Origin of the sequence: Nocardia sp. FBN12, from assembly GCF_050320175.1 — a bacterium.
GTDB lineage: Bacteria > Actinomycetota > Actinomycetes > Mycobacteriales > Mycobacteriaceae > Nocardia.
This window is the reverse complement of record NZ_CP190048.1, coordinates 5,119,175-5,174,907: the sequence shown is the minus strand read 5'-3', so window position 1 is coordinate 5,174,907 and position 55,733 is coordinate 5,119,175. Positions and strand designations below refer to the sequence as shown.

The window sequence follows — 55,733 nt, the reverse complement described above, 5'->3', positions numbered from 1 at the left end:
TCTGATGTGTTCGCCGTTGGCAGCGGTGAAGGCGCTGACCGACAAGGTGCGAACCTACGAGATCGCCGGTGCGGCAGGAGTTCCCGTACCGCCGTGGCGGGAGGCGCGCGATGCGGACGAGTTCTGCGCGGCCGTCGACGAGTTGGCGATGGGCGGGGAGACGCTGTGCATCAAGCCGAGTGGTGAGTTCTCGGCGTTCGGGTTTCGCATTCTGGACGACCGTCCGTTGACCATGGCGAGCTTGCGGGTCGCGCCACGACCGGTGGCCTCGGTCGCTGCCGTCGCGGGGGCGATGCGCCGGGCCGCGGCGGCGGGGGAATGCGTCCCGCCGCTGCTGGTGATGCCGTTCCTCGAAGGTCCGGAGATCAGTATCGACTGTCTCTCCGCGCCGGGAGGTGAACTGCTGATGGGGATTCCGCGCGCCAAGCAGGGCCGCTTCCGCGTATTGCTCGATGATCCCGCCGCGGTCGACATCGCGCGGCGGCTCGTGTGGCACTTCGAACTGGCCTACCTGACCAATGTCCAATTACGTTATCGCGGTGGGGAACCGGTCCTGCTCGAGGCGAATCCGCGACCCTCGGCAGGCCTGTTCCATACGTCCTTCGCCGACGTGAATTTGCCATGGGCCGCGGTTCGGCTACTGCTGCAAGGTGATTCGGGCTTACGGCACCCGCCGCGGCTGGGTGCCTGTCTCGCCGTGGCGGAAGCGGTGATGGAGGTTGCGCCGTTGCTGGACGGTCAGCTCGAGGGCGTACGTCGCAGCGCGGATCTGGTTCCTGGCTGATCACTCGCCGGTGGTGAACAGGCCCCGGTTCATGGCGACGATGACGGCATGGGTGCGGTCGTTGACGTCGAGTTCGGCGCCGGGGTCGCAGACAGCATCGACCGGTCGAACTTCGTGTCCACCGATCGGTGGACACCGCGACGATGTCAGCGGGTGAGCAGTCCGGCCAACCCGTCGAGGAGCAGATCGAGGCCGAAGGTGAAATCCGCCGCACCGGAGTGGGATCCGGCAATGACGAGCCCCGAGAGGGTGCGCAGGTGGGGATGTGTTTCGGCGGGGACAAGCGGGAGGAATTGTTCTGCGGCCGACGCAAATTCGGCGGGGTCGAGAGGGAAGTTGATGGCCTGGATGGTGAAGCCGTAGATGTGGCTGTCCAAGGCGTTCCACGCTCGGTCTGCCTGTTCGTAGGTGAAGCCAGCGGTGATCAGGCAGCCGAGGGTGGCGTCCACGTAGCGGAGCATGGCGGGGCCGACATTGACGCGGGAGCCGAGCAGGCCGGTGGCCCAGCGGTGGGTCAGGAGTACCTCGTGGGCAGAGATGGCTCGGTGCCGCAGCTCTGCTCGCCAGTCGGTGCCCGCACGGGGGACGTAGATCTCGGCGACCACCACTGAGGGGCCCTGATGACCGATGTGGATACGGCTTCGATGACCGCCTGGATCGCACCCCGATACGGCGGGGCTGAGGTGTTGCGCAGCGAGATCGTGCCGCGGCCGAAGGCGCCGGGGGAGGGTGATGTGGTGGTCCGTGTGCGGGCGGCATCACTGTGCAGTGGGGATCTGCATCTGCTCACCGGGACGCCGTATCTGCTGCGGCTCGGGTTCGGGTTGCGCAGGCCCAAGCATCGAATGATCGGGCAGAATCTGGCGGGTGAGGTAGTCGCGGTCGGCGGGAGTGTCACCGAATTTCGCGCTGGTGACAGGGTTTTCGGTGCGGTGCCCAGTGGGGCGTTCGCTGAATACGTTTGCGCCGGCGCGGGCGCGTTCGCCATCGTGCCTGCGGCGTTGAGCATGGAAGATGCTGCGGCGATGCCGGATTCGGGAATGACCGCGTTGCAGGGGCTGCGTGATATCGGCAAGGTCGGGCCGGGGCAGCGCGTGCTGATCAACGGCGCGTCGGGCGGGGTCGGCAGCTTCGCGGTGCAGATCGCGAAGGTGCTCGGCGCGCACGTGAGCGCGGTGTGCGGCACCCGGCATGTCGAGATGGTGCGCAGCATCGGTGCCGATGTCGTCATCGACTACACCGTCGACGATTTCACCCGCGCGGATCTGCGCTACGACGTGATCTTCGATCTGGCAGGCAACCGAGCACTGCGGGAGATCCGTCGCGTGCTGGCCACGGACGGCGTCTTCATCTCCTCCGCCGCCGCGCCCGGCAACAACTGGTTCGGCCCGATCCGATGGCTGGGTCAGGTGGCACTCACCGACCTGTTCGCGCGACAGACCCTGAAGGCTCTGCTGATGCGACCCGCGGCCGCCGACCTCGCATATCTGGCCGGATTGGCCGTTGACGGGAGCTTGCGACCGGTGATCGAGCGGCGGTTCGCGTTGTCCGACGCGGCACTGGCCGTCGCCGCATTCGAGCAAGGTCACGCGTCGGGAAAGACCGTCCTCATCGCCTGATTCGCCGGGGATGCCGTGCCGATTCGGATGTCTTGCGCAGCTAGGGCCGAAGTTGTCCTAGGTGGCTCGTACTGTTGATCTCATGAGCAACGAGATCCAGCCCTACCGCATCGACATCTCGCAGCAGCAGCTCGATGACCTGCGCAATCGGCTCGACAACGCGCGCTGGCCCGCCGCGCTGCCGGGCGATGACTGGGACACCGGCGTGCCGACCGGTTACCTGCGCGAGCTCGTCGACCACTGGCGCACCGGCTACGACTGGCGGGCAGAGGAGGCGAAACTCAATGCGCACGAGCAGTTCACCACCGTGATCGACGGGCAGAACATCCACTTTCTGCACGTCCGCTCGGCCGAATCCGATGCCGTGCCGCTGCTGCTGACGCACGGCTGGCCGGGCTCGATCGCGGAATTCCTCGACCTGATCGGCCCGCTGACCGACCCGCGTGCGTACGGCAGCGACCCGGCCGATGCCTTCCACGTGGTGATCCCGTCGCTGCCCGGTTTCGGGTTCTCCGGACCGGTCACGCAGGGGTGGTCGGTGCGCCGGATCGCCGAGGCCTGGGTCGAACTGATGACCAGGCTCGGCTACGAGCGGTTCGGGGTGCAGGGTGGTGACATCGGTGCGGCGGTGAGCCCGGAGGTCGGGCGAGTGGCACCGGATCGGGTAATCGGTGTGCACGTCAACGGTGGTGCGGGCTCGTTCCCGCAACTGCCGCTGTCGGAGGCGGACATGGCGAGCCTGACCGAACTCGAGCGTGACCGCATCGCGCGGATCGAGGCGTTCATGAACGAGGAGTTCGGCTACATCGCCGTGCAGTCCACCCGCCCGCAGACCCTGGCCTACGGGCTGGTCGACTCCCCGATCGGGCAGCTGGGGTGGATCATGGACAAGTTCCGGGAGTGGACGCACCCGCGTGAGACGCTGCCGGACAAGATCATCGATCGTGATCGGCTGCTGACCAACGCGATGATCTACTGGCTCACCGGCACCGCGGGCTCGGCGGCCTACGTCGGCTACGCGCAACCGGTGGAATGGGGTGCGGTGCCCGCGAATTCGGGTGTGCCGACCGGCGTGCTCGTTTTCGCCCACGATGTGGCGATCCGGCGCTTCGACGAGGCGGAGAACACGATCGTGCGCTGGAACGATGTGGACCGGGGCGGGCACTTCGCGGCACTGGAGGAACCGGAACTGCTCACCACCGATGTGCGCGAGTTCTTCCGTACGTTGCGCTGATCAGTCCGCGAGTTCGCCTGCCGAGCGCCATGATTGGCGTTCGGCGGCGAACGCTTCGGCTTGGACAGCGCGAAATTCCTCGATGGAGCTCGCGTTATCGGTGAGGAACCCGCGGTAGTCCGCGAGCCGGAACTCGCCGTCGGTGACAGTGACGTCCACCTTGCCCGCGGTGAAATCCGCACGCAGATCGAGGAGTTCGTCGGCCTCCACCGGATGCCATTTGATCCGGTCGAAATAGCGCAGTAGCCAAGGGGTTTCCGCGTCGGTAGCGAACCGGTCGACCCCGGGCCCCGCGGTACCCACAGGTCGGGCGCGGTGGTTCCACACCTGGGTCGTGCGCCCGACGAACTGGTAGCCGCCAGGGCCCTCCATGCCGTAGATGCAGAGGTAGGCGCCGCCGATGCCGACGGCGTTCTCAGGGGTCCAGGTGCGGGCCGGGTTGTACTTGGTGGTGACCAGTCGGTGGCGGGGGTCGGTGGGGGTGGCCACGGGGGCGCCGAGATAGACGTCGCCGAGGCCGAGGACCAGGTACTCGGCATCGAAGACGGTTCGGTAGACATCGTCGACCGAGGCCAGGCCGTTCATGCGGCGGATGAATTCGATATTCCACGGGCACCACGGCGCGTCGGGACGCACACCGTGCATGTAGCGGATGATGGCCTCGCGCGTGGACGGGTCGTCCCAGGACAGCGGTAGGTGGACGGTGCGGCTCGGCACCACGAGTTCGGCCGAATCCGGTAGGTGCGCTTCGGCTTCGGCCAGCAGGTCGAGGAGCTGTGCGATCGGCAGGACGGCTGGGTCGACCCGGATCTGTAAGGAGCGAATGCCCGGGGTGAGTTCGATGACCCCGCGTACACCGATGGCGATCAGATGCTGGTGCAGGGCATGAACTCGGGCGCGCAAGCCCAGATCCAAGGTGAGCGTGCCGTATTCGACCAGGACGCCGTCGTCACCCTGCCTGCGGTAGGTCACGCCGGTCTCGTCGTCGACATCGGCGCGACGAAGTACTCCGTCGTCGCCGTCACGGCCCGCCGAAAGCACCGTGCCCAGGGATGCACGCCTGCTCGCGCCGAGCGCCGCGGCGGGTGCGGCGTGGTCGGCGCGGACGGGGACGAAACGCACCTTGTCGCCGGGGGTGAGCTGGCCGAGTTTCCAGCGGTCGGCCGCGACCACGGTGATCGGGCAGACGAAGCCGCCCAGGCTCGGGCCGTCGGGACCGAGCAGGATCGGGGTGTCGCCGGTGAAGTCGAGTGCGCCGATCGAGTAGGCGTTGTCGTGGATGTTGGACGGGTGCAAGCCCGCTTCGCCGCCGTCGGTACGCGCCCACTCCGGCTTCGGTCCGATCAGCCGGACGCCGGTGCGGTCGGAATTGAAGTGCACCTCGTAGTCGGTGCCGATGATGGTGTCGAAGTCGGCGCGGGTGAAGAACTCCGGTGCGCCGTGCGGGCCCTCGGTGACCGCCAGCTCCCAGCGCCGTCCGAAGGCGGGGATGTCGGCCATCGGAACGGCGGGCGCGAGACGAGTCGCCGGCTCGCCGAGAGCGAGCGAGTCTTCGGCCCGCAGGGCCGCGCCGGTGCCGCCGCCGAACTTGCCGAGCGTGAATGTGGCGGCGCTGCCGAGGAATTGATCGACATCGATCCCACCCGAGACGAGAATGTAGGTGCGCATGCCGGGACCACGGATCGCTGCGACATCGAGGACACCGCCTGCCGGGACCTCGACGGTGCGCCACTGCTCGGCCGGGCGGCCGTCGACCCGAACGTCGGCGACCGCGCCGGTGACACACACCCACGTCGCCGTCGTGAAACGCAGCGCGGGTCCGCCGAGGGTGCATTCCAGCCCGGCCGCACCTTCCGGATTGCCGAGCACCCGGTTGCCGAGCCGGAACGACAGGTCGTCCATCGGCCCGGACGGCGGAACGCCGATGTGCCAGTAGCCGATTCGGCCCGGCCAGTCCTGCACGGTGGTCTGCATACCGGGCCGGACGACCTCGATGCGCGCCGGAGAAGATGGGCCCGAGTTCGGCTCGAGCCCGGCCACCGTGGCGTGAACAGTGCCGACGTCGCCAGTGGCCTCGGCTCGGCTGATACCCGGCGCGAGGACGGTACTCGTGCGCGATGTAGGCGTTTCGACCGAGAGGTCGGCAGCGCCGGCGCGAGTGTCGGTGAGGCTCATCGGGTCACCACCATGCGGACGGGGGTGGGGTCGAAACCGTTGCAGGGGTTGTTGATCTGGGGGCAGTTGGAGACCAGGACCAGGGTGTCGGCCTCGGCGCGCAGGGTGAGCTTCTTGCCGGGCGCGGACAGGCCGTCGACGATGCCGAGGGTGCCGTCGGGCTCGACGGGGACGTTCATGAACCAGTTGATGTTGGAGACCAGGTCGCGTTTGCCCAGACCCCATTCGAGGGCGGCGGTGAGGAAGTTCTCCACGCAGGCGTGCTGGTGGCGGGTGTGGTGGCCGTAGCGCAGGGTGTTGGATTCCTGGGAGCAGGCGCCCGCGATGGTGTCGTGGTTGCCGACCTCGTCGGCGATGACGGTCATCAGGGGAGTGCCGGCTTCGGTGCGCAGAACGCTGCCGGTGGTGAGGAAGATATTTCGCTGGGCCGCGATGGTGGCTTGGGCGCTGTAGCGGTCGGTGTGGTCGGCAGCGGAGTAGAGCAGGCAGTCGACGGCCTGGTTGCCGTGCAGGTCGATGATGTCGAGGTGGTCGCCTGCGCGGACGATCGCCGACCAGGGTGCCTGGGCGGGGACGGTCTCGTCGAGGACGACGGTGCGGGTGGTGGTCATGCCGGAACCTCCGTGTTCAGTGCGGCCGACCAGGCGGCTTCGGTGTTGTCCACGGCCCGTCGGTATTCGGGGTCGGCGTTGGTGACGCGATCGGTGGGGGCGGACCAGGCGAGGAGGTCGAGGTCGCCAGTGGGCCGGTCGTCGAGGGGATGGGGCGCGTTGGCGACCAGGAGGGTCAGCGGGAGGTGAACCAACAGGTCGATGGTGGCGCCCACGGGACCGTTGCCGGTCGGCTCGATCGCGCCGTTCGGTGCGACGCGGGCGCCACGGAACAGGGCGATCGAGGGGCCGATATCGCGGGGTTCGAGCCCCTGTTTGGCACCGGCGACGTGGAGCTGGTGGCGGCCGTCGGTGGTGGGGCCGCACAGGGTGTCGTGGTGGCCGGAGGTGTCGGCGAGAACCGTCGCCAGCACTCTGCCCTGGTCGGAGAGCAGAGGGTGGCCCGCGCTCAGGTACGCCTGCCACGGCACCTTCACCGTGTCAGCGACATTCAGCCGCTCCCAGGATGCTTCGGCGCGCAGCAGGAACAGGTGGGCGCAGGTGGTGCCGGACGGGTCGGCGAGACGTACTCGAGTGCCGCGGCCGAGCACGACGTTCGCATAGCCCCCCGAGGGAATACGCTGTGCGACAACGACTGTCGCGGGGTCGATGCCGTCCGGTGTTTCAGGACGTGCCTGTGTGGCAGCCGCGGCCTGGGCTCGCGCGTGGGCGCGGGCGCCGTCGGTGGACTGGGTACTCGTCATCGGTTACTCCTCAGCGAGTGGGTGACGAACGGGACGATGGGCGAGCTCGTGGTGCGAGCTGGGCGCAATCGCGGCGGGTGCGTACTCGGCGCACCCGCCGCGCCTGTGGATCAAGCTGTCGCGGAAGCGATTTCGGACTCCGTCGCGGCGTCTTTCGGGGTAGCGACGACGAATCGGTAGACGATGGCGCCCGCTGTGAGGATCACGGCTACCGACAGCGGGCCTGCCCAGAGTTGCCACCAGCTGCCGCCTGCGGGGGTGTAGACCTCGGGGCGGGGCCAGGCCAGGTTGATGACCATGGCGATACCCCAGACGACGGCGAGTGCGTTGATGGGGATGCCCCAGCGGCCCAGGTGAAAGAGGGATTTGTCGTCGAGGGCGGGCATTCCCTTGATCCGGCGGATCAGCAAGGGGACTGTGACCAGCAGATAAGCCAGGTACAGGCTGACGATGCAGACGCTGGCGAGGGTGGCGAAGATAGCCGGGTTACCCAGGTTGAGCACCAGCAGGCCGATGCCGAGCGCGCCGATCACCACGGCGGGCCACACGGGCGTGCCGAAGCGCGGGTGGACGGTGGAGAGCGCCTTGGCGAACGGCAGTTTGCCGTCGCGGGCCATCGAGAACAGCAGGCGCGAGCCCGCGGTCTGGATCGCGAGCGTGCAGACGATCACCGCCACCGCGACGCAACCGAGCAGGACCGAGCCCGCGGGGCTGTTCAGCTTCGAGGTGATGACGTAAGCCAGTCCGCCGGAAGACAATTCGCCGTCGGACAGGCTCGGTGCCGCCATCAGGGCGCCGAGCAGCATGAGGCCGCCGCCGAGCGCCGATACCGACAGGGCGAGCAGGATGGTGCGCGGAGCGACCGTGCGCGGGTTCTTGGTTTCCTCGGAAAGCTCACCGGCGGAATCGAATCCGACCATCACATAGGCGGCCATCAGGCCCGACACCAGGAACGCCGCCCAGTAGGGGCCGGGGGAGGCCTGGTCGGTCTGGAACACGACGTCGGGGCCGCGCTCGCTGTTGGCGAAGAACAGCGCGATGATCGCCAGCACGCCGACGATCTCGACGGTGACACCGATCGAGTTGATCTTCGCCATCAGATCGATGCCGATCACATTGATCGTGGTGGTGACAACGAGCAGCACGCTGCCGAGCAGCACGGCGTTCATCGCGCCGTCGCGGGAGGTGAGGGCGGTGTCGGTGCCGATGAGCTGGAATCCGCTCCAGATCGAGGGCAGTACCACCTGCAGCGCGATGGCGGCCGCGGCGGCGGTCACGACCTGCGCGATCACCATCATCCAGCCGGCGAACCAGCCGATCAGCCCGCCCGCCAGCCGGCGCGACCACTGATAGATACAGCCGGAGATCGGGTAGCGGGCGGCGAGTTCGGCGAAGTTGAGCGCGACCAGGAACTGGCCCGCGAACACGAGCGGCCAGGTCCAGAAGAAGGCGGCGCCGCCGAACGAATAGCCGAAGCCGAAGAACTGGAAGATCGTGGTGAGGATGGAGACGAACGAGAAACCTGCTGCGAAGGACGCGTAGCGCCCCAGTTTGCGGTGCAGGACCGGCTGGTAGCCGAAAGCTGCCAGATCGGCGCTGTCGCGGGCGAGTTCGGGTGGGGCGGCGGGGGATTCGAGTGTCGTGGCCATGTCGGTGTCCTTCAGCGGTTCGGCCAATATCTATCAGTCGATAGTTTTGCGCGCGCGATCGCTCGAACGGTGTCGTGCGTGTATCGACTGGGCGGCCCGCGGTAACTTCTGCGTTGCCTGAGTTTCTGTCAAATGACAGAAAATCGACCGCCGGGCATCTTCGCTGGTGAGCTGCCCACTGCGGGGCAGGTCATGGCCCGATGACAGAATCTCCGGTGTGGCGAATCTCGGGCCCGGGCGTCCCCGGCTGGAACAGCGGCGCAGGCAGGGAACCACGCCGCGCGCGGAGATCCTCGACGCGGCGGCGGAGCTGTTCACCACCAAGGGGTACGCCAACACCTCGACCCGGGCGGTGGCCGACGCGGTCGGCATCCGCCAGGCCTCGCTGTATCACCACTTCGCCGCCAAGGACGACATCCTCGACGCGCTGCTGGCCGAAACGGTGGCAGGCCCGGTCGAATTCGCGCAGCGGATGATGGCCGAGCCGGAATCCGCGGTGGTCCAGCTGTACGCGCTGGCGCTGTTCGACGTGCGCCAATTACGCACCGCGCGCTGGAACCTGGGTGCGCTGTACCTGCTGCCGGAGCTACGCACCGAACGTTTCGTCGCGTTCCGGCGCCGCCGTGACGAACTGCGCGGGCACTACGAGCGGCTGGCCGCCGCGTCGTCGGCGGCCGCGGGGGAATCCGAGGGTTCGCGGATCCTGCCGTTCCGTCTGGTCGAGACGGTGATCGCGATCAGGTACGACGAGGGGGACGCGGGCATCGACACCGAGCGCGAAATCCCGGACGGGATCGTGCGGATCGTCGGACATCGCGGCGATGTCGGTGCGGTGCGGGCCGCGGCCTGCGCGCTACTCGCACGGTTGGGGGAGATCGGCGGCACCCCGCCGGCTTGATGCGCGCGCCGGTGTGGGGATCGGGCCCGCGCGAGGGTGGGCGGAATCAGCGGGCGGTCGGCGGTGCGATCTGCCAGTGCTGGTTGAGCGCCTCGGCGATTTCGGGCAGGACGGTGATCGGGATTCGCTTGGCGCGCAGCATCTCCCGGATCTCGCTCACCTGTTCACGTTTGCGCATGTCGTAGGCGCCGGTGACGGGGCGGATCACCGGGGGAATCGACAGCAGTACGAGCTCGTCGGCCGACTCGCCGTCGAGGTCGAGCGCCAGAGCCCAGCGGGAGTGCTCGTCGAGGGTGAAGCGGCCCGCGACGACGCGGTCCCACGGCACGGTCGAGGAGCGGAACGGGGTCCGCGCGTAGATCGCGTGCTCGTGCAGTTCGACGACATCACGGATGAACAGCGCGACACCCACCGCGAATCCACCGACCGCCCCGACCAGCAATCCGGTGATCACCCGGTTCACCCCGAACATCGCCAGGAACAACCCGACGACGCCCGTGGTGACCAGGACTGCGATCAAGCAATACGCCATGCTCCGACCAGCGGGCACCACACCGGCACGCACGACCGACATGCGGACCTCCCTCTCCAGCTCCGGGGCCCGAGTAAGCCGTCCCCGAATCGCGATTCGTGGCCTACCCTAGCGGCCGTGCTCAGGAGCCGAGCGACACCGCTGCTTCGGAGGTCTCGACGCGGAAGGTGAAGGTCTCCTGGAAGTACAACTGCACGGTCTCGGCGTCGTGGCTGAGATAGCCGATCGACAGGTCCTGACCCAGCGCCAGCTCGAAATCGCCGCCGCGGGTGGTGAGCGCGAAGCCGCCGGAAATCGCCGGTGCCCAGATGATCTCGCCCTCGATCAGCCGCTCGATGTGGGTGCGGATCGGGTGGCCGTGGTCGGAGGTCTCACTGACCTGGGTGTAGAGCTCGGCGCTGAGCACGACCGAATACGGGCCCTGCACGCCGGCCAGACGCAGGCCGGTGAGAGCGTGCGAGATGGCGTCGGGGATGTCGACCACATTGTTCGGCAGCGCGACGGGAGAATTCGAGGCCGCCTCGCGGATACCGGTGATGCCCGCGGCGGCGTAGCTCTCGAAGATCGCGCGGTCTTCGGCGAAGGCGATCTTCTGGGCAGCGTCCTTGAGATTGTCGAAGTCGGCGTCGCCCGCGCCGCGCTCGATGTCGTCGAGCTCGGCGCGCTGCAGGGTGAACGGCACCCGCAGTTCGACAACCGGCTGCACTACGCGCTGACGGGCCTGCACGCCGTCGTCGGGCGAGTCGATCGAGGTGACCCGGCCGAGGTTGCGGGCCGAGAAGTCGAAACCGTGCGGTCCCGCCACGTCGACCACCCGGCGGCCCGCGATATTGCGCTTGAACGTGCGGGTCGCCTCCTCCTCGATCTGCGACCAGGCTTCGCCGGTGATCGGCGCGAGTTCGCGATGCAGGTTGTTCATTCAGATACTCCTTTTCATCGTGCCGATGCCGAGCGACCCGTCTGCCGCGGCGTTCGCCCGTTCTATCGGGTCGAATTCGGAAAGGGTCGTCGGCTCGATCTCGGTGACGGCGGTCTCGGGTGCGTCGGGAAGATCGTCGAGGAAATCGACGGTGGGGGTGAAGAACGAGGTACCGGTGACCGCGAACGAGAAGTCGAGGATGCGGTCGTAGGCTGCCTCGTCGGTGCCGAGGAACATCCGCTCCAGCATGCGTTCGGTGACGCTCGGCGTGGCCGCGTACGCGACGTAGTAGGTGCCGAACTCGCCGGTGCCGATGGTGCCGAAGGGCATATTGGCGCGCACGATCTGCCGTTCGGTGCCGTCGGCGTCGACGAGGGTGTTCACCGCGACATGCGAATCCGGCGGCTTCACATCGTCGGGCAGTTCGTAGTCGGCGAGCTTGGTCCGCCCGATCACCCGCTCCTGCTCCTCGATGGACAGCGCGTTCCACTGGTCGAGCGGGTGGGTGTACTTCTGCACGATCACGTAGCTGCCGCCGGTGAAGGCTGGGTCCTCGTCGCCGATCAGCGCCGCCGAGGCCGCGGCGCGGCCCTCGGGGTTCTCGGTGCCGTCGACGAAACCGAGCAGGTCGCGCTGTTCGAAGTAGCGGAAGCCGACCGTCTCGTCGACGATGGTGGCCGCGCCTTTCAACCGCGCGCCGATCACCATGGCGAGTTCGAAGCACGGGCCCTGGGTCTCGCCCCTGATGTGGAAGAGCAGGTCGCCCGGGGTGGCCGGTGCGCTGTGGATCGGCCCGTCGTATCCCGGGAACTCGTGCAGCTCAGCTGGTTTCGGGCCGGTGAAGAGGCGGTCCCACGCCGCGGAGCCGATCGAGGTGACGCAGGTCAATCCCTCGCCGGGCACCCGGAAACTGACCGAACGGCGCAAACCCGAGATATCGGCCAGGAGGTCGCGGACCGCCGATTCGCCGCCCTCGTCGATCGTGGCGACAAGAAAGATCGCGGCCGGTGTGAGTGGATCGAGGACAGGCTGTGGCTCACCCATGGGGACCAGAGTACGGCGCCGCGCCGACAGGTTTCGTCGCAGCACTCTGGTGTGTCAGGTGAGCGGCCTATTTGGCGACGGTCAGCAGGAAGGTGACATCGTCGACGGCTTTGACGCTGTGGCGAGCGCGCGGCACCACGATCAGATCGCCTGCCGAGCCCTTCCATTCGTCGGTGCCAGCGATCAGCACCAGCGTGCCGGAGAGCACCTGGATGGTGGCATCGCCCGCGTTGTCGTGTTCGGCCAGGCTCTGGCCCTCGGCGAGGGCGACGACCGTCTGGCGCAGCGCGTGGGTGTGGCCGCCGATGAGGGTTTGCGAGCTCCGGCCGCTCGTCGAAGTGGCGGCCAGCTTGAGCTGTTGACGGGCCACCGCGGTCAGCGATTTCTTGTCCATGGATCGGGCCTTTCGCAGGCATCTCGCGGGCAGGTCTTGCCAGGAGTATGCCCGACGGCGCCCACGCGTTCGGGCGTTTTGCCGCGACCGTTAGCGGTGTGTTGTCAGCCGCGGGTGTAGTGGCGAATGCGGTAGCGCAGACCGGTTTTCGAGGTGCGCCACGGGGTGTCGTCCGCCTGCCATTCCGGGCCGATGGCCGGGGCGAAGGCATCGCCCGTCACGGTGGTGTCGACCTCGGTGACCAGCAGTGACGTGGCGAGTGGCAGGGCGGCCCGGTAGATCTCGCCGCCGCCGGCGACCCAGGTGTCCGCCTCGCCGGTCATGGCCAGCGCTTCGGGCACCGACGCGGCGCGTTCGGCACCCTCTCCGGACCAATCAGTCTGGCGAGTGACCACGATGTTGCGGCGACCGGACAGCGGGCGGAAACTCGCCGGAAGCGAATCCCACGTCCGCCTGCCCATGATCACCGGGTGCCCCATGGTGGTATCGCGGAAATTCGCCATATCCTCGGGCACGCGCCACGGAATGGTGTTGTCGACGCCGATCACGCCGTTGTTCGCCTGCGCCCAGATGAGGCCGATCATGCGAGTCACACCGCCACCGGCGCCTTGATGCCGGGGTGGTGCTCGTAGCCGGACAGCTCGATGTCCTCGTAGGCGTAGTCGAACAAGCTCGTCGCCGGACGCAGGTGCAGCGTCGGGAACGGGTAGGGCTCGCGGGTGAGCTGCTCGCGAACCTGGTCGACGTGGTTGTCGTAGATGTGCACGTCGCCGCCGGTCCAGATGAATTCGCCCGGCTCCAGCTCGGTCTGCTGGGCGACCATCAGGGTGAGCAGGGCGTAGCTGGCGATATTGAACGGCACCCCGAGGAACAGGTCGGCGCTGCGCTGATACAGCTGGCAGGACAGCTTGCCGTCGGCGACATAGAACTGGAAGAAGGCGTGGCAGGGGGCAAGGGCCATCTTGTCCAGGTCGGCCACGTTCCAGGCCGAGACGATCATACGGCGTGAATCCGGGTCGGTGCGCAGGGTGTGCAGCACCTGGGCGATCTGGTCGATGTGGGTGCCGTCGGGGGTCGGCCACGAGCGCCACTGCACGCCGTAGACGGGGCCGAGTTCACCCTTGGCGTCGGCCCATTCGTCCCAGATGGTCACGCCGTGTTCGCGCAGCCAGGAGACGTTGGAGTCACCGCGCAGGAACCACAGCAGTTCGTAGGCGATGGATTTCATGTGGACCCGCTTGGTGGTGATCAGCGGGAAGGATTCGGCCAGGTCGTAGCGCAGCTGGTGACCGAAGATACTGCGGGTTCCGGTGCCGGTGCGATCGGCCTTTGGCGTGCCTCGCTCCAGAACGTGCCGGAGCAGATCCTCGTACTGCGTATCAGGGGTGGCCACGACTTGCGATTCTACGTGGGTCGGGCCGGTGGATCGGCACCTGGCAAGCTCTTGCGCTATGCGCAAGCTCTACGTGATCGGCATCGGCGCGGGCGACCCCGACCAGGTGACGATGCAGGCGGTCAAGGCCATGCGAAAGGCCGAGGCCTTCTTCGTGATCGGTAAAGGTGCCGAAAAGCAGGAACTGGTCGACGTGCGCACCACGATCCTGGCCGAGCACGTGGCCGGGCCGCACCGGATCATCGAGATCACCGATCCGCCGCGCGAACGTACCCCCGCGGACTACGCGGGTGTCGTCGTGGACTGGCACGAACGGCGTTCGGAGCTCCTCGAAGCCGCGTTCGACCAGGTGGACGGTATCGGCGCGATTCTCGTGTGGGGCGATCCGGCGCTGTACGACAGCACGCTGCGGATGGTCGAGCATGTGCTCGCGCGCGGGCGCGCTGACTTCGATTACGAGGTGATCCCCGGCGTCACCAGCGTCGCCGCGTTGGCCGCCCGGCACCGGATGGTGCTGCACCGGATCGGCGAACCCGTCCACGTCACCACCGGGCGCCGACTGCGCGATGAGGGGCTCGGGCCAGGGTCGACGGTGGTGATGCTCGACGGTGAATGCTCGTTCACCGAGATCAGCGGCGACGATATCCACATCTGGTGGGGTGCCTATCTCGGTATGCCCGACGAAACCCTGATCGAAGGCAACGTGCGCGAGGTAGAACGCGACATCGTGGCTCGCCGCGCGCAACTGCGCGCGGAAAAGGGCTGGATCATGGATGTCTATCTGCTCCGGGCCGGATCCCGCGCCGACGCGCGATAGATCGCTAAACTGGCACCCGTGCCCGAGCTGCCGGAAATCGAGGCGTTGGCGCAGTTCCTTCGGGATCATGCCGTCGGCGCTGTGGTCGGCCGTGTGGATGTGGCCGCCCTGAGCGCGGTGAAGACCTTCGATCCGCCGGTCACCGCGTTGTCCGGCCGGGATGTCACCGGTGCGGGGCGGTGGGGGAAATTCCTCGGAATGGATTGTGGCGGACTGTGGCTGATCACCCATCTGTCGCGCGGTGGCTGGTTGCGCTGGGTCGATGAGCCGAATCCGGTGCCGCCCAAGCCGGGCGGAAAGAGCCCGTTGGCGCTGCGCGTGCATTTCTTCACCCCCGAGGGTGCTACGCCCGCGATCGACCTGACCGAGGCCGGGACGAAGAAACGGCTGGCGGTGTACGTCGTCGAGGACCCGAAGATGGTGCCGGGGATCGCGCGGCTTGGACCGGATGCCCTCGGGCTGACCGAGGACGAGTTCGCCGCCCTGCTGAAAAGTACTTCGCAGCGGATCAAGACCGCGATCGTGGATCAGACCCTGCTCGCCGGGATCGGCAACGCCTATTCCGACGAGATACTGCACACCGCGAAGATCTCGCCGTTCGCGAACACCAAAACGATGTCGACGGACAAGGTTTCGCAGTTGTACACCGCGATGCGCACCGTTCTGCTCGACGCGGTCGACCGCTCGGTGGGGCAGGACGCGGCCCGGTTGAAGGGCGAAAAGCGTTCGGGCATGCGGGTGCACGCCCGCACCGGGCAACCGTGCCCGGTGTGTGGCGACACCGTGCGCGAGGTGTCCTACGCGGAGCGGTCGTTCCAGTACTGCGCCACCTGCCAGACCGGCGGCAAAGTGCTCGCCGACCGGCGGATGTCGCGGCTGCTCAAATAGTCTTCTCGCGCCAGGCTTCCAGTAGCCGGAGCCAGAATTCGCTGACGGTCGGGAAGGCGGGCACGGCGTTCCACAGCGTGTCCAGCGGCACCTGCCCGACGACCGCGATGGTGGCCGCGTGCAGGTGTTCGCCCATCTCCGGGCCGACAAAGGTGGCGCCGAGAATGCGCTGGGCGGCGGTGTCGACGACGAGTTTCGCGCGACCGTGGAAGTCGTCACGCGCGAGTGCGGAACCCGCGACGGCGATGTCGAGTTCGACCGTGTCCACCGCGAATCCGGCGGTGCGTGCCTCGTGTTCGGTGAGGCCCACAGCCGCGAGTTCTGTCGCGGTGTAGATGACCTGGGGTACCTGCTGGTGGTCGGCGCTCGCGGTGAACCGCATGCCGTCCAGCGGCCTGCCCTCGGCGCGGGCGGCGATCACGTCACCGCACACCCTGGCTTGGTACTTGCCCATATGTGTCAGTGCCACACGGTGATTCACGTCGCCGACGGCGTAAAGCCAGTCGCCGGGCACCTCGCGCGCGGTCAGCTGGTCGTCGACCTCGATATAGCCGGCGGGCAGGCCGATGGCGTCGAGGCCGAGATTCGCGGTGGCGGGCGTGCGGCCGGTGGCGACGACGAGTTCGTCGACTTCGAGTTCGCCGTCGTCGAGCACCAGGGTGACGGGGCCGCCGTGGATCCGCCCGACGCCGGTGTTTTCGGGATCGCGACGCGAGACCAGCAGTGGTTCGGTATGGAACCGCACCTCGACGATGCCGTTGTCCCGCAAGCCCCGCAGGACCAGCTCCGAGGCGAACGGCTCGTTGCGTGGGAGCAGACGGTCACCCCGGACCAGCAGGGTGACTTCCTCGGCGCCGAGTTCGGCCAGCCAGGTCGCCGCCTCGCAGGCCACGACGCCGCCGCCGATAATGGCGACTCGGCGCGGAACGACGGTCAGGTTGGTGGCATCGCGAGAGGTCCACGGCAGGGCCTCGCGCACGCCAGGAATGTCGGGGACGGTGGCGGTGGTGCCGGTCGCGATGACCACCGCGTGCCGGGCCAGCAAGACCTTGACACCGTCGTCGGTATCGACCTCGACGCGGCGCTCGCCGATCAGGCGGCCCGCGCCGCGCACGGGATCGATGTTCGCCGATTTCGCCCACTCGACCTGGGAACTGTCGTCGTGGTCGTGCACGAAGGCGTCGCGGCGGGCCAGCACGTCGGCGACCTGCGGGCCGCTCGTGGTCACCCCCGGCATCGCCTCGCCGAGGTCGAGCACGGCGCCCGGGCGCAGCAGCGCCTTGCTGGGGATACACGCCCAATAGCTGCACTCACCACCGAACAGCTCCCGCTCGACGAGGGCGGCGGTGCGATCGCTACCCGCGATGGCGTAGGCGGCGGCGTTCTCACCCGCCGGACCCGCGCCGATGACGATGACGTCGTATTCGAGCTCGGTCACTGCAGATAGCCCTCGACCTCATGCGGGGAACGCAGCCCGGTTTCCTCGGCGGATTCGCCGGAGCCGGTCCGAGCGCGCCGCTGCCGCAGCAGATCCCACGCCTGATCGAGCATCACCTCCAGCTCGGCCAGTTGCTTGCGTTCGGCGATCGGGTCGATCTCGCCCGCGGTGGCCTTGGCTCGCAGCGAGTGCTCGTCGTCGACCAGCTGTTTGATCCGCGCCAGAATGTCCTGATCGGTCATATGCTCACGCCTTCGATAGTCGGAGGGTAGTGCGGGACTCTCGGTCCATGCTACGACCGCGCTGGTCCGGCGGGGAGGTCTTGCGGGTCGGCATCACCGGTGGCCGCGTCGGCGAGCGCATCGGCGGCGACGGGCATCGCTCGGGCGAGATCGGCGCTGGTCAGGGCGGTGTAGCCGATGGCTACGCCGAAATGGTGCGGTTCGGCGAGGTGGTGGCGGGCCAGGCCGTCGAGCAGGACACCGTGGGCGCGGGCGGCGTCGACGGCATAGCGTTCGGCGGCGTGGCCGGGGAGTTCGACGACGACGTGCGAGCCGGCGTCGTCGCCGATGACGGGCAGGCCACGGCGGGCGAGTTCGTCGACCACAAGGGCGCGGCGCGGTGGCACGACGCGGCGGAGCCGGCGCAGGTGCCGCGACAGGTCGCCGTGGCGGGCGAACTCGCTGAGAACTCGTTGCCCGGCGGGGCTGGGGGAGCTGCCGATCTCGGTGCGGTGCGCGAGGACGGCGGCGGTGATGTCGGGGCGGGCGACGAGCCACCCGACGCCGAGGGTGGTGGCGATGATCTTGCTGGTGGTCCCGAGATGGACGACGACGTCTGGGGCCATCGCCGCCAGCAGTGGCAATGGCGCGGTGTCATAACGCAATTCGCCGTCGTAATCGTCTTCGATGACGAAAGCGCCGGTCCTCCTGGCGAATTCGATGAGCTCGACACGTCGAGCGGCCGGCATCCGCGCGCCGAGTGGGAACTGGTGCGCCGGTGTGCAATACACCGCGCGCACACCCGGCGGAATCCGGTCGACACACAAGCCGCCGGCATCGACCGGCACCGGGAGCACCTCGATGCCCGCGGCCCGGAACGCGCCGGCCGCGCGCAGATAGCCGGGGTCTTCGAAGGCGACCGTATCGCCGGGGCGAAGCAGTGCCGTGGCGAGCTCACCCACCGCCGCGCTGGTGCCCGCGGTGGCCAGGACCACTGATCCGGCCCCGGCGGCCAGTCCGCGATGGCGCAGGAGGTGGTCGGCGATCGCCGACCGGAAGTCCAGTTCGCCCGCGCGGTTCTTGCGAGCCTCCGGGGCTTGGTCTCCTGCCGCACGCCAGGCACGGCGCCAGGCGGCGGAGTCGACCGCTTCGGCGCACGGCGCGCCGGGTCCGAGGTCGAGCAGATCCGCGTCGGGATCGGTGTCGTGACCCGCGCCGGTGGCCGGTGGCGCAGTGGCGGGGGCGGTGCTGAGGTAGGTGCCGGACCCGTGTTTGCCGGTCAGCCAGCCCTCCGCGTGCAGCTGGTCGTAGGCGCCCGCCACCACGGCCCGGCTCACACCGAGCCGCTGAGCCAGGGCGCGCGAGGACGGCAAACGGTCGCCGATGCGCAGCACCCGGTCGGTCGCCGCGGTGCGCAGGGCATCGGCCACCTGCACCGACAGCGGTTCGGGGGCGGTCCGGTCGAGCGGAATCGGAAGGTCGTCGAGCATCGTCCACCTCGAATTGGCCTGTTGAACTTCGGCTGAATTGGATCTACACGCGGTCCACTTTATCGGCGAAGCTCATCCTATGAGCACGCACGACGTCAACCGCAGCCCCCTCTCGCCGACCCCGCGCACCACCCTGACCCGCTCGAAAGAACGTGGCGTCACCGATCGCGCGGCGCTGGACGCGGTGCTCGACGCGGGCCTGGTCTGCCACCTCGGCGTACTGCTCGGCGGCTCGCCGGTGGCGCTACCCACCATCTACGGCCGCGTCGGCGACACCCTCTACCTGCACGGATCCACCGGAGCGGGCAATATGCGGGCCGCGATCGACACCGATATCTCGCTGACCGTGACCCATGTCGACGGGCTGGTGTACGCGCGCTCGGCCATGCACTTCTCGATGAACTACCGCTCGGCGGTGATCCGGGGCAGGGCGGTGCTGGTCACCGACGAGGCCGAGCGTGCGAACGCGCTACGAGTGATCGTCGAGCATTCCGCGCCCGGCGCCTGGGATCGGGTGCGGCCGCCCAACCGCAAGGAGATGGCGGCGACGATGGTGCTCGCGCTCGACCTCACCGAAGCGTCAGTGAAGGTGCGTTCGGGCGGCCCGAACGATGACGAGAGCGACATCGAGACCGGCGGTGTGTGGGCGGGCGTACTACCGCTACGGCAGGTGTGGGGCGAGCCGATCCCGGCCGGCGACCTGGAACCGGGCATCGACGTGCCCGCCGACGTCACGGCCAGGGTGACCCCCGTCGAACTGCCGGTGAGCTAGTGCCCCGCGGCGCCGAGCGCGATCAAGTCCTTGGCCGAGACCTCGGGCAGGTACGCCTTCGTCAGCGCGATGCCGATGCGGGGCAGATCCGCCTCGTCGCGATAGCACAGGTACACCGGCTCGTGGCGGGGCTGGAACTTGGCCTTGAACGAATGCAGTGACCGGAAGCCGTAATACGGCTCCATCGCGGCGCCGAGCCCTTCGAGCAGACGATCGATCGGTTCGGCGCCGTCGGTACCCGCGCTGCGCGCCAGCGGAGCGCCGGAGAGCGAAACGATCTCGGCGCCTTCCTCTTTGAACGCCCGGCAGGCGGAGGCGATGAGAAATTCGACCACGGGCCGGAAGCCGTCGGGTCGCCTGCGCATCATATCCAGTGTCCAGCCGCGGATCTCGTCGCCGGGCGCGTAGACCGGCAGCCAGGAGGTGACCCCGTGGACGATGCCGTCGGCATCGACGGCGAGGCCGACCCGCACTGCCGGATCGAGTGCTTCCTCCACGCCGCCGAGCGTGAATCCCATTTCGGGTAGCCCCTTTTCGCCCACCCACTCCTCGGAGATCGCGCGCACCTGGGCGATCACCGCGAACGGCTCGTCAGCCAGTTCGACGAGCCGGAACTCGATCCCCTCCTTGTCCGCCCTGTTGATCGCCGACCGGATGTCCTGCCACGCCTTGCCTTTGAACTCGAGCTCGGGCAGGTCGACGATGGTGTCCTCGGCGATCTGCACACTGCGCCAACCGAGTTCGCCTGCGATATCGGCGACCGACCGCGTGGTGGAGAACAGGCACGGAATCAGGCCGTCGGACTCGCAACGGTCGGTGAACCCGGCGATGGTGTCGGGCAGCAGGTCGACCGGGCCGATCGGGTCGGTGAGCGCGATGACGGTGCCCGCGTGGCGCTGGTAGGTGACACAGCGTTCACCGTCGGCGGCGAACCAGTACTTGTTCTCCGGCCAGGTGGTCATCCACGACATGGTGCTGCCGCCGTAGCGGGCCAGCAGCGTGCGGACCGCGTCACCGGGTTCGGCGCCGGTGAGCGCGCCGTCGGTGATCTTGCGCCGGACGGGCACCCGGAACGCGCCGCGGCCGCCGTAGAGCAGCGCCACCTCGCCCGCCCACAGCAGGGCGGTACCCACGGTCACCGCGCCGGTGGTCTCGTAGTCGGTGCCGATGGCCACGCCGAGCAGGATCAGCGTGAGAACCACGTGCAGCAGGCCGTACGCGAGCGTGACCCACCACGCCCAGCGCCTGCCCTTGCGCAGTTGATCGGCGACCACCGCGATCACCAGCACTGTGAGGAGCGTGCTCCAGAACGAGCCGCGTTCGTTCTCGGTGGGACCGAGCAGGCTGTTGCCGGGGAAGAAATACACCGCTGTCGAGGCCGCCGCGATCACCAGCAGTCCGGCGAACGCGAGCAGGCGCACCTCGCGGCGGGTCCGCGGCCAGAAGCCGTGTTCGGTTCGGCTGAACAGCTTTTCGCCCGCGGGCAGCCACACGGCGAGCACGATGAGATGCATGAGATCGGCGAAGGTCGATTCGAACAGGAAGGTGATCGCCACGTAGGCCAGCAGCGCGGCGCGCACCCGCAGCCGCCACGGCGAACGCAAGGTCGCCGAGACCGCGGCCAGCGCCGCGATCGCCCCCGTGGTGAAACCGACGTCGCGTACCTCGGAAAGCCGGTCGGCCCAACCGAGATGGGTGTGCGCCAGCAAGCCGACCGTCACCGAGGCGCCGAGGATGCCGACCAATTGCCCGGACAGGCAGACCATGGCGGTGCGCGTGGTCCCGAGGCGCCACTCCGTCCAGCCGACCGCCGCGGCGAAAACGACTGCCATGCAGAGGTATTGGAACGGGGTGAGGCCGAAGAACCAGCCCGACAGCGGCGTCCACCACTTGCCCTCGGTCAGCGCGGGCCAGCCGTAGGCGATCTCGGGGAACCAGGAACGTCCGTCGAGCCTGCGCCAGAGGCCGCCGGTGGCGAGACCGAGAATCGCGACCACGGCGAGGAAGCCGAAGGTGAACGGCATCCGGCGGATCACGGTGTGCGCCAAGGCGACGGCGCGTGCGGGTGCCGGTTCGGTGGCAGCTGTGTTCTCGTCCATGGAACCACCCTTTGCTGCGAGTGCGCCGCACCGGCGCGGTGAGGTCTTCTGTGTACCGTATGTCATCGCGGCCGTACCGGGACCGCGATGCGGGCGCCGAGGGCGGTCGAGGTGGCATCTGTGGAGGTCAGCGATGACGCGAATCACCGATCTGTCTTTGCTCACCGGATGGCTGCCGGTGGCGTCGACGGTACTGGGCATCGTGGGTGCGGTGTGGTTGCTGTTACCCCGTGTTCGGCGGTATGTCACCACGATCATGCCGATCGTGCTGCTGTCCGCGGCGGTGCTGACCGTGGCGCTGTACCTGTTCGTCGAGGAGGTGTGGCGGCCGTTTCCCGATCCGATCGCAGTCTCGGTGTACGTGCTGATCGGGATCGCGGTGGCCGCGGTGCTACTGGTGCTACCGCGAATTCTGGTGCGCCGGACGGTGTGGACCGGGTTGGTGACCGTCCTCGCGGCGGTGGTCGTGCTGGTCGCGGTGGGCGTGCGGATCAACCTGGAGTACGCGTCGTATCCGACTGTCGGCGCGGCGCTCGGCGTCGAGCAGGTGGATCGGGTCGAGCCCGGTGAGCTGACCCGCCGCGAGCAGGTGGTCAGCGCGCGTCCGCTCGAGCCCGCGTGGCGCAAGCCCGGTGGACTGGCTCGCGATGGCCGGATGCTGACGGCCTCGGTCCCGCCGACGGCTTCCGGTTTCGCCGCTCGTGAGGCCCAGATCTACTTGCCACCGGCCTATTTCGCGGATCCGCGGCCGCTGTTGCCGGTGCTGGTGTTGCTCGCCGGTGAGCCGGGTGCGCCGCGGGATTGGTTCGTCGGTGGGCAGTTGGCCGAGACCATGGACTCGTTCGCCCGCGCGCACGACGGGCTCGCCCCGGTGGTCGTGGTGGCCGATGGAACCGGTTCCCAGTTGGCGAACCCGTTGTGCCTGGACTCCGAGCTGGGCAAGGTCGCCACCTATCTGGCCGTCGATGTGCCTGCCTGGACACGAGCGAATCTGCAGATCGATCCGGATCCACGTTCCTGGGCGGTCGGCGGACTGTCCTACGGCGGGACCTGCTCGCTGCAACTTGCCACCAACTACCCCGAGGTCTATCCCACCTTCCTCGATATCTCCGGACAGGACGAGCCGACGCTGGGCGACCGGCAGCGGACCGTGGACGCCGCGTTCGGCGGGGATACCGAGGCGCTGCTGCGGGTCAATCCGCTCGATCTGCTGAAGTCGCGGACGTATCCGGATTCGGCCGGTGCGTTCGTGGTCGGGGCCGAGGACGAGGTGTATCGGCCGCAGGTGGAGCGGATGTACCAGGCGGCGAAAGACGCGGGGATGGATGTGCGATTGCGGATTCTGCCGGGCGGGCACAACTTCGCGCTGTGGGCGTCCGCGTTGCGCGATCAGCTGCCGTGGTTGGCCACCAGGCTCGGCCTGACACCCTGATCGGTGACGGGTTCCGCGGGGACTCGCGGAGTACAGTTCGACGCATGTCCGAGGATAAAACCCCAGGTACAGGCATCGGCGGGGCGGAATCGCGCATCGATGAGCAGCTCGTTGACGTCGCGCTCGCCATCCTCGACACCGGCGGCGTCGAAGCGTTGTCCATCGGCGCGGTGGCGCAACGGCTGGGGGTCGACGCTGATGCGGTGCACGCGCGCGTCGGTAGCGTGAAAGACCTCGAACGTGCCGTGATCGAACACGTGCTCGGGGCGGTGGCGCTCGGGCCGCTCGCCGACGAAGGGGTGGAGTGGACCGCGGCGGTGATCCAGTTCGCGCTCGGCATGCGCGGTCGGCTGTTCGACCATCCCGCCGTCGCGGAGTTGATCATGTCGGGGCCCATGGACAGTCCGTCGGCGGACGGGCCGGTGGCGCGGGAGATAACCGAGTCGCTGTTCGTCTGCCTCGCCCGCGGCGGGCTGCAGTCGGCGATCCGGGCGCATGGGGTCTACGCGGTGCTCGTGTACGTGCTCGGCTCGATCGCCCTCGAGGTGGCCGAAACCGACGGAAAGTCGCCGCTCCCCGCGGAATCCGAGCGGATCGCCGCTCGTCGTGTGGCCCTGCGGGACGTGGATCCGGACCGGTGGCCGCGCACCGCCGCGCATCTGGATGAGATCGCGGCGTGGACCTCCGTTGATCAGTTCGTCTGGGGGCTGCGCGTGCTGCTCATCGGGATGACGGCTACCTGACGGCCGAGGCGGCGTTGGAGGCGCTCACCAAGGTGTAGGTCTCAATCCTTGTTTCGCGCAGGCATTCTGGACGGCGTCGAAAAGCGAGTCGTTGTCGGCGGTGAGGCCGACCAGTGCGAGCGAGTAGGTGTTGTCGAGGCGGGAGAGGTAGCCCGAGAGTTGGGTGCGGGGGAACGTGGTGATGCCGGGGTGGATCGCGCGGGCAGCCACTCGGGTGCAGTTGTGCGGGCCGACTTTTCGCACGGTGTCGGGTAGGGGGCCGATGTTGGAGCACAGGATGTCTCGCTCGCCCGCGCCCTTGCTCAGGGCATAGGCCCATCGGTCGGGGATCACCTGGAGGATCTGCTCGGGAAGGCCTGCGGGGCTGGACATTCGGCGTTGGTAGGCAGCCTTGGCCTTGTCGCGGATCGTCGCGGGGGTGTCGCGGCGTTGGATGGCGATCTCGGTCATCGCGAGGTCGTTGTCGACGCGGGGCTCGTCGCGGGTGTCGACGGGCAGGCTTGCGGTGATCGTCGGGTCGGGGAAGCCGTTCTCCCACAGGATGTTTGCGATCAGGTAAATGAACAGACTGTTCGAGGTTCCACCGAGGGCGGTGGCGGTGGTGTCCCAGTGATCGGCGTCGAAGGTGAGCAGCAGTGGCCGTAGGTCCCGGTCGCTGGCCGAACCGCCCACGCGCCCGTCCGTCGACACATCAGTGCCGGGCCGCGAAGGTGGGTTCCGCGCAGTCGGCAACGGCGCGATGTCGGAGTCCGGGACGCGGTCAGCGGAGGGGTCCTCGATGGGACGTGCCGGTCGAGCGAGCCTTCGGCGCAGCGCGCGGGCGGTGCCGCCGATGATGACGGCCCATTGGGAACAGGCGTCGGCCCATTCCGAAAACTGTGTGCGACTGCCCATCTCGTCGTCGATGTGCTGCGCCGATCCGGCACTGCGTGATCCTGCGGGTTCGTCGAGGCCGGGGCCGGTGGATTCGAGGGATCGAAGGGCGGCGGTGATGGCGTGGATCAGGCCACGGGCATCGGCCAGGGCATGCGAACAGGTCAGGGCGACAACGGTTCCGCCATCGTCGAGGCGTGCCGCGGACAGGCGCCAGCCGGGCGCGAACTCCGGGTCCAGATCGGCACCGAGGCTGTCGGCCCACGGCAGGATCGCGAGATCGGTGAGTGGGCCACCGTCTCGGTCGGGGAGGATGTCGAGGGGGTGGGCGGTGACGTTGGGGTGCCAGGTCCGGCGGGCGCCGGGGACTCGGGGTGTGACCACCCGGCGGCCTAAGGGGCCGGTGCGCAGATGGTGGTGAATCGCTTGCAGGAGAGCCGGTTCCATCGCGTCGGGGGTGCGCCACAGGCCCTGGAGGGCGATGGGGGTGCCCATGCCTCGGTGGGTGCGGAGGAAGATTTCGTCGACGACGGTGAGCGGGTCCATCAGCGGTGGTCGGTACTACCGTGCCTGCCCTCGCCTGCGGTGAAGCGGGCGGCGCCGTCGAGCGCGCCACCGGTCAGGGCCGTCATGCCGTGCCGGAATTCGATGCGCAGTGCCTCTTCCTCGGCGTGGCCGTACTGGTCGTAGAGGGCGGCGCGGTCGGTGCGCAGACAGGTTTGGGGGAGGGCGGCGAGCTGGGCGGCCAATTCCTCGGCGACGCGGCGGGCGTCACCGGTGGGCACGACCCGGGTGACCAGGCCCATCTGCAGCGCCTCGGGTGCGCTCACCGGGCGGCCGGTCAGGATCATGTCCAGTGCGCGGCCTTCGCCGACGATGCGCGGCAGGCGCACGGTGCCGCCGTCGATCAGCGGGACGCCCCAGCGGCGGCAGAAGACGCCGAAAGTGGAGTCCTGCTCGGCGATTCGAAGATCGCACCACAGGGCGAGCTCGAGCCCGCCTGCCACCGCGTACCCGGAGACCGCCGCGATCACCGGCTTGGACAGGCGCAGCCGGGTGGGTCCCATCGGGCCGTCACCGTCCTCGGCGGCGTGATTGCTGTTCTCGGTGCCGAGGGCTTTGAGGTCCGCGCCGGAGCAGAAGGTGCCGTGTTCGCCCCACAGCACGGCCACCGCGGCGGTGGGGTCGGCATCGAACGCGCGGAAGGCCTCCACCAGCGCCTGCGCGGTCGGACCGTCCACCGCGTTGCGGGCTTGCGGGCGATCCAGGATCACCGTGGTGACCGGGCCCGCATGCTCGACGCGCACCGACTTCGCCGCCTCGCTGCCGTCGACGGGCAGCCCGGCCGATCGCCCGCCGGCGGGCGAACCGGGTTGCCCGGCCACCGATCCTCGGGACCGCGCGCTGTTCTCGGCCGGTGAACCTGTTTCCATTCTTCGACCATACGGGCACAGCGCTCGTGGGTGAAGGCCTCTTGTGTGAAGAGGTGAATCCATGATTCACTTCTTCGCATGGTGTACCGCAGGACCCCGGCCGTGCAGGCCCGGCTCGACGCGCAACGGGCGCTGATCGTGCAGGGCGCCACCCGCGTGCTCTCGCGCGACGGGTTCGCCGGGCTGTCGATGGCCGCGGTCGCCGCCGAGGCGGGGATCGCCACCGGCACCGTGTACAAGCAGTTCGAGAACAAGGCCGCACTGGTCGCCGCGGTATTCGAGACCGTCGTCGCCCGCGAGGTCGACGCGGTCCGGGCCGCGGTGGCCGACGGTGACGTGGTCGGGCGGGTCACCGCGGCGGTGGAGACCTTCGCGGGCCGCGCGCTGAAGAACCCGAAGCTGGCCTACGTGCTGCTGGCCGAGCCGGTCGACGCCGCCGTCGACGCGCAACGGCTGGAGTTCCGGCGCGCGTTCGCCGCCTCGTTCGAGACCGCCATCGCCCACGGTGTCGCCGAAGGTCGGCTGCCCGCCCAGGATTCGGGCCTCACGGCCGCCGCACTGGTCGGCGCGATCGGCGAGGTACTCGTCGGCCCGTTGGCCGCCGCACCGCACGCCGAGACCGTCATCCCGGAATTGGTCGCTTTCGCCGTACGCGCGCTCGGTGCGCGCCCGGAAACGTTGTAGTCGAAGGAGTTACAGGACATGCCGACCCACGAAGTGTTCAACCAGGCACCACCGCTGATCCCCTTCGACGCGGCGCGCAACCCCGCGCTACTCGAGGGCCTGCACCGTGAAGGCGCGGGCTGGGCCGAAGCCGAGGTGCGCGAACTCGGCGCGCTGGCAGGCGGTGTCGAGGCGCAGGAGTGGGGCAGGCTCGCCAACGAGTACCCGCCGGTGCTGCACACCCACGACCGGTGGGGTAACCGTGTCGACGAGGTCGAATTCCACCCGCACTGGCACGACCTGATGAATGTGGCTGTGACACATGGCCTGCACGGTTCGCCGTGGCTCGACGAGCGGCCCGGCGCGCACACCGCCCGCGCCGCCAAGTTCTACACCTGGGGCGCTGCCGACGCCGGGCACATGTGCCCGATCTCGATGACCTACGCGGTGGTGCCCGCGCTGCGCCACAACCCCGAACTGGCAGCCCGGTTCGAACCGCTACTCGGTTCGCGCACCTACGATTTCGGCCTGCGTGAACCGTCGGCCAAGGCCGGCCTCATCGCGGGCATGTCGATGACGGAGAAGCAGGGCGGCTCCGACGTTCGAGCCAATACCACCACCGCCACACCACAACCCGACGGCTCGTACCGCGTCGTCGGACACAAGTGGTTCACCTCGGCTCCCATGTCGGACATGTTCCTCACCCTCGCGCAGGCCCCTGGCGGCCTGTCGTGTTTCCTGCTGCCGCGTGTGCTGCCCGACGGCACCCGCAATCCGATTCGCATCCAGCGGCTGAAAGACAAGCTGGGCAACAAGTCCAACGCGTCCTCGGAGATCGAATACGAGAACGCGACCGGCTGGCTCGTCGGCGCCGAGGGCGCGGGCGTGAAGACGATCATCGAAATGGTCAACATGACCCGCCTCGACTGCGTGATCGGCTCGGCCACCGGCATGCGCCTCGGCGCGGTGACCGCGATCCATCACGCCCGGCACCGAGCAGCCTTCGGCGCCAAGCTGATCGACCAGCCCGCCATGCGCAATGTGCTCGCCGACCTCGTCATCGAATCCGATGCCGCGACCACGGTGATGATGCGACTGGCCGGGGCCACCGACCGCGCCGGCAGCGACCCGGCCGAGGCCGCGCTGCGCCGGATCGCCCTCGCCATCACCAAGTACTGGGTCTGCAAGCGGGCGCCCGCGCATGCCGCCGAAGCGCTGGAATGCCTGGGCGGCAACGGATACGCGGAGGAGTCGGGTATGCCGCGGCTGTACCGCGAGGCGCCGTTGATGTCGATCTGGGAAGGATCGGGCAATGTGGCGGCGCTGGATGCGTTGCGCGCGATGGGGCGTCAGCCCGAGACGGTCGAGGCGTACTTCGCCGAGGTCGGGCTCGCCCGCGGCGCCGATTCGCGCCTGGACGACGCGATCGACCGCGTCGGCAAGGAACTCACCGACCTGTCCGACATCGAATATCGTGCCCGCCGCGTCGTCGAACTGATGGCACTCGTCCTCCAAGGCGCGCAGCTGGTGCGGCACGGGCACCCCGCTGTCGCGGATGCTTTCTGCGCGACCCGCCTCGGTGGGGACTGGGGCATCGCCTTCGGCACCCTGCCCGTCGGCGTCGACACCGGCGCCATCATCGAGCGAGCCTTCGTCGACGTGGTCTGATCCGGGCGAGCCGGTATCGGGGGCATCTGCGGCCAACTCGGCCTCCGGGCTGATGCCCGGGACCGGGCGCCCGCCTCTGGCTGTCGACGGTGACGAGACCCCCGGCTGTGCCCACCTGTCCTCCGCCTGGCTCTGCGGGTCGAAGGGCAGGGATTCGGCGCTGGCTGCAAGGCATACAGGCATGGTGATCTCGTAGGGTGAGGCAGTGACCTGGCCGAGTGAGGTGCTGTCGGTGACCGACCTCGCCCGGCGGGTCCCGCACTCGCTCGGCGGGCGCTTCCTGCTCGGTATCGCGGGACCACCGGGCGCGGGCAAATCGACGCTGTCCGAGCGGCTCGGCGCCGAGCTCACCCGCGCGGGCAGACCCGCTGTCATCGCGCCGATGGACGGCTACCACCTGCGCAACGACGTACTGCGCGCCCGCGGAGCACTACACCGCAAGGGCGAGCCCGATACCTTCGACGCGGCCGCCTTCGTCACCGACCTGCGGACGCTGCGGGCGACGCCGATCGGCGCTGACTTGCCATGGCCGCTGTTCGACCGGGCCGTCGACGAACCCACCGAAGGCGGCGTGCTCGTGCGTGACGAAGAGGTCGTTGTGGTCGAGGGCAATTATCTGCTGCTCACCGATGCCCAAGCGCCCGGCTGGGCGGAGGTCCGGGGACTGCTCGACGCGTGCTGGTACCTCGACGCGCCGCGCGAGATCCTCACCGAACGATTGCTACACCGGCACACAGCCGGCGGGTGGTCGGCGACCGAGGCGCGGATCAAGGTCACCGATAGCGATCTGCGCAACGCCGATCTCGTCGCCGCGAGCAGGGACAGAGCCGACCTGGTGCTCGCGGCGGCGGGGCAGGGATACCGGATCAGCTGAGGTGACTCGGCAGTGGCGGTCGCGCAGTCGGCGCGTGCGCCACGAAATTCGGCGTCACCGGGCAATCATGGAGCGATGACGCGACGTCGGCGGGTATCGGTGCCAGGGCACGCGTTGCGCAACGGCGCGGCGGCGGTATGCGCGCTGTTGCTCTACTACAGCGTGCCGATGAGCTGGACGTTCCAGCTCGATGCCTGGCCGGGGCGGGTGTTCGGGGTGGTCAGCTTCATCGCGGGCGTCGTCGGACTGGTGTGGCTGGTGTGGCGGCGGATCGAGCATTTCCTGAAAGCGCCGGCGACGGCGGGCGGCCGGGTTGATGGTGTCCTGCTCGTCGTATGCATCGTCTGCGTGGTGTTCTCGCTGTTCTACTACCGGCTGCAGCAACTACATCCGGACGAGTTCGACGGCCTGGTGACGCGCACCGACGCGTTGTACTACACCTTGTCCACCCTCGGCACCATCGGCTACGGCGACGTCCACGCCGTCGGTCAGGTGGCCCGCGTCGCGACGATGGTCCAGATTGTGTTCGACCTGGTGGTGATCGGCACCCTGGCCACTATTGTCACGACCAGCGTCACCCGCAGGCTCAGCGCCGCGAACGGGACTGCCGCGCAGTAGGTTGCGCTCGATCGGCTACTGGTACCGTCCCCGGTCGCCGCGCTAGAGTCTCACCACGTGACACTGGAGGGCAGGGGGAGGGCCATGTATCGCGTGAGCGTCCGAAGCGAGGGTAGAAGGAACTACCTTGTCCGCATCCCGCGCGAGTTGGCCGGCGAATCCGGTCGGTTCTCGACGACGGTCCCCATCGCGGAGGGATACCAGACCGCCGCCATCAACCTCATCGCGGAATCGACCGGGCACACCGTGTCGTTGGATGAGATCGAGTGGAACATCGCCGCGGAACCGCGGTACTCCGACGCTGTCGTGACGTTGTTCGACACTCTCGAGCGCCGCTTGACCGAGAAGAAGTCGGATGACCTCGGGGGCGACGACATCGAATGGAGCGGCGACGTCGAGGAATCGATGGACGAGGTCGACGACCTACTGCGTAGCTGCCCCGATCACGTCGAGGGATACGCGGACGTACGGGAACTCCTCCTGGAGTCGATGCTGTCCATGATGGACGACTTCGAGGGATTTCAGTTCGACGAGGAAGTTCTGTGGAGCCACGGCCGCGTGCTGAATAGCCTGCCGACGGATCTCTCGACGATGCCCGATGACTGGCGTTACCGGTACCTGGAGAACTTCGCCTTCATGGCCTACCCGCACGACTACGTCGCGATCGACGAACTCGTCGACGAATGCGTGGGATGGGACGAGATCAAGAGAATCGCCGAGTTCTACGAATACATCTACCGCAACTTCGATGCGCGTATCGACAGCCTGGACGACTCGGTGCAGGACTATGTGCGGGACTCGAGCGTCGGCCCCACCAACTACACGTCCTCGCACGACGAATACGGATTCAGCGTCCGTATCCCCTACGTTGTCATCTGCTACCTGCACGAACGAGGGGAACTGCGGCAGTTCATCACCCGCCAGACCGAGTTCGACGAGCTGTGGACGGCGCTCGGCGCCACCGGAAAGCAACTCCCGCTGGAAGTACACGACTTCCTGTCCCGGTGGAACACCAGCTGGACCGGTGAACCGCTCGAGCAGGTGGCGGTTCCGGAGAGCTACTTCGACGAGTACAGCGATCTGCCCGGCATCGTGCACACCTTCTGGCGGGAGGTCGGGTTCGCGGGCTTCGCCAAGGGATTGTTGTGGGTGTGCGACCCGCACGAATGGCAACCGATCGTCGACGAATGGCTGGCGGGACTCGACCTTCCGGAAACCCATCGCGCAGGTCAGATCCCGCTGTTCCGGACCGCGTTCGGAGAAATCATCTGCTTCAAGGCGGAAATGGGCAACCTGGTCCGTATCGACCCACTCACACCCGAAGTCGTCCACATCGCGCGCGGGGTCGACTTCGGCGCGCTCGTCTTGGCGTTGGGGTCGCAGGTCAGCGGCGATACCCACTGGCGTGGTGCTTTCGGGAAGATCGTGGCAAAGCTCGGCCCGCTCGACCACTCCACGATCTACGCCTTCGATCCACTGCCCTTCGTCGGTGAGAATCCCCGCGGGCGCAGTGTTGTCTACCGCACCGAGACAGCGGCCCGGTCGGACGCACGTTCAGCGATGTCCACGATCCGCGCCGCGGCAACCGCACACCTGAAAGCCACTTCTCAGCCTTTCTTCAGCAGCTTCGGCAGCAGGGAAGACTGAACGCCGGCCGACTGCGGTAGCCGCTGCTCTTGACCGTGAGGACGAACTGACCCGGCGTATCGGGGTCATTGATATCTGCCCGCAAGCCGTTGAAGATGTTGAAGGTAATCAGGGGCGAGCGTTGTCGATGCCAGGGTTGCGGTTCACGAGATACTCCGTTGAGCTTGGCCGACACGGCTGTGTAGGGGAGCGCGCGTCGCCCGATCTCGGCTTCGGTGACGGTGAGCGTGACCGGCGCCGAGAGCACGTAGGTCTCATAGCCTTTGACGGTGGACTCATTCCAGTCCAAGTGCCAGCCGGAGGTGGCATCGCCGAGTCGGTAGCCGAGGTATTCGCTCCAGCGAGTCACCTCGGCCAGGGTGTATTCGGCGATTGCGGGAACGTGACGCCGCGCGGGCATCGTGTGTCGTGGCTTGTCGGGGTAGACGAGCGGTTCGCGCTCAGCAGCGGGGTCCAGGGGCCAGTTCCCGATGTAGCGGCCAGGATAGGCGGGGCTTTCGCGGTAGCGGTGGAAGTAGCTGGGGGAGCCGATTTGGAGGGTATCGTACCGTTCGCCGTTCAGTGGGAACCGCACGCCCGTGCGAAATCCGTAGGGGCCGGGTATCGAACTGTTGACGCTCGCGGTAGTGGTCGCGGAGATCGGGTACTGGGCGTAGATCGCCGGCACGATTCTGCCGTCCAGTCTGCCGGAGAAGATACTGTATTTCGGGAATTTCACCGAAGTCAGGATGGCGAAGCCGTTGGCGTCGGTTCGCGGGTCGATTATTCGCGAGCGTCCACCCACGCTGGTCCTTCTGACTTCTCGGTGCAGCCAGGTTTCGAGGGGCGTAATGCCTTCCTGCCCCAGGGCCGCCACGATCTCACGAGTCAACCGCACCGCGAACGCGTTGATGGCATTCGCCTGTCGCCAGTCGAGCCAACGCCGCGACGACACTTCGCCCGCCGCGAACCCGGGCAGGTCGACCACCGGGACTGGGGTCGCGAACTTCGGTCGCGGGTTGCGGATCTGTGTCCACAGCCATTCATCGATGCCGAATTCGCCCCACGGTTTTCGCACACTTCGACTGTATTGCGACGGTAGTGGGGTAGCAGGGTGTGTCTGCCTATTGTCTCCTACCGGACGAGATCACCGACGGTGCGACCGATACCACTCGATGAGCCCGTCGGTCGACGAATCACCCACCGACACCGGCTTTTCCGGCTCACTCAGCAACGGCATCAGGGCGAGCGCCTGCTGCTTGCCCAGCTCGACGCCCCACTGATCGAAACTGTCTACCCCCCAGATGATGCCCTCGACGAACACCTGGTGCTCGTAGAGCGCGATCAGCTGACCCAGCGCCGACGGTGTGAGCTCCGCCGCCAGGATCGTGGTGCTCGGCCGGTTGCCCGGCATCACCTTGTGCGGCACCAGTTCCGGGTCGGTGCCCTCGGCGCGGATCTCCTCGGCGGTCTTGCCGAAGGCCAGCACCTTCGACTGCGCGAACAAGTTGCTGATCAGGATGTCCTGCATGCTGCCCGTGCCGTCGCGGGTCGGGAGGTCGTCGGTGGACCGGGCGAAGCCGAGGAAGTCGGCGGGGATCAGGCGGGTGCCCTGGTGTAGTAGCTGGTAGAAGGCGTGCTGGCCGTTGGTGCCCGGTTCACCCCAGAAGATCTCGCCGGTCGAGGAGGTCACCGGGGTGCCGTCGGCGCGCACCGACTTGCCGTTCGATTCCATCGTCAATTGCTGCAGGTAGGCCGGGAATCGGGCCATATCGTTCGAATAGGGCAGTACCACACGGGATTCCGCGCCGAAGAAGTTCGAGTACCAGACGCCGAGCATCGCCAGCAGTACCGGCGCGTTCTCGTCAAGGGGCGCGGTGGCGAAATGCTTGTCTATGGCGTGCATTCCGCCGAGGAACTGCGCGAACTGCTCCTTGCCGATGGTCACCATCACCGACAGGCCGATCGCCGAATCCACCGAGTAGCGCCCACCCACCCAATCCCAGAAGCCGAACATGTGCGCGGTGTCGATGCCGAACTCGGCCACTCGCTCCGCGTTCGTCGACACCGCGACGAAATGCTTGGCGACCGCTTCCTCGCCCAGCGCGTCGACCAGCCAGCGGCGGGCCGCGGTCGCGTTGGTGAGGGTTTCCAGGGTCGAGAAGGTCTTGGAGGCGACGATGAACAACGTCGTCGCCGGGTCGAGGCCGGCGAGCTTGGCGACCAGATCGGCGGGGTCGACATTCGAGACGAAACGAGCGGCGATGCCCGCGTCGACATAGTGGCGCAGCGCGCGATACACCATGTCGGGGCCGAGATCCGAGCCGCCGATACCGATATTGACGATGGTCTCGATGCGCTCACCGGTCGCGCCGCGCCACGCGCCCGAGCGGACGGAATCGGCGAATTCGCCCATCCGGCGCAGGACGTCGTGCACCTCGGCGTCGGCGTCGGTGCCATCGATACAGAGCTGATCGCCGACCGGCAGGCGTAGGGCGATATGGCCGACCGCGCGGTCCTCGGAAGTGTTGATGTGCTGGCCCGAGTACATCGCGTCGCGGCGCTGCGGCACACCGGCCGTGCGCGCGAGATCGATGAGCAGGCGCAGGGTTTCGCGAGTCACGCGATGTTTGCTGTAGTCGATGTGCAGGTCGGCCACCTGCAGCGTCAGCTCGTGGCCGCGCTTCGGGTCGTCGGCGAACAGCTGCCGTAGGTGCATCGGCGCGACCGTGCGGTGATTGCTGTGCAGTGCCTGCCAGGCCGCCGACGCGGTGATGTCGCTGCTGCTCACGAGCCGAGGGTACCGCGTTGCTGTACGGCTGGCGCGCTCTAGCCATGGGGTTTGAGTAGTCCCAGGGAGGTTTGGGGCTGTGTTTATTGGAGCGCTGGCGCGCTCGAGTCGCGGCCCCTAGGGGCCGCCGGTTAGGCGCCGTTGCTTGCTCCTTCGTCGCCTACGCAACGGCGCCTAACCGGCGACCCGGCCGCGACCGGCCACTTCGTGGCCGTCCCTCCCTAAGGGTCGGGAGTGCGGTGGTTGGGGTGGGTGGGTTGTGGAAGGCGGGGACAGGCCATGGACGGTGTGGTGCGGGAGGGTGGTCATGTTTCTTCTTCGGTGGTTGCGGGTGCGGGCTTAGGGTGGGCTCATGGTGTCTGAACGCGACGTACTTGAATTCGTGCCCAAGGGTTTGTGGATCGGTTCCGGTCCTGTCGAGGCCACCGGGGGTGGGACTTTCGACGTGCGGAATCCGGCCGATGGGTCGGTGATCGCGCAGGTGGCCGACGCGACTCCGGAGGACGCGATGCGGGCGCTGGACGCGGCCGTCGCGGCGGGGGAGGCGTGGGCGGCGACGCCGTCGCGGGAGCGGGGTGAGATCCTGCGGGCGGTGTTCGAGCAGCTCACCGCGCGAGCCGAGGAATTCGCGCTGTTGATGACGCTCGAAATGGGCAAGGCGCTGTCGGAGAGCCGCAACGAGGTGCGCTACGGCGCCGAGTTCTTCCGCTGGAACAGCGAGGAGGCGGTGCGGATTCACGGGCGGTACTTGGACGCGCCGTCGGGGACGGGCCGGATCATGGTCGCCAAGCAGCCGGTGGGGCCGTGCCTGGCGATCACGCCGTGGAATTTCCCGCTCGCCATGGGCACCCGCAAGATCGGGCCCGCGCTGGCGGCGGGCTGCACGATGATCGTCAAACCCGCCTCGGCGACGCCACTGACCATGCTGGCGCTGGCCAGGCTCTGCAGCGAGGCCGGTCTGCCCGACGGGGTGCTGTCGGTGGTCACCACGCAGCGTTCCGGGGCTGTGACGAGCCCGCTGATCGACGATCCGCGGCTGCGCAAGCTCACCTTCACCGGCTCCACCGAAGTCGGCAAGAAACTCGTGGCGTCGTCGGCGAACCGGTTGCTTCGCACGTCCATGGAATTGGGCGGCAACGCGCCGTTCGTCGTGTTCGACGATGCCGATATCGACGCCGCCGTGGCCGGTGCGATGCTGGCGAAGCTGCGCAACGGTGGCGAAGCGTGCACCGCGGCCAACCGGTTCTACGTGCAGCGCGGTGTGGTCGCCGAGTTCACCGAGAAGTTCGTCGCCGCGGTGGCCGACACCGTCGTGATGGGTCCAGGGACCGATCCCGCGACCACCCTCGGCCCGCTGGTGAGCGAGGACCAGCGGACGATCGTGAGCGACCTGGTCGACGATGCTGTTTCCGTGGGCGCACGCGTGCTGATCGGCGGCAAGGTCCCCGGCGGCGAGGGCTGGTACTACCCGGCCACCGTCCTGGGTGATGTCCCGCCGACCGCCCGCATCCTGCGCGAGGAAGTGTTCGGTCCGGTTGCCCCGATCGTCGCCTTCGATACCGAGGAGGAGGGTCTCGCCGCCGCCAACGACACCGAATACGGCCTGGTCAGCTATGTCTTCACCCGGGACCTGGATCGTGCGCTTCGCATCTCGGAGGGGTTGGAGAGCGGCATGGTCGGCGTCAACCGGGGCGTCATCTCCGACCCGGCTGCCCCGTTCGGCGGTGTCAAGGAATCAGGTTTAGGTCGCGAGGGCGGCACCGAGGGCATCGAGGAATACCTGAACACCAAATACATCGCGCTCACCTGAGCCAGACAAAAAACAACCGCCCCGGGGATGGTGTCGCACCCGGGGCGGCTTTATGGAAGCGGCGAACTGGCTGGTCGCCGCATGGTTTGGGGGGTCGGCCTAGCGGCCGAGGCGGCCGCGGCCGAGACGGAGCAGGAGCATGGCGAGGGTGTGGCCCTCCTGGCCGAGCTCACTGAAACGCTCGAGTACCTTCATCTCACGGCTGTGGACCAGGCGCGTGCCGCCGGAAGCCATCCGGGTGCGGCCGATGATCCGGGAAATCTCGCTGCGGCGTTTGATCGCGGCAAGGATCGTGGCATCGAGCTGGTCGATCTCGAGGCGAAGCTTGTCGATCTCGGCTTCGGATTGCGGCAAGGCCGAATCGGACCCGGTTGTCGTAGCAGGGGTGCTCATCATTCATCTCCTCGTGTCAGAACTTGGATCGGTCGGACCGAACGGCCTGTTACCCGATCTGTTCCGTCACCCTGAAACTTTTCCCGATGGGCAGTACTGGATCCCCCCGGGAGTGCGCAATCAGTCGTACTCCCCGTCACGATATCGGATCGGCGGCCGATCCGGGCATGCGGAGGAGCGCTGATCATGAGGCCCAGTCTGCCACGGGGCGGTAGGTAGGCAAAACAGTTCTGTTTATGAATTCGCTGAGAAGGTTCACCAGGTGGCGGCGGTGCCGAGCTGGTCGAGTTCACCAGTGGTTTGCCGGGCCGTTGCCGGCCGGTCATCGAATCGGGAGCAGTTCGCAGCTTGTCGGTGCCCGCCGGTAGCGTGGACAGACGATGGATATCACGGTCGCTCCCCACGCCTCAGCCACCGATCCCAACGAACCCGCGCCTGGCGCGCTATCGCCTCGGGACGGTGGTGGCACCGGCGCGTCCGCGCTGGCTCAGGCGGCGGCCCGAAACAGCGCCGAACAGTCGCAGCGCCGCCAGGAGCGCGAACAACAGCGTGCCGAGGAGATCGAGCGGCTGCTCGACGGGCTCAATCCGCCACAGCGCGCCGCGGTGATGCACGCGGGTTCACCGCTGCTGATCGTAGCGGGCGCGGGCTCGGGCAAGACCGCGGTGCTCACCCGCCGGATCGCCTACCTGCTCGCGGCACGTGGCGTGCGCACCGGTGAGATCCTGGCCATCACGTTCACCAACAAAGCCGCTGCCGAGATGCGGGAACGGGTCGCGGGGCTGGTCGGTCCGCGGGCGGCCAGCATGTGGGTGTCGACTTTCCATTCCAGCTGTGTGCGCATTCTGCGGATGCAGGCGGCCCTGCTGCCCGGTTTGAATTCGAATTTCTCGATCTACGACGCCGATGATTCCCGGCGGTTGCTCACGATGATCAGCCGCGATTTCGAGATCGACACCAAGAAGTATTCGGCGCGTTTGCTGTCGACCGCCATTTCCAATCTGAAGAACGAACTGATCGATCCGGAAAAGGCCGCCGCCGACGCCGAAGCCGACGACACCGAACTGCCCGCGCTGGTCGCCAGGGTCTACGCCGAGTACCAGCGCCGCCTTCGCACGGCCAACGCGATGGACTTCGACGATCTGATCGGCGAGACGGTGGCGCTGCTGCAGAACCATCCGCAGGTCGCCGAGTACTACCGGCGCCGGTTCCGGCACGTGCTCGTCGACGAGTACCAGGACACCAACCACGCCCAGTACGTGCTGGTGCGTGAGCTGGTCGGGCACCACAGTGACGCGGACGAGCAGGCGGTCGAGCCGAGCGAGCTGTGCGTGGTCGGTGACGCCGACCAGTCGATCTACGCCTTCCGTGGCGCCACGATCCGCAATATCGAGGAATTCGAGCGCGACTTCCCCGATGCGGAAACCATTCTGCTGGAACAGAACTACCGTTCCACCCAACACATCCTGTCCGCCGCCAACGCGGTGATCGCGCGCAACGAGGGCCGGCGCGAGAAGAAGCTGTGGACCGATTCCGGCGAGGGTGAACTGATCACCGGCTACGTCGCCGACAACGAACACGACGAAGCCTCCTTCGTCGCCAAGGAGATCGATCGGCTCGTCGACGGCGGCGATGCCAACTACGGCGACGTGGCGGTGTTCTATCGCACCAACAACAATTCGCGTGCGCTGGAAGAGATCTTCATCCGAATGGGCCTGCCGTACAAGGTCGTCGGTGGGGTGCGGTTCTACGAGCGCAAAGAAGTGCGCGACGTGGTGGCCTACCTGCGGGTGCTCGAGAATCCCGAAGACGCGGTGAGCGTGCGCCGCATTCTCAATACTCCGCGTCGCGGGATCGGCGATCGGGCCGAGGCGTGTGTGGCGGTGCATGCCGAACAGCGCGATATCGGCTTCGCCGCGGCTCTGCGTGATGCGGCCGATGGCAAGGTCGCGCTGCTGAATACCCGTGCGCAGCGGGCCATCGCGGGGTTTCTCGAGCTGCTCGACGAGATTCGGCTCGCCGGTAAGCGGGCCGACAGCGACTATCCCGATGTGGGGAATGTGGTCGAGGCGGTGCTCGATCGCACCGGATATCGCGGTGAGCTGGAAGCCTCCGACGATCCGCAGGACGGTGCGCGGCTCGACAACCTCAACGAATTGGTCAGCGTTGCCCGCGAATTCAGTTCCGAGGCGTTCAACAATGCCGAGGCGGCACGTGAGGAAGGGCTGGTGCCCGAGGCCGGCGACGGTGAACCAGAGCCGGGTTCGCTGGCGGCCTTCCTGGAGCGGGTGTCGCTGGTCGCTGATACCGATCAGATCCCCGACGAGGGCACGGGTGTGGTCACCATGATGACGCTGCACACGGCCAAGGGGCTGGAATTCCCGGTGGTGTTCGTGACCGGTTGGGAGGACGGGCAATTCCCGCACATGCGGGCGCTGGGTGATCCGAACGAGTTGGCCGAGGAACGTCGGCTGGCCTATGTGGGGATCACGCGGGCTCGTCAGCGGCTCTATCTCTCGCGCGCGGTTGTGCGGTCGGGGTGGGGGCAGCCGGTGTCGAACCCGGAATCGCGGTTCCTGCAGGAGATTCCGCAGCATCTGCTGGATTGGCGCAGGTTGGAGCCGGTGATTTCGCCGCAGCGGGGGCGGCGTCGGGGGGAGGACAGTGGGTTCGAGCGGGATTGGACCAGTGGGAGTGGGTGGGATCAGCGGCCGGGTGTGCGTGGGGGGGCCGGTGAGCGTCGGCCTGCGCCGGGTGGGGCTGTTAAGCGGAATAACACCGAACTTGTTCTTGCCGTGGGGGATCGGGTTACTGATGATAAGTATGGGTTGGGGCGGGTTGTGGCGGCTGATGGGGTGGGGCCGTTGGCTACGGTGACTATCGACTTCGGGTCTGCGGGGAAGATTCGGTTGATTCCGCAGTTCAGTCGGACGATTGTGAAGTTGTGATTCTAGGTTTCGGGAATCTGGGGTTGGAGTAGTCCAGGTTTGGGGGTGTGGCAGAGCTCCGGGGTTTGAGTCGGGAGTGCGGTGGTTGGGTTGGGTGGGTTGTGGAAGACGGGGACAGGCCTTGTGCACGGTGTGGTTGAAAGTGTGGTAGGGGTGCGGGTTTTGGGTGTGCGGTGTGGCTGGGAGTGAGGTGGTTCGGGTTGGGGCGGGGTGTTCAGTGGGGGAAGAGGTTGGTCAGGGCTTCGTCGAGGGTGGGGTATTGGAAGTCGAAGCCGAGCTTGTGGAGGACTTCGGAGGTGGCGTGTCGGCCTGTGAGGCCGAGGGCTGGGTCGGTGCGGAGGAAGACGGCGCCGATGGTGAGGGCGGCCTTCGGGGTGGGGGGTGATGGGGGGCGGTGCAGGGTTCGGCGGAGGGTGGCCATGAGTTCGGTGTTACGGACGGGGAATTCGGTGGCGGCTACGAGGATGCCGTTGGGGAGGGTGATGTTCTGGTCGAGGCCGAGGGTGGCGCGGACGATCGCCAGCCAGTCCTCGATGTGGATCCAGCTGAACCATTGATCGCCGGGGCCTACGCGGCCGCCGAGGCCTGCCTTGGTGAGTTGGCCGAGGCGTTTCAGGGCGGGGGCGTCGGGGTCGAGGACGATGGAGGTGCGCAGGATCGTCCAGTGGTCGGAGCCGGCTGGGTCGAAGGCTTCCTCCCACGGCTGGGCTACGCCGGTCATCTGGGGGAGGCCTACGGGGAGGGGAGTTGTTTCGGTGCATCGGGTTTCGCCGGCGTCGGACCAGATGGCCGTGGTGCTGGCTTGGACCCAGTAGTCGATGGGGGTATCGCGCAGGCGTGCGGCGGCGACCAGAGCGGTGGTGGAATCGACTCGGCTGGAACGCAATTCGGCGACGTTGCGTTCGGTCGGCCTGCAGTCGACCAGCTTGCCCGCGAGGTTGATCACCGCGAGGCGGCCGGGTTCGCGTAGTTCGGCCGACCAGGCGCCGACCGAGCGGCCGTCCCATTCGGTCTGGCGGAACGGCAGAGCGGGGTTGCGGCGGCGGGTCAGCAGGGTGACGCGCTGGCCGCGGCAGGTCAGGTCGGCGGCGATCTGGAGACCGAGCGCACCGGTGCCGCCGGCGATGACTACGTTCAGTGCGTCGTCGGTGGGGACCAGTCCGGCCAGCCTGGCCAGGCGCGAGAAGTTCACGCGCGCATCGGTTTCGATGAACGGGCGGACCACGGCCCGGGCCGCGGCGGCGGACGGGCCGGTGAAGCGCAGTTCCTGGGTGATTTCGGTGCCACCGTCGCACGGGGTCAGCCGCCAGGTGAGGTGCATGGTGCCCGCGGGTTCGGGCTGCTCGATGCCGAGCTCACGATTCGGTTCGAACGTGGTGACGGTGAACGGCTCGGCGAACCGCCCGTGGATCCGCGCCGAGACTTTTCCGTCGGGGAGATAGTCACCGGTGGCGCCGACGGCAACCGGCCCGTGCATCCGCACTGACCGCACCCCGGGATTCCACACCGGCCACTGCTCGAGATCCGCGAGCACTTCCCACACCAATTCTGGTGCGAGCCCGATGAACTGCGTGTACTTCGTCGTACCAGCCATAGCTGAACGCTAACCCCGCCGCCTACCTAGGGGAAGCGTGCTGCTCATCACGCAACAAGACCGTCCACAAACGGTCCTCGACTACCCCTAATCGCGCTGTGAGCCGAGGCTGATGCCGCGGGTGGCGAGCCACGGGACCGGGTCGATCTTGTCGGTGCCGTTGAGCCAGACCTCGAAGTGGCAGTGCGGGCCGGTGGAGAAGCCACGGTTGCCCATGGTGGCGATCTGGTCGCCCGCCATCACGCGCTCGCCCTGCGAGACGGTGGCGGTGTCGATGTGGCCGTAGATCGTGACGGTGCCGTCGTCGTGCAGAACGCGCACCCACATGCCGAAACCGGAGGCCGGGCCCGCTTCGATGATGGTGCCGTCGGCGACCGCGTAGATCGGGGTGCCGATCGGGCCCGCGACGTCGATGCCGAGGTGCTGGACGCCCCAGCGGGCACCGAAACCGGAGGTGTAGTTGCCCGCGGCGAACTTGGCGAACAGGGGCCGCAGCTTGGCGGATTCCTGGGCGGCGAGGTCTTCGGCGAACTTGGCGCCCTTGGCGAGGATGTCGTCGAAGTGGTTCTTGTCGGCGATGGCGGTGGCGTCGAGTACCTGGGGTGCCGCGCCGGTGCCGGGGTCGCCGACCTCGGCCGTGCTCATCGACTGGGCGGCGATCTCGTGTACTTGGCCCGCGGCCTCGTAATCGATGCCCTGTGCGGGCTGGCCCGGATCGGCCATGGCCGCTTGACCTGCGGCGACGACGGCGCCGGCGGCCACGGCGATGACCGCGGCGCGGCCCTTCAGCGCTGCGGGCGGTGCGGGGACACGGTGTGCGCCGGCACGACGTTCGGCGCGGCGCGGCGCGGGGGCCGCTGCTTCGGCGGGCTCTTCGGCCGCGGGCGCCCAGTCGGTGCCGTACGTGCCGGTGTCATAGGACTCGTCCGCGGTCCATTCGTCCTCGGCGGGCGTCCAGGCGGCGTCGTCGGACCAGGTGGAGTTGTCGGTCCGAGCGGACTGGTCGCGCCACACGTCGTCGGTCTGCGGCCATGCGGCGGCGGGGGCTCTACGGGCCTGCGGATGCGACGTGTATTCGTCGGCGTACCGGTAACGCGGACCGGAGCTGGTGCGATTTTCGACTGGAAGGGTGGAGCGGTGGTTCATCGGATGAAGTACCTCACGCTATGTCGTCCTCCTCAGTCCTGACTTGCCCAGTCGTGACCTGGTTGTCGTGACCTGGTTGTGACATCGACCGCATTGACGGTAACGAAGCGATTGCAGAGTGGCAAGCGCTCGCCGGAAACGTACACCTCCGTGTGACATTCGTCACCGTAACGCGGCGGAATAACTCACTGTTTTCCGGCATCCCGGGTGAGGTCCGTCGACGACATAACGTAGTAGATGTCGGAGTGTTCCGGCTTTAGGCGGCCCGACCTGGCAAGGCATCGGAAAACGTCCAAAAACTACTCGCCAGTAGCCTTGGCCAGCGGTTTTCCGGGGCTCCCGTAAACGGTCGTGACCTGCGCCACTTACTATGAACGTGGTCGTTTAGCCCTCCCCGTGACTAGCTACAGTCCGATCCGACCCGCTACCGACGTCGGGCCGCCAACAAAGACGTTGTCATAGCAACGCAGACGAGACGGTGAGTACATGGATCTCTTCGAATATCAGGCGAAGGAGCTCTTCGTTAAGCACGGAGTGCCTTCGTCCGAGGGTCGTGTTTGCGACACGGCTGAAGAAGCACGCGCCATTGCCGAGGAAATCGGCAAGCCCGTGATGGTCAAGGCGCAGGTCAAGGTGGGCGGCCGCGGCAAGGCTGGCGGCGTCAAGTACGCGGCCACCCCGGAAGACGCGTTCACGCACGCGCAGAACATCCTCGGCCTCGACATCAAGGGCCACATCGTCAAGAAGCTCCTGGTCGCCGAGGCCAAGGACATCGCGGAGGAGTACTACATCTCCTTCCTGCTCGATCGCTCCAACCGCACCTACCTGGCCATGTGTTCGGTCGAGGGCGGCATGGAGATCGAAGAGGTCGCCGAGAAGACCCCCGAGCGCCTCGCCAAGATCGCCGTCGACGCCGTCAAGGGTGTCGACCTGGCCTTCGCCCGTGAGATCGCGGAGAAGGGCCACCTGCCCGCCGACGTGCTCGACGCCGCGGCCGTGACCATCCAGAAGCTGTGGGAGGTCTTCGTCAACGAGGACACCACCCTGGTCGAGGTCAACCCGCTGGTGCGCACCCCCAACGACGAGATCCTCGCCCTCGACGGCAAGGTCACCCTGGACGAGAACGCCGAGTACCGGCATCCCGACCACCTCGAGTTCGCCGACGTCGACGCGACCGACCCGCTCGAGCTCAAGGCCAAGGAAAACGACCTCAACTACGTCAAGCTCGACGGTGAGGTCGGCATCATCGGCAACGGCGCCGGTCTGGTCATGTCCACCCTGGACGTCGTCGCGTACGCCGGTGAGAACCACGGCGGCGTGAAGCCGGCCAACTTCCTCGACATCGGCGGCGGCGCTTCGGCTTCCGTGATGGCCGCGGGGCTGGATGTGATCCTGGGCGACGCGCAGGTCAAGAGCGTGTTCGTGAACGTCTTCGGTGGCATCACCGCCTGTGACGCGGTCGCCAACGGGATCGTCGGCGCGCTCGAGGTGCTCGGTGCCGCGGCCACCAAGCCGCTGGTCGTTCGTCTGGACGGCAACAACGTCGAAGAGGGTCGCCGCATCCTCGCCGAGGCCAACCACCCGCTGGTGACGCTGGCCCAGACCATGGACGAGGGCGCCGACAAGGCCGCCGAACTCGCCTTCAGCGCCAAGTAAGGAACAGCGAACATGTCCATCTTCCTGAACAAGGACAACAAGGTCATCGTCCAGGGCATCACCGGCGGCGAGGGCACCAAGCACACCGCGCTGATGCTGAAGGCGGGCACCAACGTCGTCGGCGGCGTGAACGCGCGCAAGGCCGGGACCACGGTCAAGCACACCGACAAGGCCGGCAACGAGATCGAGCTGCCCGTGTTCGCCTCCGTCGCCGAGGCGATGGAGAAGACCGGCGCCGACACCTCGATCGCGTTCGTGCCGCCCGCCTTCTCGAAGGACGCCATCGTCGAGGCCATCGACGCGGAGATCCCGCTGCTCGTGGTCATCACCGAGGGCATCCCGGTGCAGGACTCCGCCTACGCGTGGGCCTACAACGTCGAAAAGGGCTCCAAGACCCGCATCATCGGCCCGAACTGCCCCGGCATCATCACCCCCGGCGAGGCGCTGGTCGGCATCACCCCGAACAACATCACCGGCAAGGGCCCGATCGGCCTGGTGTCGAAGTCGGGCACCCTGACCTACCAGATGATGTACGAGCTGCGCGATTTCGGTTTCTCGACCGCGATCGGCATCGGCGGCGACCCGGTCATCGGCACCACCCACATCGACGCCATCGAGGCGTTCGAGAAGGACCCCGAGACCAAGATCATCGTCATGATCGGCGAGATCGGTGGCGACGCCGAGGAACGTGCGGCCGCGTACATCAAGGCCAACGTGACCAAGCCGGTCGTCGGCTACGTCGCCGGTTTCACCGCGCCCGAGGGCAAGACCATGGGCCACGCAGGCGCCATCGTCTCCAGTGGTGGCGGCACCGCGCAGGCCAAGCAGGAAGCGCTCGAGGCCGCAGGTGTGAAGGTCGGCAAGACGCCGTCCGCGACCGCCGCGCTCGCCCGCGAGATCCTGGAGAAGGCGTCCATCGCTTCTGCCTGATCTCAATCTCACATCTTCGAAGGCCGCCTTCAGGTTTAACCTGGGCGGCCTTCGTCGATTTATCCACAGGCGGTGGTTTATCCACAGCCTGCATCGGTAGGTGATGACCGGGGGCGTGGCGTGCAGTAGCGTCAGGTATCGGATCAGGCACCAGTCAGTTCGACGCGACCGATGCGCACGACTCGACAAGGAGACGACGAGACATGTCATACCCGACCGGGGGCTCCGGGTACAACACACCCGCGACACCCGCCGCGCCTCAGGGCCAGAGCACCGGAGCCGCTGCGGCTGCGCCATCGACCGGTTCGGAAAGCTCCCCAGCCAAGGGGCTGCCGTTCATTCTGACCGCGGCGACTGCCGGACTCGGTGTGCTGACGTTCCTGCTCGGCTTCCTGCCGTACATCGGTTCCGAGCCGACCACCATCGGCGGCACCACCATCGGCACCGATGTCACGTTCAGCCTGTTCGAGTGGTCGGGCAACGGCGCGATTCTCGCGCTGCTGCTGGTCGCCGGCCTGCTGGCCGGGGTGTCGCTGCTGCCGAAGCAGGATCTGCTCGGCGTGGCCGCCGCGACCGCGCTCGCCGGTTTCCTCACCCTGGTGATCGTGACCTTCGTCGGCGCTCCCGACGGCTCCGAGCTCGAGATCGGCGCCTACCTGGTGCTGGTGCTCGGCTTCGCGACCGCCGCCGTCGCCGTCGCGGGGCTGCTCTTCAAGCTGGGGATCATCAAGGCACCCGCGCCGAAACCGGCTCAGCCGCAACAGCAGCCGGGCCAATACGGTCAGTACGGCCAGCAGCCGGGCTACGGCCAGCAGGGCTACGGCCAGAACACCGGCCAGCAGTCCTACGGCCAGACCGGTTACGGCCAGACCCAGACCGGTGGGCAGTACCCGCAGCAGTCGCCGTACGGCCAGCAGAGTTCGCCGTCGATGCCGCAGGCACCGCAGCCGTCCTACGGCCAGCCGGGTCAGCAGGCCTACGGTCAGCCCGGTCAGCAGCCGCCGCAGTCGCCGTACGGCCAGCAGTACGGCGCGCCGCAGCAGCAGGCGTCGCCGTACGGTGCGGCGCCGCAGGCACAGCCGCGTCCGGATGAGAGCGCGACGCAGACCTTCGGCGGTGCGCAGCCGCAGGGCCAGCCGTTCGGTGCGCCGAACTTCGGTGGCGCGCAGCAGCCTGCGCCCGGGCAGCCGCAGCCGTTCGGTGGTGAGCAGACCGCCGATCCGGCGGCCGACGCCACCACGGCGTTCCGCCCGAACGACGACAACAAGTAGAACCGAAGAACAGAACGGCTGCCGCGTGGTGGTCCAGGATCGATCGCGAGCCCACAGGTACGCCTGTGGGCTCGCGGCGCGCCTGACCCGCGGCCGCCGGGGAAGCTGACACGCTGAATTGTCATGAGCGCCCGTAACTCCCTCGTGCGCCGGACCTCCGGGTCACGCGGCATCGGGGAGACCGTCGTCGCACCACCGTCCGGGCCCGAGCCCGGCTGGTGGTCACTCTCGCCCGAGCGGGCGCGGACCCTGCTGCTGGTCGCGGCGCGGCCGACGATCACCGCCTTGGCGGCCACGGTGCTGCTCGTGCTCGTGGTCATGCTCACCACCGGTACCGATCTCACCAGTGCGCCCGCCGCGGTCGCCGCGACTTGGCTTGCCGCCCATCAGGTTCCGCTCACAGTCGGCCGGACGACGCTCGGCCTGCTCCCGCTGGTGCCGACGGCGGTCCTGGTCTGGCTGGCCGCCCGCGAATGCGCGCGTGCGGTCCCCAACCGGCCGACCCCGGTCGAGCTGGGCTGGCTGACCGGTGCGGTGCTGGCCGGGCCGCTGCTCATGACGGCCGTCTGCCTCGCCGTCACCGGTGATGCCGCAGGCGTCATCCCGCTCGAATCGCCCGGCCCGATCGCGGCGTTCGGGTGGGTGCTCGTGCTGTATCTGGGCGCGGCAGCCGCCGGAATCGCGAGCCGGGCGTGGAGTTCGGTGTGCGCGTTCGTGCCGATCGAGATCCCGGTTTGGGCGGTCCTCGGCGCCCGGGCAGCGCGACGCACCGTCTTGCGCATGCTCGGCTGTGCCGCGCTGGCCACCGTGATCTCGTTCTTCGTGCATCTGTCCCGGCTCGACGGCGCTTTTCAGCAGGCACACAACGCCACCGATGTACTTGGTATGACCCTGCTCTCCCTGCTCTATCTGCCGAATGTGGTGATCGGCGCGGCAGGCATCCTCAGTGGGGCGGCCGTGCTGTTCGGGGCCGGATCGGTGGGTCTGTTCGGGGTGACGGGCGGACACATGCCGGTCGTGCCCGCGCTGATTCCCGTCCCGGAAGGACCCGCGTCCCCGTGGTGGGCCGTGCTGCTGCTCGTCCCGCTCGCCGTCGGGGTGCTCGGCGGGATCGAACTCGGCCGCACCAGCGACGACCGGCCCGGCGCGCCGTGGGCGACGCTCACGTGTGCCGCGCTGTCCACGCTGACGTTCCTGGTGCTCGCGATTCTCGGCAGCGGTCAGCTCGGCGCCGTCGGATGGGTCGGTGTCGATCTGCTGATGCTGGTCGTGCTGATGGTCACCTGGTTCGGTTTCGGCGGCTTCGTCGGGATGGTGTTCGCCCGCCGCTTCCTGACGCCGACCGAGCCCGAGGAGGACTACGACGCCGACGACGAGTACGAGTACGAGGACTACTACTACTACGACGACGACGAGTACGACGACGATCCCGCCGACGACGACCCGGTCGAATACGACGATCCCGCAGTCGAAGTCGACGGCGAACTGGTCGAGGACTTCGACGACGAGCTCGAAGTGAGCATCGCCGCACCCGGCTCCACCGACGAGCCCGCCGACGACATCGTCGACGTCGAAGTGGTCGAGTCGGACCTGCCGGACGAGGACAAGACCCCCGGTCGCTAAGCTCGACCCGGCGCCTATCGCCATCGCCGCCGCCCGATCACACGCAGGAGTAGAGCGCTGACGTCCTCGTTTGCCCCGTGGAAGCCCGCCAGAACACCGGCTACCGTCGTCGTTCTGGCCTCGGGCACCGGCTCGCTGCTCAACGCACTGCTGGCCGCCGCGCGCGAGCCCGGCTACCCGGCGCAGATCGTGGCAGTCGGTGTCGACCGGGACTGCCCGGCCACCGCGCATGCCGACGCCGCCGGAGTGCCGCACTTCAAGGTGGGACTCAAAGATTTCGCCGATCGGGAAGCCTGGAACGTCGCCCTCACCGAGGCAGTCGACGCGCACAAGCCCGATCTGGTGGTCCTGGCGGGCTTCATGAAAATCCTCGGCCCCGCGTTCATGGAACGTTTCGGCGGCCGGCTCATCAACACCCACCCCGCGCTGCTGCCGTCGTTCCCCGGCGCGCACGGGGTGCGTGACGCGCTCGCCTACGGGGTCAAGGTCACCGGCTGCACCGTGCACCTGGTCGACGCGGGCGTGGACACCGGCCCGGTCCTCGCGCAGGAAGCGGTCGCCGTGATGCCCGGCGACGACGAGGACACGCTGCAGGAGCGCATCAAAGTTGTCGAGCGACGGTTACTGGCGGAGGTCATCGCCGCCGTCGCGACGCGAGGCATTGTCTCCGACGGACGAAAGGCAGAAATACCAGTGAGCGAGCACGCCGGTGAGTGAACGTAAGGCGATCCAGAGGGCGCTGGTGAGCGTCTACGACAAGACGGGGCTCATCGAGCTCGCCACCGGGCTGCACGCGGCCGGTGTGGAGCTGGTGTCGACCGGGTCGACCGCGGGCAAGATCGCCGAGGCCGGTATCCCGGTCACCAAGGTCGAGGATCTGACCGGGTTCCCGGAGACCCTGGACGGCCGGGTCAAGACGCTGCACCCCCGGGTGCACGCGGGCATCCTGGCCGACACGCGGCGCGCCGAGCATGTCGATCAGCTCGTGGAGCTGGGTGTCGAGGCGTTCCAGCTGGTGGTGGTGAACCTGTACCCGTTCACCCAGACCGTGGCCAGTGGCGCGAGCGTCGACGAGTGTGTCGAGCAGATCGACATCGGCGGGCCGTCGATGGTGCGTGCCGCCGCGAAGAACCACCCCTCCGTGGGTGTGGTCGTCGACGTCAGCGATTACGACGACGTGCTCGCCGCGGTGAAGTCCGGCGGGTTCACCCTCGCCGAGCGGACCGCGCTGGCCGCCAAGGCCTTCCAGCACACCGCGAGCTACGACGTGGCCGTCGCGAGCTGGATGGGCTCGGTCGCCGTGCCCGCCGTCGCCGAGGAGACCGAGCAGTTCCCCGGCTGGGTCGCCGGTTCGTGGGAGCGTGCCGCGGTGCTGCGCTACGGCGAGAACCCGCACCAGGCCGCCGCGTTGTACACCAGCAACGACGGCACGGTCGGGATCGCGCAGGCGAAGCAGTTGCACGGCAAGGAGATGTCGTACAACAACTACACCGACGGTGACGCCGCCTGGCGTGCCGCGTTCGACTTCGACGAGCCCGCTGTCGCGGTGATCAAGCACGCCAACCCGTGTGGCATCGCCGTCGCCGCCGATATCGCCGAGGCGCATCGCAAGGCGCACGCGACCGATCCGGTCAGTGCTTACGGTGGCGTGATCGCCGCGAACCGTGAGGTCAGCGTGGAGATGGCCGAGCAAGTCGCCGAGATCTTCACCGAGGTGATCATCGCTCCCGGGTACGCGCCCGGCGCGGTGGAAGTGTTGCAGCGCAAGAAGAACGTGCGCGTGCTGGTGGCCGACGCCCCGCAGCGCAAGGGCGTGGAACTGCGCCCGATCAGCGGCGGTGCGCTGCTGCAGGACCGCGACGTGCTCGACGCCGCGGGCGACGATCCGGTCAACTGGACCCTGGCGGCGGGCGACCCGGCTGATGTCACCACCCTGGCCGACCTCGAATTCGCCTGGCGCGCATGCCGTTCGGTGAAGTCGAACGCGATCCTGCTCGCCGAGGACGGCGCCGCGGTCGGCGTCGGCATGGGTCAGGTCAACCGCGTCGACTCCTGCAAGCTCGCCGTCGAGCGCGCGGGTGAGCGGGCAAAGGGCTCCGTCGCCGCCTCCGACGCCTTCTTCCCGTTCTCGGACGGGCCGGAGATCCTGGTGGCCGCGGGCGTTCGCGCGATCGTGCAGCCCGGTGGTTCGATCCGCGACAAGGACACCATCGAGCTCTGCAAGGAAGCGGGCGTCACCCTGTACCTGACGGGTGCCCGCCACTTCGCGCACTGATCCCAGAAGCGGGTGCCGCGCCGAATCCTCGGTGCGGCACCCGTTTTCGTTTATCCGGCGTCGAGCACCGTGCGGGTTCCCAGCGGGTCTCGGAGGGGGATTTCCAGCGTGCCGAGGATCATGTTCATGGTGCACATCTTGTTCACGGAATCCGCCCGCGTGCCGGCGCGCAGGGCGACGGTGACGGTCTCGGGAGTTTCGGTGACCGTGGCGTCGACGGCGTAGCACTCGGGGTTGCCGGTCTCGAAGTTGACGCCGATCTTGTTGTCGCTCACGCGATTCCAGGACGTGAAGGGAATCGGGTGTGGGTCGACGAGGGTGGGATCGGCGGTGAGTAGTTGGCCGATACCGGGATTCGGAGCTTCGGGACGGGTGTTCGTGTGCGACGTATCCGGTTGGGGCGCAGGATCATCCGAGGTTGCGCAGCCGGTGAGGGGTGCGATCAGCACGGCCACGGCTGCCGCGGCGACAGTGTAACGCGACATCGTTGTCATGGTTGCACCATAGTCCGCACGGCCACACCGTGAACTTTCCGCGAACCCTGCGCATAACCCCTCCGTATGCCCGCCGCGAGGACTACATTCGGCTGCGATGTGGCTGTGGCAATCGGCCGGCATCTCCTGTTGGGCTCTGCAATTGGCAACCTTCGAAAGGAACAACGTGGCCGACACGCTGCGCGTAGGCGAAGAACTGGGACTTGGTCAGTCCCTGACCGGCGGTGCTTACACCCTGACACTGCAGCCGGACGGCAACCTGGTGCTGACCGAGCCCGACGGCAACGTCGTCTGGGCCGCGATGACGCACGGGCAGGACGCGCAGCGCGCGGCCCTGCAGCACGACGGCGACTTCGTCGTCTACAGCGGTGGCGGCGCGCGCATCTGGGCGACCGACACCAGCGGCAAGAATGTCGAGAAGCTGGTCGTGCAGCCCGACCGCAACGTGGTGCTCTACGGCACCGACGGTTCAGTCGCGTGGGCTACCGCCACCGTCACCGACAACCCGCTGCCCGCTCCCGGGCCGGTCGCCGCCGCCCCGATCGCCGAAGAGGTCCCGCCGCCGCCCGCCGCGCAGACCTACACGGTCGAGTCGGGCGACACCCTGTGGGCCATCTCGGAGCGCTTCTACGGTGACGGCAACCGTTACCAGGAGATCGCCTCGGCCTCGGGGATCGACAATCCGGACCTCATCAACGAGGGCCAGGTACTGACCATTCCGTGATATCGGCGCGCTGGCGCGCGCGTGTCCGCGGCCCTGAGGGGCCGCCGGTCAGGCACCGTTGCTTGCTCCTTCGTCGCCTACGCAACGGCGCCTGACCGGCGACCCGGCCGCGGACGGGTCGGTCGTAAGACTCCCTCCGTGGGGGTCGGCTTTTCGAATGAAAGTGGCCCCGAAGCTATTGCCTCGGGGCCACTTTCGCGCGTACTGCTACTTGGTCGTGGTGAACGGCAGCAGCGCCATCTCGCGGGCGTTCTTCACCGCGACGGCGACTTGACGCTGCTGCTGCGGGGTCAGGCCGGTGACGCGGCGGCTGCGAATCTTGCCGCGATCGGAGATGAAGGTGCGCAGCAGATTGACGTCTTTGTAGTCGACGTACTCGATGCCCGCGGCGATCAGCGGATTCTTCTTCGGCTTACGGCCCTGGTCGGCGCGTGCCTTCTTGGACGGTGCTCGCTTCACTGCCATGCGATCTCCTCACCAGCTCGATTTGTGGACCCCGGGGAGCTCACCCCGATGGGCCATCTCGCGCACACGAACACGGGAGAGGCCGAATTTGCGGAGATAGCCGCGTGGGCGGCCGTCAGCAGCGTCCCGATTGCGCAAGCGTACCGGACTGGCATTGCGCGGTTGGCTGCGCAGTTCGGCCTGGGCGGCGGCGCGCTCGGCGTCGCCGGTGCTCGGCTTGCGGATGAGTTCCTTGAGCTCGGCACGCCGGGTCGCGAACCGTTCGACGATCTCGCGCCGCTGCTCGTTGCGGGCGATCTTGGACTTCTTCGCCATCAGCGCTCCTCGCGGAAGTCGACGTGGCGGCGCACGACGGGGTCGTACTTGCGCAGCACCAGCCGGTCGGGATCGTTGCGGCGGTTCTTGCGGGTGACGTAGGTGAAGCCGGTGTCGGCGGTGGACTTCAGCTTGACGATCGGCCGGATATCGGTCGCTTTCGAGGCCATGTTCAGCTCCTAGATCTTGTCCCCGCGAGCGCGGATGCGGGCCACCACAGCCTCGATCCCGTCGCGGTCGATGGTCTTGATGCCCTTGGTGGAGACCGTCAGCGTGACGCGGCGGCCCTCGCTGGGCAGGTAGTAGGTCTTGTGCTGGATGTTGGGGTTCCAGCGTCGGTTGGTGCGCCGGTGCGAGTGCGAGACGGCTTTTCCGAAGCCGGGCTTACGACCGGTGACCTGGCAGTGGGCCGACATGCGACCTCCTTCCATGGTTATGACAACCATTTTCGACAACGATTATTCCGCACTGTACAGTCGCCCCGAGGTAAATGAAAATCATTGTCGAAAGGGGTTTCGGATGCTGGACCAGGCAGACCGGAGAACGCCCGTGGTGCTGCTGGCCGGCTTCTCCGGACCCGCCATGGGCGGCGTCGAGCACATCGCGGCGATGTTGGGCGAGGACGCCGGGACTGTGGTGCTGCATCACGATCTCGCCGAACTGCGCGAAGGTGTGGTGCGCCGCACGATGACCACCGCGGGCACCACGAGCGTCACGGTGCTCGAGCTGGCGCACGGGTGTGTGTCGTGCACGCTGCGTGCCGACCTGCTGCCGATGCTGTGCACGCTCGCGGCGCGCGAACACGTCAAGCGGATCGTGCTGGCGCTGGATCCGGGCATCGAGGCCGAGGCGTTGTGCCACGCGATCGAGCATGTAGTCGTCAGCGGGGTGGCCGATCGCGTCGACGGGCCCACCGGGCGCACCGTGCGGATCGAGGCGGTGCTGACCTGTCTCGACGGGCAGCAGTGGCTGGCCGACGCCACCGGCGACGAGGTACTGGCCGATCGCGGGCTCGCCTCGGCCGACGACGAGCGCACGGTCGCGCAGGTGGCCGTCGGTCAGGTCGACTTCGCCGACGCGCTGGTAGTGCTCACCGCCGGCGCCGACGCGCTCGACCTCGAGCGCCTCGGGGCCGTGCTGACCAGGCTCACGCCCGCCGCGCCGATCGCCTGGCTGCATGACCTACCCGGCCTCGACGCCATCGAAATCGGTGCCCTGCTGACGCGCGTGCCCGCGGAGTCGCGCCGCGGCCGGATCTTCGACGCGCACGCGCCGCTGTTGCGCGGACAGCCGCCGCTGAGCACCGACTGCGGCGTCTCGATCGTCGAGTTCGCCGCGCGCAGGCCGTTCCATCCCGAGCGGCTGCACGAGGCGCTCGACGTCCTGTTCGACGGTGTTGTCACCGCCCGCGGCCGGATCTGGCTGGCCACCCAGCCCGACCATGTGGTCTGGCTCGAGTCGGCCGGTGGCGGGCTGCGGGTCGGCGGCGCCGGGCGCTGGTTGGCCGCGATGAGCGCCGAGGAACAGGCCGCCGCCGACCCGGACCGGCGGGCGATGGCCGCGCTGGGCTGGGACGAGCGGTTCGGCGATCGCGATGTGTCGCTGGTGATCCTGGCCCACGACGCCGACCCCGCCGAGATCCGGCACGCCCTGCACTGGGCGCTGGTCGAGGACGACGAACTACTGCTCGTCGACCGGGCCCCGGAACGAGTCGCGTTGTGGGAGGACCCCTTCGGCGACTGGCACCAAGATCCCTGCGCCGATCCCACCGAGGCAACAGCCTCGGCGAGCGAGCGCACAAACCCGAGAGGAGAAACGGCATGAAAGCGGGCATACACCCCGACTACCACCCCGTCGTGTTCGAGGACGCGAGCACCGGGAAACAGTTCCTGACCAGGTCAACCGCGACCAGCAGCCAGACGATCGAATGGGCCGACGGGAACACCTACCCGCTCATGCTGGTCGACGTGACCTCGGATTCGCACCCGTTCTGGACGGGCACCGCCCGCAACCTCGACACCCAGGGACGGGTCGAGAAGTTCGAGCGCAAGTACGGAAAGCGCTCCCGCGCAGGCAAGGAAGGCTGATCATGGCGGTCCCCAAGCGCAGAATGTCGCGCTCGAACACCCGCAGCAGGCGCTCGCAGTGGAAAGCGGAAGTCCCACAACTGGTCCCGGTGACCGTGGCGGGCGTCGAATACCGCGTACCGCGCCGCATCGTCAATGCCGTCCGCAAGGGAATGATCGACCCCGCCCGCCTCTGACATGACAATGGCCTGCCAGGAATGCCTGGCAGGCCATGTGTTGTCTGGAAGCTTTCAGCCCTCGCGCTCGGCGAGTTCGACCAGGGTCGCGGCGAGCTGGAAGAACTTGTTGTTGCCCAGGTCGGCGATGGTCTTGATCTTCAGCGCCTCGAGCAGCTGCTTGTCGTGCGCCTCGGTGAGGCCGGCCAGCGCCGACGGGGGCGCGGCGAGAATTTCTGCGAGCGTCTTGTTCTCGAATTCCTTGTCGAGGACTTTGTCGAGCACCACGTTGACGGCCATGCGAACTCCTTCGAACGAACCTTGGATGTGCCGGGCGAGACGAATGCGCCCTGCAGCGACCATAACTCGGTTCCCGCACTGCGTGGTGAGGTTCCACGTGGTCGGCGGTTCGTTCTGGTCGGCCCCCTGTCCAGGGGCCTTACTTCCGCACTGTTGTGCCTGTTCAGGGCCTTAAATGTGGGCGGGCGGCAACCGCTCCGTTAACGGTGTGATGCGCGCCACTTGGCATGGGCGCTCTGATCGGCTTGCGGAGGGTTTGCTGGCCATTGAATTACCAACTCTTGGTTTGTTTTTCGCCACAAGAAAATTCCCCAACCACTGATGCGGAGTCCCGCGCGGGTATGTACTCTCGTGCGGGAGGGCGGGTTCTCCGAGTCAGGAGAACCCGCTCATCGCCACTTCAGGGGCAGTTTCCCGGCGAATCTCCACAGGTCGCGAGAGCTCGGCTCAGCAGGGCGGACGACCGGAATTATTCCGACAAACCGGACGTTAGCTGGTTGCCTCTCAGTGCACCGAGACAGGCTGACGCACCTGAGCCGCCGCGTCCCGCCGATCCGGTGCCACCAGCACCGCTGTGATCGGCACCGTCAGACCGAGCGCGCCGATCACGAACATCGGGAACACCAAGTCGAACAGCGGGATCCCGGCCGGCGTCCGGATGCCCGGATCGATCGAGAACTTCAGCGCGGCGACGGCCGTGTAGTACACCGCCGCGACGCCCAGCGCGAACAGCACCGACACCAGCACTCGCATCGGCACCCGGCGGACCACCTGCGACACCCACAGCGTCGCGGTGCACAGCGCCATCGACACCAGCACGGCCACTCCGATGAGACCGAGCGACTCCTCGACGGTGCCCTGCACGGCGAGCGCGTCCAGGGTCAGAAAGGTCGAAAGCCCGACGCTCAGCCCCATCGTCAACCCGCCGATGATCAGCCGCGGCACCTGCGTGGTCCGGCCACTGATCAGCAATCCGGCCAGCACGCCGACCACCGCGATGGCCAGCGCCGCCGCACCGAGCGCGAGGTTGTACCGCATGGCGCTGTCGTTCACGCGCATCGCGAGCAGCGCCACCGAATTCGCCAGCCACAGCCCGACTCCGCCGA

55 protein-coding genes (2 of these 55 running past the window's edge) are annotated in these 55,733 nt (G+C 67.8%); 26 read left to right on the top strand and 29 right to left on the bottom strand.

Features of this window, described 5'->3' with window-relative positions; all coding sequences use genetic code 11:
* Positions 1–784, top strand: partial view of an ATP-grasp domain-containing protein gene (locus tag ACQHI0_RS24555; protein WP_427904168.1) — the 3' portion only. The gene continues 248 nt to the left of window position 1, outside the view; the window shows 784 of its 1,032 coding nt (coding positions 249–1,032); its start codon lies beyond the left edge, outside the window; it ends in the stop codon at positions 782–784.
* Between the two features lie 146 nt (positions 785–930).
* Here ACQHI0_RS24555 and ACQHI0_RS24550 read toward each other — a convergent pair whose 3' ends face one another.
* On the bottom strand, positions 931–1,392 hold the full coding sequence (locus ACQHI0_RS24550) for a TetR/AcrR family transcriptional regulator C-terminal domain-containing protein (RefSeq protein WP_427904167.1): 462 nt from the start codon (positions 1,390–1,392) through the stop codon (positions 931–933).
* Positions 1,393–1,404: 12 nt separating this feature from the next.
* On the opposite strand from ACQHI0_RS24550, the gene ACQHI0_RS24545 reads away from it, so the two are divergent.
* Positions 1,405–2,403 (top strand): NAD(P)-dependent alcohol dehydrogenase, encoded by a 999-nt coding sequence (locus ACQHI0_RS24545; RefSeq protein WP_427904166.1) that lies wholly within the window; start codon positions 1,405–1,407, stop codon positions 2,401–2,403.
* A gap of 82 nt (positions 2,404–2,485) precedes the next feature.
* Positions 2,486–3,637, top strand: a complete 1,152-nt coding sequence (locus tag ACQHI0_RS24540; RefSeq protein WP_427904165.1) for an epoxide hydrolase family protein — start codon at positions 2,486–2,488, stop codon at positions 3,635–3,637.
* Here the strand turns inward: ACQHI0_RS24540 and ACQHI0_RS24535 are convergent, their stop codons facing one another.
* The 4 genes from ACQHI0_RS24535 to ACQHI0_RS24520 form a co-directional block, all read right to left on the bottom strand.
* The gene (locus ACQHI0_RS24535) at positions 3,638–5,812 is read right to left on the bottom strand and encodes a 5-oxoprolinase/urea amidolyase family protein (RefSeq protein ID WP_427904164.1); all 2,175 of its coding nucleotides are present in this window, start codon (positions 5,810–5,812) and stop codon (positions 3,638–3,640) included.
* Complete coding sequence (locus tag ACQHI0_RS24530; RefSeq protein ID WP_427904163.1) at positions 5,809–6,423, bottom strand: urea amidolyase associated protein UAAP2; 615 nt, start codon at positions 6,421–6,423, stop codon at positions 5,809–5,811. Before ACQHI0_RS24530 ends, ACQHI0_RS24535 begins: the two co-directional genes overlap by 4 nt.
* The gene (locus tag ACQHI0_RS24525) at positions 6,420–7,166 is read right to left on the bottom strand and encodes a DUF1989 domain-containing protein (RefSeq protein ID WP_427904162.1); all 747 of its coding nucleotides are present in this window, start codon (positions 7,164–7,166) and stop codon (positions 6,420–6,422) included. The genes ACQHI0_RS24530 and ACQHI0_RS24525 overlap by 4 nt, the downstream gene beginning before the upstream one ends.
* Before the next feature lie 110 nt (positions 7,167–7,276).
* Positions 7,277–8,815 carry an amino acid permease gene (locus ACQHI0_RS24520; RefSeq protein WP_427904161.1) on the bottom strand — a complete coding sequence of 513 codons (1,539 nt, stop codon included), beginning with the start codon at positions 8,813–8,815 and terminating at the stop codon, positions 7,277–7,279.
* A 217-nt stretch (positions 8,816–9,032) separates the two neighbouring features.
* Here ACQHI0_RS24520 and ACQHI0_RS24515 point away from each other — a divergent pair, with 217 nt between their 5' ends.
* Positions 9,033–9,713, top strand: a complete 681-nt coding sequence (locus ACQHI0_RS24515) for a TetR/AcrR family transcriptional regulator (RefSeq protein ID WP_427904160.1) — start codon at positions 9,033–9,035, stop codon at positions 9,711–9,713.
* Between the two features lie 46 nt (positions 9,714–9,759).
* On the opposite strand, the gene ACQHI0_RS24510 is transcribed toward ACQHI0_RS24515, so the two are convergent.
* From ACQHI0_RS24510 to ACQHI0_RS24485, 6 genes are all read right to left on the bottom strand, one after another.
* Entirely contained in the window at positions 9,760–10,287 is a 528-nt protein-coding gene (locus tag ACQHI0_RS24510; protein WP_427904159.1) for a hypothetical protein, read from the bottom strand.
* 79 nt (positions 10,288–10,366) lie between these two features.
* On the bottom strand, positions 10,367–11,164 hold the full coding sequence (locus tag ACQHI0_RS24505) for a family 1 encapsulin nanocompartment shell protein (protein WP_427904158.1): 798 nt from the start codon (positions 11,162–11,164) through the stop codon (positions 10,367–10,369).
* A complete protein-coding gene (locus tag ACQHI0_RS24500; RefSeq protein ID WP_427904157.1) occupies positions 11,165–12,208 on the bottom strand; it encodes a Dyp-type peroxidase in 1,044 nt (347 codons plus the stop codon).
* Between the two features lie 67 nt (positions 12,209–12,275).
* On the bottom strand, positions 12,276–12,602 hold the full coding sequence (locus ACQHI0_RS24495) for a cupin domain-containing protein (protein WP_101465662.1): 327 nt from the start codon (positions 12,600–12,602) through the stop codon (positions 12,276–12,278).
* 104 nt (positions 12,603–12,706) lie between these two features.
* Positions 12,707–13,186, bottom strand: a complete 480-nt coding sequence (locus tag ACQHI0_RS24490; protein ID WP_427909282.1) for a dihydrofolate reductase — start codon at positions 13,184–13,186, stop codon at positions 12,707–12,709.
* A 5-nt stretch (positions 13,187–13,191) separates the two neighbouring features.
* On the bottom strand, positions 13,192–13,995 hold the full coding sequence (locus ACQHI0_RS24485) for a thymidylate synthase (protein WP_358109177.1): 804 nt from the start codon (positions 13,993–13,995) through the stop codon (positions 13,192–13,194).
* Between the two features lie 58 nt (positions 13,996–14,053).
* Here ACQHI0_RS24485 and cobF point away from each other — a divergent pair, with 58 nt between their 5' ends.
* Positions 14,054–14,812, top strand: coding sequence for a precorrin-6A synthase (deacetylating) (gene cobF, locus ACQHI0_RS24480; protein ID WP_427904156.1), 759 nt, complete (start codon positions 14,054–14,056; stop codon positions 14,810–14,812).
* Positions 14,813–14,830: 18 nt separating this feature from the next.
* A complete protein-coding gene (locus tag ACQHI0_RS24475; RefSeq protein WP_427904155.1) occupies positions 14,831–15,700 on the top strand; it encodes an Fpg/Nei family DNA glycosylase in 870 nt (289 codons plus the stop codon).
* Here the strand turns inward: ACQHI0_RS24475 and ACQHI0_RS24470 are convergent.
* From ACQHI0_RS24470 to ACQHI0_RS24460, 3 genes are read right to left on the bottom strand one after another with little or no spacing between them, the layout of a single operon-like run.
* Entirely contained in the window at positions 15,693–17,138 is a 1,446-nt protein-coding gene (locus ACQHI0_RS24470) for a dihydrolipoyl dehydrogenase family protein (RefSeq protein WP_427904154.1), read from the bottom strand. The two genes, ACQHI0_RS24475 and ACQHI0_RS24470, sit on opposite strands and share 8 nt — an antisense overlap.
* The gene (locus tag ACQHI0_RS24465) at positions 17,135–17,380 is read right to left on the bottom strand and encodes a DUF2630 family protein (RefSeq protein ID WP_427904153.1); all 246 of its coding nucleotides are present in this window, start codon (positions 17,378–17,380) and stop codon (positions 17,135–17,137) included. Before ACQHI0_RS24465 ends, ACQHI0_RS24470 begins: the two co-directional genes overlap by 4 nt.
* Positions 17,381–17,430: 50 nt before the next feature.
* The gene (locus tag ACQHI0_RS24460) at positions 17,431–18,849 is read right to left on the bottom strand and encodes a PLP-dependent aminotransferase family protein (protein WP_427904152.1); all 1,419 of its coding nucleotides are present in this window, start codon (positions 18,847–18,849) and stop codon (positions 17,431–17,433) included.
* A 79-nt stretch (positions 18,850–18,928) separates the two neighbouring features.
* Here ACQHI0_RS24460 and ACQHI0_RS24455 point away from each other — a divergent pair, with 79 nt between their 5' ends.
* Complete coding sequence (locus ACQHI0_RS24455; protein WP_427904151.1) at positions 18,929–19,621, top strand: pyridoxamine 5'-phosphate oxidase family protein; 693 nt, start codon at positions 18,929–18,931, stop codon at positions 19,619–19,621.
* On the opposite strand, the gene ACQHI0_RS24450 is transcribed toward ACQHI0_RS24455, so the two are convergent.
* Complete coding sequence (locus ACQHI0_RS24450) at positions 19,618–21,720, bottom strand: bifunctional lysylphosphatidylglycerol flippase/synthetase MprF (RefSeq protein WP_427904150.1); 2,103 nt, start codon at positions 21,718–21,720, stop codon at positions 19,618–19,620. The two genes, ACQHI0_RS24455 and ACQHI0_RS24450, sit on opposite strands and share 4 nt — an antisense overlap.
* Before the next feature lie 133 nt (positions 21,721–21,853).
* Here ACQHI0_RS24450 and ACQHI0_RS24445 point away from each other — a divergent pair, with 133 nt between their 5' ends.
* On the top strand, positions 21,854–23,152 hold the full coding sequence (locus ACQHI0_RS24445) for an alpha/beta hydrolase (RefSeq protein WP_427904149.1): 1,299 nt from the start codon (positions 21,854–21,856) through the stop codon (positions 23,150–23,152).
* A 44-nt stretch (positions 23,153–23,196) separates the two neighbouring features.
* Positions 23,197–23,895, top strand: coding sequence for a TetR/AcrR family transcriptional regulator (locus ACQHI0_RS24440; RefSeq protein ID WP_427904148.1), 699 nt, complete (start codon positions 23,197–23,199; stop codon positions 23,893–23,895).
* A 24-nt stretch (positions 23,896–23,919) separates the two neighbouring features.
* On the opposite strand, the gene ACQHI0_RS24435 is transcribed toward ACQHI0_RS24440, so the two are convergent.
* Both ACQHI0_RS24435 and ACQHI0_RS24430 read right to left on the bottom strand, forming a co-directional pair.
* The gene (locus ACQHI0_RS24435; protein WP_427904147.1) at positions 23,920–25,314 is read right to left on the bottom strand and encodes a hypothetical protein; all 1,395 of its coding nucleotides are present in this window, start codon (positions 25,312–25,314) and stop codon (positions 23,920–23,922) included.
* The gene (locus ACQHI0_RS24430; protein WP_427909281.1) at positions 25,314–26,075 is read right to left on the bottom strand and encodes a crotonase/enoyl-CoA hydratase family protein; all 762 of its coding nucleotides are present in this window, start codon (positions 26,073–26,075) and stop codon (positions 25,314–25,316) included. The genes ACQHI0_RS24435 and ACQHI0_RS24430 overlap by 1 nt, the downstream gene beginning before the upstream one ends.
* A 204-nt stretch (positions 26,076–26,279) precedes the next feature.
* Between ACQHI0_RS24430 and ACQHI0_RS24425 the strand changes: the two genes are divergently transcribed.
* The 5 genes from ACQHI0_RS24425 (at position 26,280) to ACQHI0_RS24405 (ending at position 31,671) form a co-directional block, all read left to right on the top strand.
* Positions 26,280–26,885 (top strand): TetR/AcrR family transcriptional regulator, encoded by a 606-nt coding sequence (locus ACQHI0_RS24425; RefSeq protein WP_427904146.1) that lies wholly within the window; start codon positions 26,280–26,282, stop codon positions 26,883–26,885.
* Between the two features lie 18 nt (positions 26,886–26,903).
* Positions 26,904–28,532, top strand: coding sequence for an acyl-CoA dehydrogenase family protein (locus tag ACQHI0_RS24420; protein WP_427904145.1), 1,629 nt, complete (start codon positions 26,904–26,906; stop codon positions 28,530–28,532).
* A gap of 205 nt (positions 28,533–28,737) precedes the next feature.
* A complete protein-coding gene (locus ACQHI0_RS24415; RefSeq protein WP_427904144.1) occupies positions 28,738–29,406 on the top strand; it encodes a nucleoside triphosphate hydrolase in 669 nt (222 codons plus the stop codon).
* A 75-nt stretch (positions 29,407–29,481) separates the two neighbouring features.
* A complete protein-coding gene (locus tag ACQHI0_RS24410) occupies positions 29,482–30,024 on the top strand; it encodes a potassium channel family protein (RefSeq protein WP_427904143.1) in 543 nt (180 codons plus the stop codon).
* A gap of 93 nt (positions 30,025–30,117) precedes the next feature.
* Positions 30,118–31,671 (top strand): GAD-like domain-containing protein, encoded by a 1,554-nt coding sequence (locus ACQHI0_RS24405; protein ID WP_427904142.1) that lies wholly within the window; start codon positions 30,118–30,120, stop codon positions 31,669–31,671.
* Here the strand turns inward: ACQHI0_RS24405 and ACQHI0_RS24400 are convergent.
* Together ACQHI0_RS24400 and pgi are read right to left on the bottom strand one after the other, a co-directional pair.
* Positions 31,643–32,638 carry a hypothetical protein gene (locus ACQHI0_RS24400; RefSeq protein WP_427904141.1) on the bottom strand — a complete coding sequence of 332 codons (996 nt, stop codon included), beginning with the start codon at positions 32,636–32,638 and terminating at the stop codon, positions 31,643–31,645. The genes ACQHI0_RS24405 and ACQHI0_RS24400 overlap by 29 nt on opposite strands.
* Before the next feature lie 159 nt (positions 32,639–32,797).
* Positions 32,798–34,441, bottom strand: coding sequence for a glucose-6-phosphate isomerase (gene pgi / locus ACQHI0_RS24395; RefSeq protein WP_427904140.1), 1,644 nt, complete (start codon positions 34,439–34,441; stop codon positions 32,798–32,800).
* A gap of 352 nt (positions 34,442–34,793) precedes the next feature.
* Here pgi and ACQHI0_RS24390 point away from each other — a divergent pair, with 352 nt between their 5' ends.
* Complete coding sequence (locus ACQHI0_RS24390) at positions 34,794–36,251, top strand: NAD-dependent succinate-semialdehyde dehydrogenase (RefSeq protein ID WP_427904139.1); 1,458 nt, start codon at positions 34,794–34,796, stop codon at positions 36,249–36,251.
* 99 nt (positions 36,252–36,350) lie between these two features.
* On the opposite strand, the gene ACQHI0_RS24385 is transcribed toward ACQHI0_RS24390, so the two are convergent.
* Positions 36,351–36,644 (bottom strand): chorismate mutase, encoded by a 294-nt coding sequence (locus ACQHI0_RS24385; RefSeq protein WP_056816138.1) that lies wholly within the window; start codon positions 36,642–36,644, stop codon positions 36,351–36,353.
* 380 nt (positions 36,645–37,024) lie between these two features.
* On the opposite strand from ACQHI0_RS24385, the gene ACQHI0_RS24380 reads away from it, so the two are divergent.
* Positions 37,025–39,592 carry a UvrD-helicase domain-containing protein gene (locus ACQHI0_RS24380; RefSeq protein ID WP_427904138.1) on the top strand — a complete coding sequence of 856 codons (2,568 nt, stop codon included), beginning with the start codon at positions 37,025–37,027 and terminating at the stop codon, positions 39,590–39,592.
* A gap of 214 nt (positions 39,593–39,806) precedes the next feature.
* Here the strand turns inward: ACQHI0_RS24380 and ACQHI0_RS24375 are convergent, their stop codons facing one another.
* Positions 39,807–41,186 carry a DUF1731 domain-containing protein gene (locus tag ACQHI0_RS24375; RefSeq protein WP_427904137.1) on the bottom strand — a complete coding sequence of 460 codons (1,380 nt, stop codon included), beginning with the start codon at positions 41,184–41,186 and terminating at the stop codon, positions 39,807–39,809.
* Positions 41,187–41,273: 87 nt separating this feature from the next.
* Positions 41,274–42,332: a M23 family metallopeptidase gene (locus ACQHI0_RS24370; protein WP_427904136.1), complete on the bottom strand. Its 1,059-nt coding sequence runs from the start codon at positions 42,330–42,332 to the stop codon at positions 41,274–41,276.
* A gap of 486 nt (positions 42,333–42,818) precedes the next feature.
* Between ACQHI0_RS24370 and sucC the strand changes: the two genes are divergently transcribed.
* The 6 genes from sucC to purH all read left to right on the top strand — a co-directional run bounded on the left by sucC (position 42,819) and on the right by purH (position 50,087).
* Positions 42,819–43,988 carry an ADP-forming succinate--CoA ligase subunit beta gene (gene sucC, locus ACQHI0_RS24365; RefSeq protein WP_378993279.1) on the top strand — a complete coding sequence of 390 codons (1,170 nt, stop codon included), beginning with the start codon at positions 42,819–42,821 and terminating at the stop codon, positions 43,986–43,988.
* A 12-nt stretch (positions 43,989–44,000) separates the two neighbouring features.
* On the top strand, positions 44,001–44,918 hold the full coding sequence (gene sucD / locus ACQHI0_RS24360) for a succinate--CoA ligase subunit alpha (protein WP_427904135.1): 918 nt from the start codon (positions 44,001–44,003) through the stop codon (positions 44,916–44,918).
* Between the two features lie 203 nt (positions 44,919–45,121).
* Complete coding sequence (locus tag ACQHI0_RS24355) at positions 45,122–46,189, top strand: DUF5336 domain-containing protein (RefSeq protein WP_427904134.1); 1,068 nt, start codon at positions 45,122–45,124, stop codon at positions 46,187–46,189.
* A gap of 123 nt (positions 46,190–46,312) precedes the next feature.
* Positions 46,313–47,812: a DUF6350 family protein gene (locus ACQHI0_RS24350; RefSeq protein ID WP_427904133.1), complete on the top strand. Its 1,500-nt coding sequence runs from the start codon at positions 46,313–46,315 to the stop codon at positions 47,810–47,812.
* Between the two features lie 36 nt (positions 47,813–47,848).
* The gene (gene purN / locus ACQHI0_RS24345) at positions 47,849–48,529 is read left to right on the top strand and encodes a phosphoribosylglycinamide formyltransferase (RefSeq protein ID WP_427909280.1); all 681 of its coding nucleotides are present in this window, start codon (positions 47,849–47,851) and stop codon (positions 48,527–48,529) included.
* Positions 48,522–50,087 (top strand): bifunctional phosphoribosylaminoimidazolecarboxamide formyltransferase/IMP cyclohydrolase, encoded by a 1,566-nt coding sequence (purH, locus tag ACQHI0_RS24340; RefSeq protein ID WP_427904132.1) that lies wholly within the window; start codon positions 48,522–48,524, stop codon positions 50,085–50,087. Before purN ends, purH begins: the two co-directional genes overlap by 8 nt.
* Positions 50,088–50,137: 50 nt before the next feature.
* Here the strand turns inward: purH and ACQHI0_RS24335 are convergent, their stop codons facing one another.
* Positions 50,138–50,572, bottom strand: coding sequence for a hypothetical protein (locus tag ACQHI0_RS24335; protein WP_427904131.1), 435 nt, complete (start codon positions 50,570–50,572; stop codon positions 50,138–50,140).
* A gap of 175 nt (positions 50,573–50,747) precedes the next feature.
* Here ACQHI0_RS24335 and ACQHI0_RS24330 point away from each other — a divergent pair, with 175 nt between their 5' ends.
* Positions 50,748–51,305, top strand: a complete 558-nt coding sequence (locus ACQHI0_RS24330; protein WP_427904130.1) for a LysM peptidoglycan-binding domain-containing protein — start codon at positions 50,748–50,750, stop codon at positions 51,303–51,305.
* 207 nt (positions 51,306–51,512) lie between these two features.
* On the opposite strand, the gene rpsR is transcribed toward ACQHI0_RS24330, so the two are convergent.
* From rpsR to rpmB, 4 genes are read right to left on the bottom strand one after another with little or no spacing between them, the layout of a single operon-like run.
* Positions 51,513–51,770: a 30S ribosomal protein S18 gene (gene rpsR / locus ACQHI0_RS24325; RefSeq protein ID WP_067449582.1), complete on the bottom strand. Its 258-nt coding sequence runs from the start codon at positions 51,768–51,770 to the stop codon at positions 51,513–51,515.
* 9 nt (positions 51,771–51,779) lie between these two features.
* Positions 51,780–52,085: a 30S ribosomal protein S14 gene (gene rpsN, locus ACQHI0_RS24320; protein WP_427904129.1), complete on the bottom strand. Its 306-nt coding sequence runs from the start codon at positions 52,083–52,085 to the stop codon at positions 51,780–51,782.
* Complete coding sequence (gene rpmG, locus ACQHI0_RS24315) at positions 52,085–52,255, bottom strand: 50S ribosomal protein L33 (protein ID WP_378635921.1); 171 nt, start codon at positions 52,253–52,255, stop codon at positions 52,085–52,087. The genes rpsN and rpmG overlap by 1 nt, the downstream gene beginning before the upstream one ends.
* Positions 52,256–52,264: 9 nt before the next feature.
* On the bottom strand, positions 52,265–52,501 hold the full coding sequence (gene rpmB / locus ACQHI0_RS24310) for a 50S ribosomal protein L28 (RefSeq protein ID WP_364411662.1): 237 nt from the start codon (positions 52,499–52,501) through the stop codon (positions 52,265–52,267).
* A gap of 103 nt (positions 52,502–52,604) precedes the next feature.
* Between rpmB and mrf the strand changes: the two genes are divergently transcribed.
* The 3 genes from mrf to rpmF are packed head-to-tail and all read left to right on the top strand — an operon-like array spanning position 52,605 to position 54,348.
* The gene (mrf, locus tag ACQHI0_RS24305) at positions 52,605–53,909 is read left to right on the top strand and encodes a ribosome hibernation factor-recruiting GTPase MRF (RefSeq protein ID WP_427904128.1); all 1,305 of its coding nucleotides are present in this window, start codon (positions 52,605–52,607) and stop codon (positions 53,907–53,909) included.
* Entirely contained in the window at positions 53,906–54,172 is a 267-nt protein-coding gene (locus ACQHI0_RS24300; RefSeq protein ID WP_427904127.1) for a type B 50S ribosomal protein L31, read from the top strand. The genes mrf and ACQHI0_RS24300 overlap by 4 nt, the downstream gene beginning before the upstream one ends.
* Before the next feature lie 2 nt (positions 54,173–54,174).
* Complete coding sequence (gene rpmF / locus ACQHI0_RS24295; RefSeq protein WP_056813984.1) at positions 54,175–54,348, top strand: 50S ribosomal protein L32; 174 nt, start codon at positions 54,175–54,177, stop codon at positions 54,346–54,348.
* Positions 54,349–54,402: 54 nt separating this feature from the next.
* Here the strand turns inward: rpmF and ACQHI0_RS24290 are convergent, their stop codons facing one another.
* Positions 54,403–54,627 (bottom strand): hypothetical protein, encoded by a 225-nt coding sequence (locus ACQHI0_RS24290; RefSeq protein ID WP_278261368.1) that lies wholly within the window; start codon positions 54,625–54,627, stop codon positions 54,403–54,405.
* Between the two features lie 504 nt (positions 54,628–55,131).
* On the bottom strand, positions 55,132–55,733 hold the 3' portion of the coding sequence (locus ACQHI0_RS24285) for an MHYT domain-containing protein (protein WP_427904126.1). The gene runs 175 nt beyond the window's last position; 602 of the gene's 777 nt are visible here — the last part of the coding sequence; the start codon falls outside the window, past its right edge; its stop codon occupies positions 55,132–55,134.

Excerpts from the sequence above, each read along its gene's own strand:
- ACQHI0_RS24520 (WP_427904161.1), bottom strand. The coding sequence starts at position 8,815 with ATGGCCACGACACTCGAATCCCCCGCCGCCCCACCCGAACTCGCCCGC.
- ACQHI0_RS24300 (WP_427904127.1), top strand. The coding sequence starts at position 53,906 with ATGAAAGCGGGCATACACCCCGACTACCACCCCGTCGTGTTCGAGGAC.
- ACQHI0_RS24450 (WP_427904150.1), bottom strand. The coding sequence starts at position 21,720 with ATGGACGAGAACACAGCTGCCACCGAACCGGCACCCGCACGCGCCGTC.
- rpsR (WP_067449582.1), bottom strand. The coding sequence starts at position 51,770 with ATGGCAGTGAAGCGAGCACCGTCCAAGAAGGCACGCGCCGACCAGGGC.
- ACQHI0_RS24465 (WP_427904153.1), bottom strand. The coding sequence starts at position 17,380 with ATGACCGATCAGGACATTCTGGCGCGGATCAAACAGCTGGTCGACGAC.
- ACQHI0_RS24525 (WP_427904162.1), bottom strand. The coding sequence starts at position 7,166 with ATGACGAGTACCCAGTCCACCGACGGCGCCCGCGCCCACGCGCGAGCC.
- rpmF (WP_056813984.1), top strand. The coding sequence starts at position 54,175 with ATGGCGGTCCCCAAGCGCAGAATGTCGCGCTCGAACACCCGCAGCAGG.
- rpsN (WP_427904129.1), bottom strand. The coding sequence starts at position 52,085 with ATGGCGAAGAAGTCCAAGATCGCCCGCAACGAGCAGCGGCGCGAGATC.
- ACQHI0_RS24460 (WP_427904152.1), bottom strand. The coding sequence starts at position 18,849 with ATGCTCGACGACCTTCCGATTCCGCTCGACCGGACCGCCCCCGAACCG.
- ACQHI0_RS24290 (WP_278261368.1), bottom strand. The coding sequence starts at position 54,627 with ATGGCCGTCAACGTGGTGCTCGACAAAGTCCTCGACAAGGAATTCGAG.
- ACQHI0_RS24495 (WP_101465662.1), bottom strand. The coding sequence starts at position 12,602 with ATGGACAAGAAATCGCTGACCGCGGTGGCCCGTCAACAGCTCAAGCTG.
- mrf (WP_427904128.1), top strand. The coding sequence starts at position 52,605 with ATGCTGGACCAGGCAGACCGGAGAACGCCCGTGGTGCTGCTGGCCGGC.
- ACQHI0_RS24390 (WP_427904139.1), top strand. The coding sequence starts at position 34,794 with ATGGTGTCTGAACGCGACGTACTTGAATTCGTGCCCAAGGGTTTGTGG.
- ACQHI0_RS24370 (WP_427904136.1), bottom strand. The coding sequence starts at position 42,332 with ATGAACCACCGCTCCACCCTTCCAGTCGAAAATCGCACCAGCTCCGGT.
- ACQHI0_RS24445 (WP_427904149.1), top strand. The coding sequence starts at position 21,854 with ATGACGCGAATCACCGATCTGTCTTTGCTCACCGGATGGCTGCCGGTG.
- ACQHI0_RS24455 (WP_427904151.1), top strand. The coding sequence starts at position 18,929 with ATGAGCACGCACGACGTCAACCGCAGCCCCCTCTCGCCGACCCCGCGC.
- ACQHI0_RS24335 (WP_427904131.1), bottom strand. The coding sequence starts at position 50,572 with ATGTCGCGTTACACTGTCGCCGCGGCAGCCGTGGCCGTGCTGATCGCA.
- ACQHI0_RS24505 (WP_427904158.1), bottom strand. The coding sequence starts at position 11,164 with ATGAACAACCTGCATCGCGAACTCGCGCCGATCACCGGCGAAGCCTGG.
- ACQHI0_RS24500 (WP_427904157.1), bottom strand. The coding sequence starts at position 12,208 with ATGGGTGAGCCACAGCCTGTCCTCGATCCACTCACACCGGCCGCGATC.
- ACQHI0_RS24510 (WP_427904159.1), bottom strand. The coding sequence starts at position 10,287 with ATGTCGGTCGTGCGTGCCGGTGTGGTGCCCGCTGGTCGGAGCATGGCG.
- ACQHI0_RS24380 (WP_427904138.1), top strand. The coding sequence starts at position 37,025 with ATGGATATCACGGTCGCTCCCCACGCCTCAGCCACCGATCCCAACGAA.
- ACQHI0_RS24375 (WP_427904137.1), bottom strand. The coding sequence starts at position 41,186 with ATGGCTGGTACGACGAAGTACACGCAGTTCATCGGGCTCGCACCAGAA.
- ACQHI0_RS24490 (WP_427909282.1), bottom strand. The coding sequence starts at position 13,186 with ATGATCGGCCTCATCTGGGCGCAGGCGAACAACGGCGTGATCGGCGTC.
- ACQHI0_RS24530 (WP_427904163.1), bottom strand. The coding sequence starts at position 6,423 with ATGACCACCACCCGCACCGTCGTCCTCGACGAGACCGTCCCCGCCCAG.
- ACQHI0_RS24435 (WP_427904147.1), bottom strand. The coding sequence starts at position 25,314 with ATGGACCCGCTCACCGTCGTCGACGAAATCTTCCTCCGCACCCACCGA.
- ACQHI0_RS24350 (WP_427904133.1), top strand. The coding sequence starts at position 46,313 with ATGAGCGCCCGTAACTCCCTCGTGCGCCGGACCTCCGGGTCACGCGGC.
- ACQHI0_RS24440 (WP_427904148.1), top strand. The coding sequence starts at position 23,197 with ATGTCCGAGGATAAAACCCCAGGTACAGGCATCGGCGGGGCGGAATCG.
- ACQHI0_RS24425 (WP_427904146.1), top strand. The coding sequence starts at position 26,280 with ATGGTGTACCGCAGGACCCCGGCCGTGCAGGCCCGGCTCGACGCGCAA.
- ACQHI0_RS24385 (WP_056816138.1), bottom strand. The coding sequence starts at position 36,644 with ATGAGCACCCCTGCTACGACAACCGGGTCCGATTCGGCCTTGCCGCAA.
- ACQHI0_RS24540 (WP_427904165.1), top strand. The coding sequence starts at position 2,486 with ATGAGCAACGAGATCCAGCCCTACCGCATCGACATCTCGCAGCAGCAG.
- ACQHI0_RS24420 (WP_427904145.1), top strand. The coding sequence starts at position 26,904 with ATGCCGACCCACGAAGTGTTCAACCAGGCACCACCGCTGATCCCCTTC.
- rpmG (WP_378635921.1), bottom strand. The coding sequence starts at position 52,255 with ATGGCCTCGAAAGCGACCGATATCCGGCCGATCGTCAAGCTGAAGTCC.
- rpmB (WP_364411662.1), bottom strand. The coding sequence starts at position 52,501 with ATGTCGGCCCACTGCCAGGTCACCGGTCGTAAGCCCGGCTTCGGAAAA.
- ACQHI0_RS24545 (WP_427904166.1), top strand. The coding sequence starts at position 1,405 with ATGACCGATGTGGATACGGCTTCGATGACCGCCTGGATCGCACCCCGA.
- ACQHI0_RS24355 (WP_427904134.1), top strand. The coding sequence starts at position 45,122 with ATGTCATACCCGACCGGGGGCTCCGGGTACAACACACCCGCGACACCC.
- cobF (WP_427904156.1), top strand. The coding sequence starts at position 14,054 with ATGCGCAAGCTCTACGTGATCGGCATCGGCGCGGGCGACCCCGACCAG.
- sucC (WP_378993279.1), top strand. The coding sequence starts at position 42,819 with ATGGATCTCTTCGAATATCAGGCGAAGGAGCTCTTCGTTAAGCACGGA.
- sucD (WP_427904135.1), top strand. The coding sequence starts at position 44,001 with ATGTCCATCTTCCTGAACAAGGACAACAAGGTCATCGTCCAGGGCATC.
- ACQHI0_RS24535 (WP_427904164.1), bottom strand. The coding sequence starts at position 5,812 with ATGAGCCTCACCGACACTCGCGCCGGCGCTGCCGACCTCTCGGTCGAA.
- ACQHI0_RS24410 (WP_427904143.1), top strand. The coding sequence starts at position 29,482 with ATGACGCGACGTCGGCGGGTATCGGTGCCAGGGCACGCGTTGCGCAAC.